This is a genomic window from Cohnella baijiui (genome assembly GCF_020731285.1).
Taxonomy (GTDB): domain Bacteria; phylum Bacillota; class Bacilli; order Paenibacillales; family Paenibacillaceae; genus Cohnella.
Genome location: NZ_JAJFOW010000001.1, coordinates 115,344 through 173,014, shown reverse-complemented (window position 1 = coordinate 173,014; position 57,671 = coordinate 115,344). Strand labels below are relative to the sequence as shown.

Genomic DNA, 57,671 nt, shown 5'->3' with positions numbered 1-57,671 from the left:
GGTCGTCGTGAAGCTGGTCGGCCCGTCGGTCCTCGTGCTGAAACTGCTGAATGCCGCGTTCAGCGCGGCCACCGCTCTCGTCGTGTACCGGATCGGCCGCTCGGTCTTCGGCGAGACGACCGGCCGGATCGCCGCGGTGCTCTACGCGTTTTATATTCCGAACGTGCTCATGTGCTCCGTCCTGACCAACCAGCATTTGTCGACGCTGCTGTTTGCGCTCGGCTGCTGGCTGCTCGTATTCGGACGGCTCCGAACGCGTTACGGCTGGCTGTGGATCGGTCTGCTCTTCGTTGCCGGTCAGATCATCCGTCCGCTCGGGGGGTTCTACGCGGCGGGCGCCGTCGTCTACGGATTGGTCGTGCTGCTGCGTCGGCCGGGCCCGATTTCGCGGCGCGCGATCCTGCTCCGACTGGCCGGACTCGCCGCCGTCTATCTGATCGGAATGCAGCTCGTCAGCCAAGCGTTGATCGGCGCGGGCTTCGCCCGGTACCCGCTTGCGGCGCAGGAGCCATACTGGAAGTTCATGGTCGGAATGAACGTTCAAACGACGGGCGGCTGGTCGCAGGAGGACACGGATTACGCGCTGTCGTACCGTCTTGGGTCTGAGCGCGACGCGGCGGAGCGCACCCTCCTCCTGGAGCGGCTCCGTACGGTCGACGTGCCCGCGTTGCTCTGGGCCAAAGCCAAGCTGCTCTGGGGCGGCGAGGATGCTTCGGCTTACTGGAGCCTGTTTCAGACGCCGCAAGCCGATCTGCAGGCGCCTTACATCCGGGCCGAACGCGTGCTCTACGCGGCGATGGCCGCATTCGGCGTCGTCGGCATGCTGGCGCTGTGGCGCCGGCGCGAGGAGGACGAACAGGGAGAGATGCTGCTGGCGATGCTCCTCCTCGGCTACGCGGTCATCCACCTCGTCATCGAGATCCAGACGCGCTATAGGCTCGATATGATGCCGGCTTTCATCCTTTTGCTGAGTTATGGCGTCCGGACCACCGCCGTCCGGTGCGGCCGCTGGAAAAACCAACTATTCGATTGGAGGCGTTTCTCATGGAAAAAATCAAAGTCGCTGTAATCGGTTGCGGCACCATCGCCAATTCCGCGCACATCCCGGCTTACATGGCGAATCCGGATGCGGAGATCAAATACTTTTGCGATATCGACCTGACCCGCGCGGAACAGGCCGTTCAAAAATACGGCGTCGGCCAGGCGGTCGCGGATTACCGGACGATTCTGGAAGACCCGGAGGTCGAAGCCGTCTCCGTCTGCACACCGAATCATGTGCACGCTTCCATTTCCATCGACTGCCTGCGGGCGGGCAAGCACGTCCTGTGCGAAAAGCCTGCCGCCCGGACCTATGCCGAAGCGCTGGAGATGCAGAAGGTCCAGAACGAGACGGGCAAGGTGCTGAACATCGGGGTCGTCAACCGGTTCAACACGGGGGTCAACAAAATTAAAAAGCTGATCGAGGACGGCGAACTTGGCGAGCTCTATCACGTATATGTCAGCTTCCGGGCCCACCGCTCCATTCCCGGACTCGGCGGCGCATTTACGACCAAGGCGATCGCGGGCGGCGGCGCGCTCATCGACTGGGGCGTCCATTTCCTCGATATCGTCATGTACTGCTCCGGCGATCCGCGTCCGAAGACGGTATCCGGCCAAGCTTACAGCAAGCTGGGGGTCGAGATGGAGAAGTACGCGTACATCGACATGTGGGCCGGTCCGCCGGACTATAAAGGGACGTACGACGTCGACGACTTCGTCACCGCGCTCATCCGGACCGAAGGTCCCGGCATCACCGTGAACGGCGCCTGGGCGCAAAACATCGGGGAGAGCGAGATGTACATCGACTTCCTCGGCGACAAGGCGGGCATTCGCCTCCAGTACGGCTCCGACTTCAAGGTGTACGGCTCGAAGGACGGCTCGCTCACGGAGACGATGCACAAGTTCAAAAACGACAACCACTTCCAACAGGAGATCGACGGCTTCCTCAAGGGCATCCGTACCGGCGAAAAGCTGCCGTCCCACATCGACACCGTCATCCTGACGTCGCAAATTTTGCAGGCGATCTACGACTCCTCCGACCGCGGAGCCGAGATCGCGCTGGGCTGACCGAATGCTCCGAGGAGCCAAAAGGGGGAGAAGCGCTTGAAGAAAATCGGCTTTATCGATTACTTCCTGGACGAATGGCATGCGGAGAAGTATCCGGACTGGATCAAGGAAGCATCGGGCGGCGAACTGCAGGTCGCCTATGCTTACGGACTCATCGACGCCCCGAACGGGCGGACCAACGCGGCATGGTGCGAGGCGCACGGCGTGGAGCTGCTGGATTCGATCGAAGCGGTCGTCGAGCGGAGCGACTGCCTGGTCGTGCTTTCGCCGGACCACCCTGAGCAGCACGAGGCGCTGTGCCAAATCCCGCTGCGCTCCGGCAAACCGACTTACGTCGATAAGACGTTCGCGCCCGACCGGGAGACGGCGATTCGACTGTTCGAGCTGGCGGCCGCGAACGGGACGCCGATCTTCTCCACTTCGGCGCTTCGGTACGCGACCGAATACGACGGAGCGGCTTCGCTGGACATCGCGACGATCCACAGCGTGGGGCCGGGCCGGTTCGACAACTATTCGATCCACCAGATCGAGCCGGTGATCGCGCTCATGCGCGGCACGCCCGACCGGGTCATGGCGATCGGCACGCCGGAGGCGCCGGCGATGTTGATCGGGTTCGCGGACGGACGTCAGGCGGCGATCCACCACTTCGGCTGGGAGTGCCCGTTCGCGATGACGCTGAACGATAAGGACGGGCATGCGCATACGCTGAAGGTGGAGTCGGACTTCTTCGCGGCATTTGTCCGGCGCATGGTGAAGTTCTTCGAAACGGCCGCCCCGCCGGTCGCGCCGGAGGAGACGATCGCGATCGCCTCCGTCATCGAAACCGGCCTGCGCGCGCTCGAGACGCCGTACGAGTGGGTCCCGATTCCGGCGACGGCCTAGCGGCGCGTAAAAAACCTTGCAGCGTTTCGAAATAGATAAGAACAGCAACGACGACTTTCGGTCGTTGCAGCGGCGCTCGGCGAGTTTGAGCGTGCTGCAGCGATCTTTTTTTGTTTTCGGGTCAGAAAGGTTTGGTTCGGCGCGCAAGGGTCAAGTTTATCGAATTCGCGCATAGATTGGGATACGAGCGAAAGCGCTTAACGAAGATGCTCGCTCGATACGCAAGTCTAAGGAGGAGATACGTATGCGCAATCAGGGGCTCAAGGTGCTGACCATGCTGCTGCTGACGGCACTCGTGCTCATGGGCTGCTCGCAGCGATCGGGAACCGGCGGCCAAGCCCAGCCGAGCGAAAGTTCCGCGACGCCGTCCGCATCCGCCGCTCCGTCGCAGACGGACAGCCCTTCGCCGAGCAAGCCGGATGCAGGCAGCGGGGAGAAGATCAAGCTTACGGTCTACAGCACGATCGGCGAGTTGAAGAACCAAGAGATGATGAAATCGATCGGAGACGCCTTCACGAAGGAAAATCCGAATATTTCCGTGGAGTTCCAGTTCCCGGGGGCGGAGTATGAGAATATCCTGAAGGTCAAAATGGCGGCGAACGATTTGCCGGACGTGTTCGACACGCACGGCTGGGCGGTCATTCGGTACGGCAACTATCTCGCCGATCTGCGGGACGAAGCTTGGGCGCCCAACCTGACGGATACAATCAAGCCGGTCGTGACCGACAAAGAAGGCAAAGTAGAGGCGCTCGTGCTTAGCGAAGCCAAGGACGGCATCTCCTACAACGCCGAAATCCTCGAGCGATACGGCATCCAGCCGCCGACGACGTTCGACGAGCTCATGGCTGCGGCGGACAAGATCAAGACGGAGAGCAAAGGCCAAGTGACGCCCTTCTTCATGTCCGGCATCGACAACGGCATGATCGGCGGCTTCCTCGATCTTTACTCCACTTCGATGTATATCAGCCCGCAGCAAAATCAAGCGAGCAAACTGCTGGACGGCACGTTCGATTGGAACAACTGGACGCCGTTGGCGTCGAAGCTGCTGGATATGCAAAAGAAAGGCTATATCAACAAAGACGCCTTGACGGCTAAATATACCGACTTGCCCAAGCGTTTCGCCCAGGGCAAGGTCGCCTTCGTATTCGGCGCGCCGTCGTTCGCCGACGAAGTATATAAAACGAATCCGGACGCGAAGATCGGCATCATGCCGCTCACCACGATGGTAGAAGGCGACGCGCCGACCTTCTCCGGAGGGGAGCGGTATACGATGGGCGCATGGAAGGACGGCAAGCATCTGGCGGAAGCCAAAAAGCTGATCGCCTTCTTTGCCAAGCCCGAAAACATGACGACGATCGCCAATGCGACGAAGCTGCCGCCGGGATTGAAGGATATCCCGTCGCAGCACGAGTTCGCTTCCTATTACGAGCAGTTCAAGGACATTCGAGTGTTCCCTTACTTCGACCGCGTCTACTTGCCGAACGGCATGTGGGACGTCATGTGCAAGACGGGCACTTCGCTCGTTTCGGGACAGACGACCCCCGCTCAGTTCGCCGACAAGATGAAGCAGGAATACGAGCGGCTGCGCAAGCAACAAGCCTGAGTAGGCCGGGGAGGGCCGCCGTTCTCCCCGGCCCGTCGTACGTCAGCCGAAGAGGAGGGAGCCTGTCATGTCCGAAACCAAGCCATCCATCCGCCGAACCCGTGCCGCAGCCGGCCGGCGGGCGGCCAGGCGAGATGCTTGGGTGAACCTCATGTACGTGCCGGCGCTGCTGCTGTTTCTCGTTTTCATCTTTTATCCGTTTCTGCGCGGCATTCAGATCTCGTTCACGAACTGGGACGGATACAACCAGCACTACAATTGGATCGGGCTCGAGAACTATAGCCGGATCTTCCGAGATCCCGACATGGGCAAAATCGTCCGCAATACGGCCGTCTACGGCATCGGCAGCGCCGTGCTGCAAAATTTGATCGGACTGCTCTACGCGCTTTTCCTCAGCCAGTCGATCCGTACGCGCGGGCTCGTCCGCACGGTTATTTATTTGCCGGTCATCATCAGCGGGTTGATCATGGGCTACATTTGGTACTTCTTTTTCCAATACGACGGCGGGGCGATCAACGACATCCTCCTGCTGTTCGCGAACGAACCTGCCAACCTGCTGGGCAATCCCAACGCGAACGTCTGGATCATCACCTTCGTCAACACGTATCAGTATTTGGGCATCGCGATGGTGCTGTTTCTGGCGGGATTGCAGTCCATCCCCAGGGACTACTACGAGGCGGCGACGATCGATGGCGCCGGCGTTTGGACGAGATTCGCCCGGGTTACTTGGCCGCTGCTCGCGCCGGCTTTCACGGTGAGCATGGTGTTGAATCTGACCGGCGGCCTCAAGCTGTTCGAAGTTATCGTCGCCATGACGAACAGCGGGCCCGGATATGCCTCCGCCTCGATGTCTTCCTTTATGTACCTGCTGTACTTCGGCCGCGAAGACGCAGGCTATGCCGCGACGGTCGGTATTCTCATGTTCGTCCTGATCTCGATCGTCAGCCTCGTGGCGTTGGTTTGGCTGCGCAGAAGGGAGGTGCAGACATGAGCATACCCATGTCCCGGACGCGCCGGAGCTGGATGAACGCGCTGTCGCTCGTCATCTGTCTCATTCACATCCTGCCGTTTTACATTCTCCTCACGACGTCATTCAAGGCGGACGACGACCTGAGCTCCAAGTGGAATTTCCCGGGTTATCTCTACCTGGACAACTTCGCGGACGCCTGGCGGGAGGCGAATTTGGCGTCCGCCTTCAAGAGCAATCTGATCGTGACCGTCTGCGCGGTGTTCCTCATCGTCGTCGTCGGGTCAATCGCGGCATATCCGCTCTCCCGCCGCCAGACGCGGTGGAACAAGTTCATCTACGCCCTGTTCGTTTCCGCGCTGATCGTTCCGGCGCTTACGATCCTCGTTCCGCTTTATAAATTCATGGTCGACATCGGCGGGATGAATCGGTATTGGGGCATCGTCTTGCTCCATGTGACATTTAACTTGCCGACGACGATCTTTCTGTACACCGGCTTTATCAGCACGATCCCGCGGGAGTTGGACGAAGCGGCAATGATCGACGGGGCCGGCAGGCTAAGCCTCTTTTATCGTATCCTGCTTCCGCTGCTGAAGCCGATCACGGCCACCGTCATCATCCTGAGCGGCGTCGCGGTTTGGAACGACTACACGTTCTCGGTATTTTTCCTCCAGCATGTCGACACCCGGACGATCACCGTCGCGCTGTCCGCCTTTTTCACGCAATTCTCCAGCAACATCGGTTGGGTCGCGGCCGGCTCGCTGCTCGCCGCGCTGCCGATGATCGTCGTGTATCTCTTCCTGCAGCGGTACTTTATCGAAGGGCTCGCTTCCGGCGCGGTCAAAGGATAGCATCCGCTGTCGTCGCTGCAGAGGAATGCGGGGGGAGCGCGGGATCCTTTGCCGCCGGCTACGTATAGTTTCGCCGCGACCGGCCGGATAATGGCAGTAGGATCGAGGTAAAGGGGCAGACGGCATGAAGGAAAGATCGGCGGCGCGCAAGGACGCGATCCGCAAATGGGCGGCCCGCGCCGGCACACTTAGCGCCGCATCGGGGGCGGCGTGGGCGCTGGCGCAAGCGGCGGGGTCGAAGCATCCGTTTCTCGCGCCCGTGGCGGTCATTCTCTGCATGCAGACGACGATCTGGCATTCGATCCAGTTCTCCTACCGCCGGATGGGCGGTACCGTGCTTGGCGTCGGCTTGACGTGGCTTGCCGTCAAGGCGCTGCCGCTGAACGGTTGGACGGTGGCGCTCGCCCTGCTGCTTGTCTTGGGCATCTCGCTCATCATCGAGCGCAGCGAATTGTGGATGCGGGAGACCGCGCTTAGCGTCGTGCTCGTCTTCGAGCTGCAGCGCGTCTCCGGCCATTACGCGATCGACAGGGTGCGGGAGACGGCGATCGGCATCGCCGTCGCCTTGCTCGTGATCGCTTTTGTGTTTCCGCCGAACGAGACGCGGGCGGCCGAACGCGCGTTAGACGGACTCGCGGACCGGGTCGGCCGCGCGTTCGGACGGCTGTCCGTCTGGACGGGAGGCGGCTGCCCGCCGGCGGACGCCTTTGCGCTGTCGACCGAGGTGGGGACGCTGCGGCAGGATTGGCAGAAGGCGGCCCAGTCGATGAAGCTGGCGGACGACAGCCTGCGGCTTCATCCTTACCGGCGCAAGAGCGACAGGAGACAACGGGAGAATGCGTATGCGCTGGAAAAGCTGCGCCTCGGAATCGCCTATTTGGAGCATGCGCAATGGCGTCTTCAGCATGCCGAGGCGCAGATTCCGATGGACGAGTCCGAGAAGGCCGCGTGGGCGTCGCAGTTCCGCAAGCTCGGCGGCTGCTGGGGGCGGTCGCTCGTCGGAGCGCCGCCGCTCGAGCCGGAGGCGAGCTTGCATAGGCGAGAAGAGACGCCCGTTTATTTGACGGCTTTGACGTTGGACACGCGAGAGCTGCTGGAGCGTTTGAAACGAATCTAGCATCGGCCGCCGCTCCGTTCCGTCAAGCGTTGTCTCATCCGAATATTCCCCTGCAAGGTTGGCATTCGGCATACGCCGGCTGCCGCGCTCGTATAATGAAGGAGCGATACAGCAAGGCGCGGCGGCGGACGTGGCGCCGGGCGAAAGCGGGGGATCGGCGCTGGCGGAGATCGGAAGAAGCGTGCCCAAGAAGGAATCGTTCTACAAAGTGACTGGAACCGCAAGGTACACGGGCGACAGGACGGAGGCGAGATACCTCCACGCAAGTTTGAAGATCAGTCCGCATGCGCACGCCCGCATCCTCGGGATCGACGTTGCCAGAGCCCGGGCGCTGCCGGGCGTTCGGGCGATCGTGACCGGAGCGGACTGCGACGTGCTGACGGGAGAAGAAATCCGTGACCGGCCGATCGTTGCGCGGGATCGGGTCCGCTACCACGGCGAGGTCGTGGCGGTGGTAGTCGCGGATACGGAGACGCAGGCCCGACAAGCGGTCGACCTCATCGAAGTGCGGTACGAGCCGCTGCCGGTCGTCCAATCGCCGACCGAAGCGATGCGGCCGGGGGCGCCGATCCTGCACGAGCGGCTCGGAGAATACGAAAAAGGGCCAGGCGTCGTTCCCGTGCCCGGCACGAATATAGCAAGCATTATCTACGTTCGTCTCGGCGATATGACCCAGGGCTGGGCGCTAAGCGAAACAATCGTTGAAAACGCCATCTCGTTTAAACCGTCCGATCATGCCGCGATGGAAACTAGGAGCGCGATCGCGGAAATATTGCCGGACGGACGCATTCACGTCGTCTCTTCGACGCAGGCGCCGTTCGCGGTCAAGATGTATATGGCCAAGTACTTCGGTACGGAAGCCGGTCAGGTCGAGGTTGAGGCGCCGCTGGTGGGCGGCGCCTACGGCGGCAAAGCGGCGATCCAGCTCGAACTGATCGCCTATTTGGCGTCCCGCGCGGCGGGCGGCAGACCGGTCAAGGCGATGTATACGCGGCTACAGGACATGATTACCGCGCCCTGCCATATCGGCCTCGAAGCGATCGTGCGGCTCGGCAGCACCAAGGAAGGCAAGATCGTCGCCGCGCATTTGACGTACCGGTTCGACGGGGGCGCTTATGACGACAAGTCTAGCGACGTTGCCCGGGCGGCTGCGGGGGACTGCACCGGCCCTTACGCGTTCGAACATCTTCACTGCGAGTGTCTGACCGTATACACGAACCATCCTTACGCGTCCGCCTTCCGCGGATACGGTCATGCGGAGCTGACCTTCGCAATCGAGCGGGCGATCGACGCGCTGGCGGAGGAGCTTCAGATCGATCCATGGACGCTCCGGATGATCAATATCGCCCGGCCGGGCGATCTGGCGCCGACCCGAGACCTGTTGAACGAGAGCAATCTCGGCGATCTGCCCGCCTGCATGGAGCGCATGAAGGCACTGGCCGGATGGGATGACTGGAAGGTCCGGCAGGTCGACGATTTCCGGATCCGTGCGAAGGGCATCAGCTGCTTTTGGAAAAACTCGTCGATCGATCCGAACGCCAGCTCCGGCGCCATCGTCTCCTTTAATGTCGACGGCAGCATGAACCTCGACACCGGCGTCGTGGAGCTCGGGACGGGGACGCGGACCGTGCTGGCGCAAATTCTCGCCGAGCGCATGCGCATGCGCACGGAGCGCATTCATGTGCGGTCTGTCGTCGATACGGCCATTTCTCCCGAACATTGGAAGACGGTGGCGAGCCGCGGCGTATTTATGGCCGGGCGCGCGGTGCTGCACGCGGCGGACGACGCGATCCGCCAGCTCAAGGCGATCGCGGCATGCGTGCTGAGGGCGGACCCGGAAGATCTGGAGCTGGGCGACGAAGAGGTTTTTGTCCGGGGCGATCCCCACGTCCGGATCGAGGTAAAAAAGATCTGCTACGGATATATGTTTCCGAACGGAAATACGATCGGCGGGCAAATCATCGGGCGCGGCGCCTATACCCAGCGGCGGATGAATCCGATGAACCCGTTCACGGGAGAAGGCACGCCGGGTCCGGAATGGAATGTGGGGGCCCACTCGGTGGAAGTCGAGCTGGATACGCGGGATTGCACGTACCGCATCGTCAAAGCAATCTCCGTAAACGATGCAGGGCGCGTTATGAATAGGATGGGAGCCTTGGGCCAGATCAAGGGAGCGATGTCCATGGGCCTCAGCTTTGCGAACCGGGAGACCTTCTTGTTCGACAACGAAGCTCGCGTGCAGAATCCGACGCTGCGAGATTACAGCATATTCCGGTATGGCGAAAACCCCGAATACGTCGTGGAATTCGTAGAACGCCCTTGCCTGGACGGTCCGTACGGCGCGCGCGCCCTCGGGGAGCACGGCCTCATCGGCATGCCGGCGGCGCTGGCGAGCGCGTTGTCCCGCGCGTCCGGCGTCCGGCTCAATCGGCTGCCGTTGTTTCCGGAGCGCATTTGGCGGGCGAGAATGGGGTATGCCGATGATTCCGTTTCCCTTTGATTACTATCGGCCGGCGACGCTGCAGGAAGCGGTGGCGCTGTTCGGCGAGCTGGACGCCGGCGGCAAGCGGCCGCTTTATTACAACGGGGGCACCGAGATCCTCACCCTCGGGCGGATGCGCGAGGTGCACACCGAGGCGGTTATCGACGTGAAGCGAATCCCCGAGTGCCGCATGCTCGGACGGCATGCGGGGATGTTTGTCTGGGGCGCTTCGCTGACGCTGTCCGAGGTACACGATGCAGGCTTGTTCCCGCTGCTCGGGAAGACGGGGGCGGGCGTCGCGGATCGGACATCCCGGAACAAAATCACGCTGGGCGGCAACATTTGCAGCCAATTTATCTACAAGGAGGCCGTGTTGCCGCTCCTCGTCACCGACAGCCTCGTGCGGATCGTCGGACCGACGGGGGACCGAGTGGCGCCGATCGGACAGCTGTTCGACCAGACGCTTCGGCTTGGCGGAGGAGATCTGCTTGTGCAGGCGATGACCGCGACGGGATATGCGGAACTCCCTTACGTGACGATCAAAAGACGCAAAAGCTCCGCGATCGATTACCCGCTCGTCACGATCGCCGCCATCCGGACGCAGGAGGGGATGCGCTTCGCCTTTAGCGGCCTCTGCGCGTTTCCGTTCCGTTCTCTCGAGATGGAAGACATCCTGAACAACCGCGAGCTGCCGATCGCGCAGCGGATCCAGCTGGCGTCTGCAGCCTTGCCCGGACCGATCTTAAACGACATCAAGGGATCGGCGCTCTACCGCAAGCACGTTTGGTCGGTCGCCATGACGGAAGCGATGGAAGCGCTGGAGAAAGGGGCGTCGATCGGACGATGAAGGAAGCGCGATGTCAACTGGAGCTGCGCATCAACGGAGATACGCGTTTGGCGAACGCCTATCCGACGGATCTGCTGCTGGACGTGCTGCGCGACTCGTTCGGTCTTACAGGTGCCAAGCCCGGCTGCCGCAACGGCGACTGCGGCGCATGCACGGTGTGGGTCGACGGCCAGCCGATGAAGTCCTGCCTTCTGTTGGCGGCCGAATGTCCGGGGCTCGAGGTTACGACGATCGAAGGTCTGAAGGGCGGAGAGATGCAGCGGGCGTTCGTCGAGCAGTTCGCTTTTCAGTGCGGCTACTGCACGCCGGGCTTCATTATGAACGCCGAGGCGCTTAGCCGGCTCCAACCGCCGCCGGACGAAGATACGATCCGGGACTGGCTGCAGTCCAACATCTGCCGCTGCACGAGCTACGAGGAAATCCGGCTGGCCGTACGGGAGGTCATCCAGCGGCGGAGCGAGGGTAAACTTGCGGAGGAAGCGGAGCGGTTGGTCGAGGACGGTTCGGGCGGGATGAAAGGCGAGCTTAATGGTTGAGTGCAACGGACGGCTCTGTCGCGTAGCTAGAATGCATGAAGGGCCGGGAGATCGTCGATAAAAGCGACTATCGCGTCGCCAGAGTACATGCAAAGACGGGTGGCCGCAGTTGTCATCGGCAAACGCCTCGGGATTTTCTTATAGGTCGTTAAGTCGTGATATCATTTGCTTGTCATATATCACAGAGCTTTGGGAAAATGCGTTCAGCGCATTTTCTCTTTTTTTTTGGCGGAAACTTTCCTTGCGAACCGGAATGAAAACGCGGGTCTGAAATGAACGGCGCAGAAGCATGCTAGGGATTAAAGGGTCCGAATGCATCAGCGTTTCGGAATAACTTATAATATAGCCTACAGGGGTACTGTAAAATGGAGTTGACGAAATATAGGGTGGAGGGGTATACTTTCTTCAAGAGGAGTGACGGACATGAATACAACCCCTAATGCCAATCAAAAGCAATCGAATCTGCAAATCACCGGAATGACTTGCGCAGCCTGCGCAAACCGGATCGAAAAAGGCTTAAGTAAAATGGAGGGTGTCGCGAGCGCCAACGTCAATTTCGCGTTGGAGAAAGCCAGCGTTACCTACGATCCCGCCAAAGTAACCATGGACGGATTGGAGCAAACGATTCGCAAGTTGGGTTACGATACCGCCAAGGAAGTCGCGAACTTCAAGCTGGAAGGCATGACTTGCGCCGCTTGCGCGAACCGGATCGAAAAAGGGCTAAGCAAACTTCCCGGCGTCGCGAGCGCCAACGTCAACTTTGCAATGGAAACGGCCCGCGTCGAGTATTTGCCGGCTGAGGTGTCGATCGCGGACATGCAGAACAAAGTGAAGCAGCTCGGTTACAAAGCAACTTCATCCCAGGAAACGGCCGGCGAATCGGATCACCGGGCGAAGGAAGCGCGCGGCCAAGCGCGAAAGTTGATCGTCTCGGCGATTCTCTCGCTTCCGCTGTTGTGGAGCATGGTGGCGCATTTTTCGTTTACCTCCTGGATCTACGCGCCCGAAATTCTCATGAACCCCTGGTTTCAGCTGATCTTGGCGACGCCCGTCCAGTTTTATGTCGGCAGACAATTCTACGTCGGCGCCTACAAAGCGCTTCGCAACGGCAGCGCCAATATGGACGTGCTCGTGTCGCTGGGCACTTCAGCCGCCTATTTCTATAGTCTGTATCTAACGCTGGACTGGTATGCCCATGGAGCGAGCGTCCATCACGCGCCTTCGCTGTATTATGAGACGAGCGCGATTCTGATTACGCTGGTCATCCTCGGCAAATTGTTCGAAGCCCGAGCCAAAGGACGCACGTCCGAAGCGATCAAGTCGCTGATGGGGCTTCAGGCGAAATCCGCGCTCGTCGTGCGCGACGGTCGAGAGCTGACGATCCCCGTCGATCAAGTGCTGACCGGCGACGTCGTGCTCGTCCGTCCGGGCGACAAGGTGCCGGTAGACGGCATCGTCCTGGAGGGCGCTTCCTCGGTCGACGAGTCCATGCTCACCGGGGAAAGTCTGCCGGTCGAGAAACGGGCGGGGGACACCGTCATCGGCGCGACGATCAACAAAAACGGCATGCTGCGCGTTCAAGCCACCAAAGTCGGCCGCGAGACCGCGCTGGCTCAGATCATTCGGGTCGTCGAAGAAGCCCAAGGCTCCAAGGCGCCGATTCAGCGGATTGCGGACGTCATCTCGGGCATTTTCGTCCCGATCGTCGTCGGGATCGCCGTGGTCGCTTTCCTCGTCTGGTACTTTGCGGTCGCGCCCGGCGACGTCGCCGAAGCGCTCGAGAAGGCGATCGCGATACTGGTCATCGCTTGCCCCTGCGCGTTGGGACTGGCGACGCCGACTTCGATCATGGCCGGCTCCGGCCGGGCGGCCGAGCTAGGAATTCTCTTCAAGGGCGGCGAGCATCTCGAGCGTACGCACAAGATCGACGCCGTCATCCTCGACAAGACCGGCACGGTGACCAAAGGCAAACCCGAGCTGACGGACGTGCTGGCCGAGAAGGACGAGGCGGAGCTGCTCCGGTGGGTCGGTGCGGCGGAACGAAGCTCGGAGCATCCGCTTGCAGAAGCGATTGTCGCCGGCGTTCAGGCTAAAGGGATCGAAATCCCGCAGGCGGAGGCGTTCGAAGCAGTGCCCGGTTTCGGCATCGAAGCGACGGTGGACGGACATCGGCTGCTGGTGGGCACGCGGCGACTCATGGACAAATATGGCGTCGACGCGAGCCGCGCCTACGAGCCGATGTCCCGCCTGGAGGAAGCGGGCAAGACGGCGATGCTGGTCGCGGTCGACGGTAAGTACGCCGGGCTGGTCGCCGTAGCCGACACGGTGAAGGATACGTCCGCGGCAGCCGTACGCCGGCTGAAGGACATGGGCATCCGGGTCATCATGATCACCGGCGACAATGAACGCACGGCCCGCGCCATCGCCGCCCAAGTCGGCATCGACGAAGTGCGCGCAGAGGTGCTTCCCGAGGGAAAGGCCGAAGAAGTGAAAAAGCTGCAAGCCGAAGGCAAAGTCGTTGCGATGGTCGGAGACGGCATCAACGACGCCCCGGCGCTCGCCACCGCGGACATCGGCATGGCGATCGGGACGGGGACGGACGTCGCGATGGAGGCTGCGGACGTTACGCTTATGCGGGGCGATCTGTCGAGCATCCCCGACGCGATTTACATGAGCCGCAAGACGATGGGCAACATCAAGCAAAATTTGTTCTGGGCGCTCGGTTACAACACGCTGGGCATCCCGATCGCAGCCGTTGGCTTGTTGGCTCCTTGGGTGGCCGGAGCCGCCATGGCGTTGAGCTCGGTGTCCGTCGTGCTGAACGCGCTGCGTCTGCAGCGGGTCAAGCTGCGGGGCTGAAATGAGTTGAAGCGACGCGTTTGTTAATGCCGTGAAGCAACTAATCATCTCCTTGGGAGCGAGAGGAAATTAATGGCGTTAAATGATTCGCTTAAAGGGAAAAAGAAGAGGAGGCGAGGCCGGACGGTCTCGCCTTTTGATGTGTTTGATACCCCAAGCTTGACTGGCAGAAGAGAAGTTAATTGCGATGAACAACCGTCCTTTGAACGGAAGGTTCGATGCGAGCCGATCCATGAAGCGCAAACCTCAATGAGAGGAAGGTCTGGGAGAGGAAGGTCTTGGAGAGGGAGGTCACGGATAGGAGCGATTTCGATTGGAACTGTACTCGCCAAAACGCAAGTCAGGGGAAGGAAGTGGTCGGACCTTTTCGCGCCGAGGCCGTTGTATGCGAAAAATCGAATACATTCCTGATTATTGAAGGGGAAGAGGCCGATTGTATGCGAAAAATCGAATACAAACCTGCCTATTGGCGGAAAAGAGGCCGTTTGTATGCGAAATATCGAATAGAATTTGCAAGACGATCGTCGTTCGCGGGCAAGGCGGACGCGCGGGGCGGAGTATGGGCGTTGGCCGGCTTCGTTCCCGCCGATCTCGGCGACGGCAAGTCGCTGGAGTGGCGGAGCGAGGCGCCGATCATGCCCCGCACGATTCCTGCGAAGACAGCGAAAATAACGCCGCGGCATCAACGGTAGACAAAATGTGATTCTGTCTAGGTCAATCATTGACTTTGCCGCCTGCCGCCCCTACACTGTCGTTAACAAGCGAAGCAAGGAGTCGATACGTCCCCATGCAGGTGTCGGAGTTATTCTGGGAAGTGCCTGTTGACGATCTGAAGCAAGGCTTTACCTATCGGGAAGAGGAAGAAGCTTACATTTGCCTCGCATGCGGGGAACGTTTCGCCAAAGGCGTCGTATACCCGCTCGACGGCGTCTTTTACGAGGCGGAGAAGTTCGCGAAGGTCCATCTGGCGCAGGCGCACGGCTCGATGTTCGCCTACCTTCTAGGACTGGACAAAAAAGTAACCGGCTTGACGGATTTGCAGAAACGGTTGCTCCAATGGTTTTACGAAGGGTTGTCCGACAACGAGATCGTCGCGGAGCTGGAAGGCGGCAGCACGTCGACGATCCGCAACCACCGCTTCACGCTGCGGGAGCGGATGAAGCAGGCAAAAGTATTTCTCGCCGTCATGGAGCTCGCAAACGAGCGCACGAGCCGGCCGCAACGGCTGGTTACCGCCCATCGGACCGCGACGATGGTGGACGAGCGCTATGCGACCACGGAGAAGGAAAAAGAGGAGATTTTGAAGCTGTACTTCAAGCAGGGACCGAACGGCCCGCTTTCCGAGTTTCCCCGCAGGGAGAAACGCAAGATCGTTGTCTTGCGGGAGCTGGCCCGCCAGTTCCAGGAAAATCGCTCGTACACGGAGAAAGAAGTCAATGCGGTGCTCAAGGCGCGGTTCGACGACTTTGTAACGCTGCGCAGATATTTGATCCAGTACGGCTTCATGGACCGGGAACCGGACGGCAGCCGCTATTGGGTCAAGAGATAAAAAGGAGAGGGTTAAACGTGACTGGTAAAGAAGAATCGAATCGCATCGACACCGTCCCATGGACCGAGAACGATTTGGAGCTGCTGCGCCTTAGCAACGCCCCGGAAATGGTGGAACATCTCGGCGGGCCGGAGACGGAGGAGCAGCTGCAAAGCCGTCATCGCAGATATCTCGCTTTAAACGAAAGGGACGATGGGCAAATGTACAGCATCGTCCTGCAGCCGGGAGGAGAGGCGGTCGGCACGACCGGGTATTGGGAGAACGTCTGGCAGGGCGAGACGATCTGCGAGACAGGTTGGGGCATCTTTCCGTCATACCAAGGCAGAGGATTCGCGACGGCCGCCGTGCGCGCCGTCATCGACCGTGTCCGGGAAACGGGGAGGCACCGGTATTTGCACGCTTTTCCGTCGACGGACAACCCCGCGTCCAATGCCGTTTGCCGCAAGCTTGGCTTCGAGCCGCTCGGCGAAACCAAATTCGAATATCCGAAGGGCAGTTGGATGCGCTGCAACGCCTGGCGGTTCGATCTGAAGCCGGGTATGTGATTGCTTCGCCGGCAGGGACCGCGGGCCGACGGCTCGTAGATCCCTTTGCGGCTGTGCGAAAAACAACCGAGCCATGGAGGGGGAGCGCGGCGGATGGGGGATCAACCTTTTCCGATATTTAACGGGGCGGGACTAAAGGAGAGCGCATGCCTGCTGGAGGATTATGCGAGCGGTATGCGGAAGGAGATCGGCGCGACTGCGGCCGCCATATGCCTCGTGCAGCACGGCAGGCCGGTTTACGAATGGTACGAAGGGACGCACGACGAAAATCCGGACTCGCGCCCCGTGGACGCTCGTTCGCAATTTAACGTTGGCTCCGTCCGCAAGACCTATCTGGCGCTTGCCGTCAGCCTCCTGATCGAGCAGAAGCGGATTCGACGCCTGGACGATCCAATCGCCGCCTATTTGCCCGAATACGGAAATTCCGCGGCAGGGAGCAGGACGCTGCGGCATCTTTTGACCCACACACACGGTCTATCCCTCTCCGACGGCCGCTATCATCCCGTCTTCGAGCCGGGAACCCGATGGGCGTACGGAAATGCGGGCATTGCGTTGCTGTTCGAGCTCGTCGGGCGGCTGACGGACTCCACGCTCAGCGAATTCGTCCAATGCGAGATCCTCGGTCCCGCCGAATTGCGCGAAACGGGCTGGCGAACGGCCAAAACGCCTGCTCTCATCTATAACGATTACGATCGGCCGGATCCTAGGGCGGGACCGAACGACAGCGCTGCCGGGGATCAGAGCAATCTGTTCGCAACCGCGAGGGATTTGGCCGGGTGGGGGCTTCTCCATCTGCGCAAAGGCGTCGTTGGGGGACGCCAAGCGCTGCCGGCGGCCGCCTTCGATCGCGCAACCGCCCTGCAGACGCCTTCGTCGCTCCCGGCAAACTGGCCGCGCCACGGCCTGATCTGGTGGCTGCAAGCCGACGTGCCGCGAAACGAAATCGGCGATGCGGTTCCCCCGGGCTCCTATCAGACGCTGGGGATCACGGGCTGCGCTTGCTTAGTGATCCCGGCCTACGATGCCGTGGTCGTCCGCATGTACAACCAGCTCGAGAACCCGCCCGGCTACGATTACTTGCAAGACATTCGGACGTTCGGGAATAAGGCGGCCGTGCTGCTGCGACCGGGTCGTTAGTCCGCGCGGCGAACGGGCGCTCACCATTCGAACTGCCGTTAAGGAACCGGCTATGTGCGTCCCGGACGGTTGATATACTAGATCAAATTCCCAATGGATGGAGGACGTTCACGCATGGATCATCAATTATGGGACCAAGTGCAATTTGTCAGAGGTCAGACCTTGAAATTGATAGACGGCATTTCCGAAACGGACGCCGACCGCGTACCGGAGGGCTTCCGCAATTCGCCGCGCTGGCATTTCGGCCACGTCTACGTCGTGCTCGAACGGTTCGCATTTCGCCATCTGAAGCTGCCCGAGCAGTACCCCGAAGGCTACCGGGAAGCATTCGAGACCGGCACATCGCCGCTGGACGCGAATCCCGACGCGAAGCTGCCGACGCTGCCCGAGCTCGCGGAGCGGCTGAGCGATCAGATCGTCCGCATCCGGGCGGTACTCGGCGAGCGGCTGGCGGAGCGGATCGAACCGCCGTACGTCACCGGCTCGGGCAAAAGCCTCGCGACGCCGGAGGAGTTTCTCAGCTTCAGCCTCTATCACGAAGGCATGCATATCGGCATTATCAAATGCTATCGCAGGCTGCTGGCGATCGGATAAACGGCCGGAACCTCGTTAGACAATTTCCGACGGTAAGGCAATAAGCGGAAAAGACGATGCGCACGATCATTCAAAAAAAGGAGGGGATCGGATGCATATCGTAACGGCCGAGGAAATGCGAAAGCTGGACCGGACGACGATCGAGACGATCGGCATTCCCGCGCTTGTCCTGATGGAAAACGCAGGGAGAGCCGTTGCCGAGGAAGTCACGCGACTGACCGGAAGCCCGACGGGTGCCGCCACGCGCTGGCTGGTGCTGGCGGGCAAAGGCAACAACGGCGCCGACGGGCTCGTCGCGGCCAGGCATCTTCGGGAAGCGGGGATCGACGCCGACATCGTCTATGCCGCCGATCCGGTCGGCTTTCGGGGCGAAGCGGCCGTTCAGCGCGACATCGCGGCCAGACTCGGATTTATCGCTTCGTTCTACGACGATTCCGAGGGCGAGCGGATCCGCTGGACGCGGTACGACGGCATCGTCGACGCGCTGCTCGGCACCGGCAGCCGGGGCGCGCCCGCCGGACGCTGCGCCGATTTGATCCGCGAAGCGAACGCGAGCGGCCTGCCGATCGTTGCGATCGACATCCCCAGCGGTCTCGACGCGGATACCGGCGCCCTGCACGATCCTTGCATCCGTGCGACACGGACCGTCGCGCTCGCCTTCGCCAAGCGGGGACTGATGCAATACCCGGGGGCGGGCGCAGCCGGCGAAGTCGTCGTGCGTCCGATCGGCATCCCGGCGAGACTCGCGGAGGAGCAGGGCGTCCGCACCTACGCGTTGGCCGAGCGCGTGATGCGGGAGAAGTTGGGCGTCGATCCGGCCCGCCGGCGGGAAGCCGATTCGCACAAAGGGACGTACGGGCACGTTCTCGTCGTCGCCGGCAGCCGGCCAATGAGCGGCGCCGGCCTGCTCTGCGCGCGCGCCGCGCTGCGCGGCGGGTGCGGTCTCGTCACCTGGGCCGTGCCGGATCGGCTCGTCGAGCCGCTTGCCGGACGTCTGCCCGAGGCGATGATCGCGGGATTGCCGGACGAGGGGGGCGGGGACTGGAGCCGCGTCTCGCCCGCGGCCGTCGCCGCGCTGGCCGCGGGCAAGGACGCGCTAGTGCTCGGACCGGGCATCGGCCGTTGGGCGGGAGACGGCGAATGGCTTCATGCACTGCTCGCGGCGCTCGATCCGCGGCTGCCCCTCGTCCTCGACGCCGATGCGCTCAATATCGCGGCCGACGCGCCGGCGGCCATATCCGAGCTGCGCGGCAGGGCGGCGGTGCTGACGCCGCATCCGGGCGAGATGGCGCGACTCGCCGGCAAGACGATCCCCGTCATTCAGGGGGACCGGATCGAAGCCGCACGCGCGTTTGCCCTGCGTCATAGCGTCGTGCTCGCATTGAAGGGTGCCCGCACCGTCGTCGCCGCGCCCGACGGCGCCGTCTACGTGAACGGGACGGGCAACGCCGGCATGGCAACAGGCGGCTCCGGAGACGTGCTCGCGGGCCTGATCGGAAGCCTGCTGGCCCAGGGCCTGCCGCCGGACCGGGCTGCCTCGCTCGGCGTTTGGCTTCACGGCGCTGCCGGCGACCGGGCGGCGGCCGGCCGGCTTGACGCCGCTTCGCTGATCGCGGGCGACATCGCGGACGCGCTCTGACGCTCATCTTCCCTATCTTGCCTTTGGAAAGATCCGCGCCCCGATCAACGAAAAAGAGGCGCTAATCCCGCGCCTCTTCGTCGTCCAAGTCCAATGCATGCTGGATCTCGCTCGTCCACTCGGCGACGACGCCATCCACCATATCCGTCGCCGACCGATCCTGCTGATCCGGCGGCGTAGGGATCCCGGCGATCATATATGCCGTTTGCTCTTCAAGCTCGGTCTTCCTCAGGTCCGACATGTTTGCACCTCCTGTTGGCGAACGCTGCCGAAGATAGCGTGCGCGAGGGAGGCGATTCGTATCCCTTCTCCCGCCATTCCGCCAAAGTCGCGACAGACAAATAGCATTCCGGCGCATCATTTGCTAAAATAAGAGAGGACGAGTATCCGGAATGAACGATAAACTACATACAGAAGGCAGGATCTAAGGTGGGACGCAAATGGAACAATATCAAAGAGAAGAAAGCGTCGAAAGACGCCAATACTAGCCGCATCTATGCGAAATTCGGCGTCGAGATTTACGTGGCAGCCAAGAAGGGCGAGCCCGATCCCGAAGCGAATCGCGCGCTGAAGGTTGTGCTGGAGCGGGCGAAGACGTACAACGTGCCCAAAGCGATCATCGACCGCGCCCTTGAAAAAGCAAAGGGCTCTTCGGAGGAGACGTATTCGGAGCTGCGTTACGAAGGCTTCGGTCCGAGCGGTTCCATGGTTATCGTGGACGCGCTAACGAACAACGTGAACCGCACGGCGGCGGACGTGCGCGCCGTCTTCAACAAAAACGGAGGCAACATGGGCGTGACCGGATCGGTCGCCTACATGTTCGACGCGTCGGCGGTCATCGGCCTGACGGGCAAGACGGTGGACGAGGCGATCGAGATCTTGATCGAAGCCGACGTCGACGTGCGCGACGTCGTCGAAGAGGACGACACCGTGATCGTCTACGCCGACCCGGAGCAGTTCTACGCCATTCAAGAGGCGTTCAAGAACGCGGGCGTATCCGAGTTCTCCGTGGCCGAGCTGACGATGATCCCGCAATCCTACGTCCATCTTGAAGGGGATGCCGCGGCTCAATTCGAGAAGATGATCGATCTGCTCGAAGATTTGGAAGACGTGCAGCAAGTCTATCACAACGTCGAACTGGACGATTGAGGACGGACGGCGGCAAAAAGTCCATTGCGAATGCGTTCGCAATGGACTTTTTTTGTCGAACTTCCGTTTCAAATTCGCATGGCGTGGGTATGTCTATGTTCGTCTACTTGCGTCATGTATAATGTCTTTATATGGTAGAAGGGAGAATCGCACCGCATGGGGGATACGAAGTTCGGCCCGAACGCTTTGTATGAGCACCTATTCCATCATACGCCGGTCGGCATCGCGCTCGTTTCGATGGAACGCCGATGGATCGACATGAATTCGGAGGCCTTGCGCATTTTGGGCTACGACCGGGAGGAACTGCTGGACATGACGGTCGGGGAGATCACCTTTGCCGATGATCTCGGGAGCCTGGATGCCGCCTTCGGCAGCTTAATCGCAGGGGAGCGCGAAACGCACGTCAACGAGAGGCGATATTTACATAAAGACGGCTCGATCATTTGGACGTCTTCCCATATGTCGTTGTTCCGGGAAACGTCTGCCGAAGGCCGATCGTATTTCGTCATGCAGCTCATCGACATCACGCCGAACAAGCTGGCGGAACAAAAGCTGCAGGAGTCCGTCGAGCGCTATACGTCGCTGAAAAAATACAACCACGACGCCATCATTTCTTTCGATCTCCAAGGACTCATCATGAACGCCAATGTAATGGCCGAGCAGCTAACGGGAGTAAAGGTATCGGATATGATCGATTCCAGCATTTCCCGGTTTATCGGGGATAAGGCGGTAGAGCGGATCTTGTCCGACAACGATCAGTATGCGGAAATCGAAGGAGCGATCACGCATATTACGCATGTCGACGGACATACGGCCGACGTTCTCGTGACGATCGCGCCGATCATCGTCAATCGTCGGAACATCGGCTTTTATTTGTTGGTGAAGGACATCACCGACCAGAAGAAGCTGCTCATCGAGAAGGAAGCAGCCGAGCGGACCAACGAAGCCAAGAGCGAATTTCTGGCGATGATGAGTCACGAGATCCGGACGCCGATGAACGGAGTGATCGGGATGACCGATCTCCTGCTCGACACGGAGCTGAACGCGGAGCAGCGGGAATACGTCTCGATCATTCAGAAAAGCGGAGAGACGCTGCTCGCCATCATCAACGACATTTTGGACTTCTCCAAGGTCGAGTCGGGAAATGCCGAGCTGCTGGAAGAGCCGTTCAATCTTAATATCGCCATCGCCGAAACGCTCGACACCCTGATGCCGAAAGCGCTCGAAAAAAATCTCGACATCAATGTGTCGATGAGTCCGGGTGTGCCCAAGTCGGTCATCGGCGACGAGCTGAAGCTGAAGCAAGTCCTCATGAACCTGACCAGCAACGCGATCAAGTTCACGCCGGCAGGGGCCATCTCCATCTCGATCGACCGGATCGAGTCGGAAGGGGAAGAAACCCGTCTCCACTTCGCGGTTCGCGACACGGGGATCGGCATTCCCGAGGAGAAGGTGCTGCATTTGTTCGAGCCGTTCTATCAAGTCGATCACTTCATGGTGCGGAAGACTGAGGGGACGGGACTCGGACTCGCCATCACCAAGAAGCTGGTGCAGCTCATGGGCGGCGATATACGATACGAGTCAAATCCCGGCGGCGGTTCGTCCTTTCTTTTCGACCTCCGTCTCCGGATTGACGGACCGGTGGAGCTGCCCTCGCCTCCGTCGACTGCCATCACGAAGACGCCCCAATTTGGGGATTTGCGCATTCTCATCGCCGAAGACAACGAAGTGAATCTGCGGGTGCTCATCGGCATGGTCGAAAAGCTGGGCTATCGGCCGATCGCGGTTCGCAACGGCATCGAAGCGCTGGAAGCAGTGAATCGGTCGCGCTTCGATTTGGTGTTTATGGATGTTCAGATGCCCGTGTTGAACGGTCTCGAAGCGACCCGCCGCATCCATCAGTCGCTGCCGCCCGAAGAACGGCCGTATATCGTCGCCGTCACGGCCAACGCGCTCGTCGGGGACCGGGAAAGGTATATGGAGGCGGGCATGAACGATTACGTCAGCAAACCGCTGCAGAGCGCGATCGTGGCCGACGCGATCAAAAAGTGCCTGGCCGTCGCCGGCGGGATGCCGGGTTAGGTTTCACTAGGACAAGGAGGAAACCGATGAAGGTCAAACGAATCGTGGCCAATATCGAAACCCGTCGTCTTTCCGAAGCGCGGGCCTTCTACGAGGAGGCGCTCGGGTTGGAATGCTTGATGGATCAGGGGTGGATTGCGACCTACGGGTCTGGCGGGACGAGCGTCGTTCAGATCAGCTTCGCTTCGGAGGGAGGCTCCGGCACCCCCGTGCCGGAGCTCTCCATCGAAGTGGACGACGTCGACGAGGCGCTCGCGCGCATGCGGAGCGCGGGCTTCCCGATCGAATACGGCCCGGCGGACGAGTCGTGGGGCGTGCGCCGTTTTTACGTGCGGGACCCGTTCGGCAAGTTGGTCAATATTTTGGCCCACCGGGATTGACGGCCGACTTCGGCCGGAAAGACGCAAACCGATGCGCAGGAGGCTCACCGAACATGGAGATCCGAGAGCTTGAACCCCATCACGCGGCTCGTTACCGCAAAATCCGACTGGAGGCACTGCAGCAGCATCCCGCCGCTTATAGTTCCAGCTACGAAGAGGAAGTGGGATTTTCCAGCGAGCATTTCGAGCGGTTATTGGCCTCGTCGCATGCGGTCACTTTCGGCGCATTCGATCAGGAGCAGCTCGTCGGCGTCGTCACGCTGTCGATGGAGACGAGAGTTAAGCTGCAGCACCGGGCGAACATCGTCGCCATGTACGTGCGGCCGGAGTCCCGCAGGCTTGGCGTCGCCAGACAGCTCCTTCGGGAAGCCATCGCCCGGGCAAGGACGACGTCCGGGATCGAGCAACTCTATCTAAGCGTCACTTCGGGCAATATTTCGGCTAAGCGGCTATATGACTCGCTCGGGTTTCGCCGATACGGGACGAATCCGGGCGCGATGAAGATCGATGGCGCCTACCATGACGATATCCTGATGGTGCTCGTCCTCTGACGCGCTTGCGGTCGGACGGCTCTTTCGTCACTATAGATAGAGAGAGTTCAAGAGAACGTCGCCGCTGAGGCCCGACGGACCAGAAGGAGCAAACGATGGAACACAACCACGAACGACTGATGCTGGAAGACCAGGAGCAATACCAAAAGACGATGTTCGGCGTCCTCGGCATGCGAATCACGGAGCTGACGCCGGACCGGGTGACGGCGACGATGCCCGTTTGCGACGCCACGCGGCAATATTTCGGCGTGCTGCACGGAGGCGCGTCGGTCGCACTGGCCGAGACCGTCGCCAGCGTCGCGACCTATGCGCAGATCGATAGAGAAACGCATGTAGCGGTCGGTCTCGAGATCAACGCCAACCACGTGCGCGGCAAGCGGGACGGGATCGTGACGGCCATCGGCACGCCGCTGCACAAAGGCCGCACGACGATGGTCTGGGACATCCGGATCGTCGACGAGCAGGAGCGGCTGATTTGCGTTTCGCGCTGCACCGTGGCCATTGTCCCGAAGGATCGACAGCGGACGTGACGGAAGCTGGAAACAAGAAAAGTTGCCCGGCGCCGGGAATAGAGCCTATAATAAACGATAGAAGGGGGTCGGTAGGGATGGCAAATCACTTTGCCAGAATGAGCGGCGACTCATGCAAAGCCTAATTTAGGGGCGATACTTTGCATGGGGCGGAATCGGCATCATTCTTTCGCCTGTATGAACCGATATCGTTTCTAATTGTGGGCTTTGCACCTTATTGGATCGTTTTTTTATACCAAATAAGGGGCTGAGAAGCATGCAACACCCATTCATTAGAAACCATCAATTCAACCTAATACAAAAACAAACCGGCCTGCTGCGCCAAGCTTGCGGTACGGCAGCCGATCCCAAAGTCGTCGAGTCGGTCCGATACGGCGCGCTGCAGCAAATTACGGATATGTTCCCCGAGGCGACCGATGAGCAGCGTCACGCGCTGGAACGGATCTCGTCGCTTCAGACTGCGCCCGAATTCGCACAGTATTTGCAAGATCTGGAGCCGGGCCGGACGGCCTTTTCGTCCCTTACGGACAAGCAGCTGCAAAAGCTCTTCCCGAAAGCGAAGAAGCTGAAAGGGCCGAATCGGGACGAAATCGATCTGCGCCACGTCACCTACCTGGGCTGGACCGATATCGCCTCGAATAAGATGTATCTCGTGTACGAAGCTCGCGGACGGCTTGTCGGCATCGAAGGGCGATTTACGCCCGCCGGCAAAAAAAGCACCTGCTTCCTTTGCAACCGGCAGGAAGAGGTGGCGCTGTTTACGGCGATTACGAAGACGAAGCCCGCCGGCGCTTCTCCGGATTACTACAAAGCGATCGGCAACTATCTGTGTGCGGACAGCGAAGTTTGCAACAAGAACATCACGAACGTCGCCGTATTGGAGAAATTCATTTCGGAAGTCACCGGAATCGTCTGGTAACCGAATCGCGTGAAAGGAAAGAGATTGCCGATCCAGGTCGGCGGTCTCTTTTTTGCATTTGCTAGCGCGGGTATGCCGATCCAACCTCGAACCCCGGCGCTTCCAACGGTTCGTATAAACCTTCGGGTCTTCGGCGAAGCTGACTATCAGCAACGACAGAAAGAGTGACCCCCATATGACCGCATCCGGCAAATCCAACTCCATGAACGACCGACTGTCAGCCTCCATGCGGGACAATGTAACTCGCGTCTTGTCCATGGTAGGGGGGAGCTCGGACATCAAGTATCGGACGTTTAAGCTGATGTTTGCGGAGCAGAGCGATATGGAATGCGCCGTGCTGTACGCCGAAGGCTTGTCTGCGATCCAGTGGGCGATGGGGGCGCTTCTGACCGTCCCCCCGACGTTACGTATCCCAGACTCGCAGCCTCAAAGCTATCTGACCGCGCTCAAAGAGAGCGTGCTGACGGACGGGCACGTCGTCGAGATCGACGGTTTCGACCAGCTTTTCGGCTACCTCCTGTCCGGGCACGCTATCGTGCTGCTGGATGGCGTCCACACCGCCCTGGCGATCGATACGGTAAAGCTGCAGGCGCGTCCGGTCGAAGAGCCGAACGTGCAATCCGTCGTCCGCGGACCGCGTGAAGGATTTACGGAGGTGCTGGACTGGAATACGTCGATGCTGCGGCGTCGGCTGAAAAGCCCCAATCTGTGGATGGAGACGCGGACGATCGGCCGGGAAAGCCATACGCGCGTCGTCGTCGCGTATATGAACGGAATCGTCACGGAAACCGTGCTGAACGAAGTCCGCAGTCGTCTCGACCGCATCGATATCGATGCGGTGCTGGAAAGCAATTATATCGAAGAGCAAATCCAGGACAAGCAATTCACGATGTTTCCGACCGTCTTCAATACCGAGCGCCCCGACGTCGTGGCGGCGCAGCTGCTCGAAGGCAAGGTGGCGATTCTCGTCGACGGGACGCCGTTCGTCTTGGTCGTGCCGGCCTTGTTCGTCCAATTTTTCCAATCGAGCGAAGATTATTATCAACGGGCGGACTTCTCCACCTTGATCCGGATGCTTCGCTTTGTCGCCTTTATGCTGGCGACGCTGACGCCCTCGATCTATATCGCCGTCACGACCTTCCACCAGGAGCTCATCCCGACGACGCTGCTTTACAATCTCGCCAGCCAGCGGGAAGGCGTGCCTTTTCCGGCTTTTATGGAATGCCTGCTGATGGAAATCACGTTCGAAATTTTGCGCGAAGCGAGCGTGCGGATGCCCAAGACGATCGGTCAGTCCATATCGATCGTCGGCACGCTCGTCATCGGACAGGCGGCGGTCGAAGCAGGGCTCGTCACCGCCGGCATGGTCATCGTCGTCTCGATTACCGCCATTTCGAATTTCGTCATGCCGGCATTCAATATGGGCATCGCCGCGCGGATCCAGCGTTTTTCCCTGATGGCGCTGGGCGCGTCGTTCGGCCTGTTCGGCGTTTTCCTGGGCGTCATCCTGATCGTCGTCCGGCTGTGTAATCTGCAATCGTTCGGGGTGCCCTACATGGCGCCGCTCGGTCCGCTTCGGATCAGCGACCAGAAGGATGTGCTCCTGCGGGTACCGCTTTCCTGGATGAAGCTGAGGCCTTCAACGGCGAAGGGAGGCAACCGGGTGCGGCAGCGGCGCAGCCGGCCGACCCGATGAGCGGGCGCGCTTTGCGCCGCATCGGGCCAATCGCGGCGATAATCCTGCTCGGCACCGTGCTTAGCGGTTGTTGGAGCCGGCATGAATTGAATGAACTCGCGATCGTCGTCGGTCTCGGAATCGACAGCGCCGAAGGCGGTTACCGGGTTTCCGCGCAAATCGTCAATCCGAGCCAGGTGTCCACGCGCAACGGCACGAACCACTTGCTTGCGCCCGTCGTCACCTTCACCGAGAACGGGAAGACGGTGCCCGAAGCGCTTCGGAGGATGACGGTCGAGTCGTCGAAGCGGTTGTACTTTTCCCACTTGCGGATGGTCATCTTCGGAGAGCGCCTTGCCCGCGCCGGTATCGCCAAGCCGCTGGACTTCCTGTCTCGCGAATCCGAAATGCGTAACGATTTTTTTCTCGTCGTCTCCCGCGGCGCGACGCCGGAGGAAATATTGACGACTTACGGCGCCATGGACCCGATTCCGGCGAACAACCTGTTTACGAAGCTGGCGACGTCGGACAATCTCTGGGCGGCGACGGGCCAGATTACGCTGGACCGGCTGATGATGGATCTGTCCTCCGGCGGCAAAAGTCCGGCCCTGACGGGGCTCGAAATCATGGGCGATAAAATCGAAGGGAAAAAAGTCGTGAGCCAGCAGGGCATCCAACCGCAAGCGCTCATGGTCTATCGCGGCATGGCGGCCTTCCGCCGGGACAAGATGGTCGGTTGGATCGACGAAAAAGGGACGAAGGCGCTCAATTATTTGCAAAACTCCCTTCACCAGACGGTGGGCGTCCAAAAGTGCGGAAAAGATGGGAATGCATCGCTTGCCGTGACGAGCTCCAATGCGCATATTCGGATGGAGATGGCCGGCGGGGAACCCGTCGCCCATGTCGACCTCCGGGTCGAAGCGAATGTATCCGATATGGAGTGCGGCTCGGAATTGAATCGACCCGATGCGCTTGCCTCGTTGCAGAAGAACGGCCGGGACACCATCACTGCGATTCTGGAGGATGGAGTGGCGGAAGCCCAGTCTCTTGGGGCCGATGTGTTCGTCTTCGGACTCGAGCTTCATCGGCAGCAGCCGGATTATTGGCATCAGGTAAAGGATTGGAACGATACGTTTCGGACGATGCGCGTGAAAATCCACCCGAAATTTTACGTGCGGAAAATCGGAACGATCGACAAATCGGTGCAACAGCAAATCAAGGAGTGAGCGTTCGGTGTGGGGAGCGATCAGCATGGCGGCCTTTGCGGCCGCCATTGGTTTCGTCGAAATTCGCGGCATATCCGCCTCCGCCCGAGGACGGAAGCGGGCGTGGCATATCGTTTGCTTCGCGACGCTGCTCACTGCCGCGACTGGCGCGTTTATGGCCCAGTCGCTGAAAGTCCCGCTGGCGAATCCGCTGTACGGCATCGAAATGGCGCTTCGCATGTTGGGTTTGTAGCCGCTCACGCCATCCGGGGGAGGAGGGGACGCATGGAACGCTCCAAAGAAGTGACGAAACGCGCGTTTACCATTTTGACATTCTTCTTCATGATCGGAACTCCCATCCTGATCGCGCCAGCCGGCTTAACCCAGACCGCCAAGCAAGACGCTTGGATCGCCGCCATCGTCGGCATCGTCCTCAATCTCGGATTCGTCTCCATCTACGTTTGGCTTGCCGAACGGCACAACGGCCAAACGTTCGTCGGCATCGGGGAGAAGGTGCTGGGAAGCTGGTTCGGCCGCCTGTTCGGCGGTCTGTTCGGCATGTTCTGCTACCTGCTGGCCGCGCTGATGGTGGGGGATATGGGCTACTTTCTCACTTCGCAAATCCTGGTCGATACGCCTATCGAAGCGCTGGAGGTCATGTTCGTATGCGCAATTGCCATCACGATCCGTCAAGGCCTGAAGGGCTATGCGCTCGCGGCCGAGGTGTTTTTTCCGTGGATCGTGCTGCTGCTCGTCTTGTTCGTTATTCCGCTCCTGCCGGATTTTGATGGGGGGCGGCTGCAGCCGATTATGGAATACGGACCGCTTCCGATCCTGATGGGCGGCGTTCCTTTTTTCGCCTTTCAGGAGCTCGGCGTGCTGCTCATGATTTATCCCTATGTCAAGGCGGGCAAGGGAAGGGGAAAAGGTTTTCTGAACGGAACGGCGCTCGGAGGACTTGTGCTCGTGGCCACGACGCTCGGCAGCGTGGGCGTCTTGGCGAGCGAGCTCACCGCCAACCATTTGTACCCGGTCTACACGCTCGCGAAGAACATCAAGATCGGCCGGTTCCTGGAACGGATCGAAGGCATCATGATCTTTATCTGGATCTGCTCGATTTTCATCAAGATAACGCTGACCTTTCACGCGTCCCTGCTCGCTTTCTCGGAATCGCTGCGGATCCCGGATCTGCGGGTTTTTCTGTGGCCGCTCGCGATCGGTCTCGTCGTCCTATCGTTGATGTGCTACCCGAACGTGTTTTACATCCAATCGTTTCTTTCGTCCTACTGGCTCCCGTTCTCCTCGATCTTTATGGTCTTTCTGCCCTTGCTGTATATGGCCGTCTCCTTGCTCCGCGGCAAAAAAGCGGCCTGACGCAAATGCGACTCCGATCGCCGGCGTCTAACGCTCGGCCCGGAACGTCTTCCCCAGCGCTTCGCCCAAGCCGTAGTAATGCCGGAAATTGTAAATGAGCGGCTGCCACTGGGTCGGGTCGATGTGACGATCGCCTATTAGCAGATCCGCGTGCGCGTGCACCCGCAGCGCCTCCGTCTCGACGATGGCGAAGTGCGGGGCGTCGTCCGGAATCCGGATGTGCCGGACGGCCGCTTCGATCTGAAGCGGACATTCGGCGATTCGGTCCGGCTTTACGAGCGACGAGGGAACCGGACAAAGATCGGCCTGTCCGAATTTATCGGGCTCGTACTGGAAGCCGATCCGGCGCTTGGCTTCGGGGACGGGCGTTTTGCCGGTATAAGGGGCGAGGCGTTCGACATGCCGCCACAGCGAGGCATCCGGGATATTCAGGACTACTTCCCGTTCCCGTTGCACATTTTCGAAACCTTGGCCGCTCGTTCCCAGACCTAGAACGACGCGGTCGCCGAGCGCCCAGGAAGAGGAGAGCGGCGTGATGTTGACCGTCCCGTCTTCGTTCCTCGTGGTCAAGAGCAGGACGGGCGTTCCGTAGTACAGGATGGAGGGCGTAATGACAAGCGTGTTCGGCACTTCTGCGGATTCGTTCATTCGTTTGGCTCCTTTCGATGGTCGAGCCCATTGTATCAATTCCTCCATTCGACTATGATCGAAATATGGAATGCAATTAAGGAGGGAGCAAGATGAGCGTGAATCCCCATGTCGCGACCATCGCGGCCCTGATCGCCGAGCCTTCCCGGGCAGCCATGCTGACGATCTTGCTCGACGGGCGAAGCCATACGGCCGGGGAGCTCGCTTCCATGGCGCGGATCAAGCCGCAGACGGCCAGCTTTCATCTGACCAAAATGGTCGACGCCGCGCTCGTCGCGGTCCACCGGCAGGGCAGGCATCGCTATTACGGCATCCGGAATCCGGAAGTCGCCGGCGTGATGGAGTCGCTCCTGACGATGGCGAAGCCGGCCGAAATCCGCTCGCTACGCCAGTCGGACGAGGATCGGGCGATCCGGCACGCCCGCACCTGCTACGACCATCTGGCGGGGCGCGTCGGCGTGCTGGTAACGAATGCGCTGCTCGAGCGGCACATCCTCGCGGATCGGGAAGATCGATTCGTCCTGGGCGAGGCGGGAGAACGGCATTTCGCCGAGCTGGGCATCGATTTGGCGGCGGTTCGCCGGCAGCGGCGTTCGTTCCTGCACAAATGTCTCGACTGGAGCGAACGGTATCCGCATCTCGGCGGCGCGCTCGGCCACGCGCTGCTCGAGCGGTTCGTCGCGAGCGGCTGGATTGAGCGCCAAGGGGGAACGCGGGCGGTCCGGGTGACCGAAAAGGGCATCCGGTGTCTGCGCGACTGGCTGGGCGTGGAAGTGGAAGATCGCCGGTAACGACTGCGAGTTCGGCAGAAACGGCGGCTGCAGCTCTTCGAACCGTATCGATGCGGGAGAAGGGCTCTTTTCTACGGGGAGGATACGGATGCCGTCCTGAAGCGCATAGGGGACAAAAAGACTTTCATATCCATAGGAGGGAAACCCAAGATCGTGCGGGCGCACCCGCGCAGCGTGCCAAGCGGGGCGCTATTCGCAAAGGAGCATGGACATGACCCTTGCCAATCACCGAAGACAGAATCAGGTGGATGCCCGTCCGCTGGCCGCGGCCGCCCGGCAATCGGATCCTCCGTACGGGCGGCTGTTAATCGCCGGCTCCGTTCCGTTCCTTGTGCCGCTCGCGTCGCTGCTGCTCGCTTCGGGATTGCCGGCGCTGCGATTGCTGCCGTCCCGGGAGACGGCGGCGGACGGCCGATTTTCCGCTTGGCTGGACGAGGCCCGAATCCGGTATCCGGAGACGGAGCTTTCGGCTGGCGAAGCCGCTTTCGAACCATTGGAATGGCAGGCGGAGATCCGCCGTTGGGAGGCGGTTGTCTATATCGGCGAGCCCGATCGGGTCGCGGAGCTGCTCCGGCTGCGGGAGGCGTGCCGGATGGAAGGCAAACCGCTGCTGCCGGTTCTGTACACGGCGCATGCGGTTATGATCGGACCGTTGGACGCGTATTTGGCGCAGGACGGGTGGCCATCCGCTTGGCGCCGCCTGCATGCCGACGCGATCTTTGCCCAGGCGCCGTCGGCGCCAGGGGGCGAGGGAGAGGCGGGAGAGGCGGAAGAGGTGGAGGCCGTGACGGCGAACGCGATCGCGCATGCGATGTTCGCCAGGGTGCCGAGCAGCGGGGCGGAATGGGAAGGACACGCTGACTTCTACCTGCTCCATAGGGGCTCGATGACCGGGGCTTGGCACCGCTATGCGCCGCATCCGCTTGAGTCGGCTTCCGCGATGGCGTCGATTCCGCTGGATCTCGCGCTTTTGGACGCCGAGGATGGGCGGACGGCTCCGGCCGACTTTTTCACGCATCTCGAACGGATAACCTCACCCGTCACCGGCTTGTTGCACGAATGGGACGAAGGGGAGCTGAAGCAGCTGCCGGTCTCCCTGTGCCGCGCGCGGGCGGCCGATCCGATCGGCGCCGGCCCGGCCGTGCTGCTGCCTCCTTGCGTTTGCGGCGGCCTGACGCACGAGGAAGCGCGCCGCGAGGCCGGGCTGGCCGGCCTCGAAGCGTATGCCGCTCGGCTGCTCGAGGACTGGAGCCTCCATGGCGTCGGGGTCGGCGCAAGCCGCAGCGAAGCCGTCTGCCGTGCGCTGCAGGCGGCGCTGGATGCAGGTTGGCGGCGGGCTGGCGGCGACCCTCCCGTCGTCCGGAGGCTGGCGCACGCGAAGCTTGCGGACGAACGCTGCGACTTCTATCGCCAGGCGCTGGACATCGCATGCGGAGAGACGGCGCTGGGGCGGGGAGAAGCGTATTTCGGATTCCCCGTCCTTTGGGTAAGGGCGGAGGGAACATGGTACGGCGCCGTCGGTCTCCATCCGACGCTGGCGCTTCGCCAAGCGCTCCTGGCGGCGCTGCTGGATCGGCAATGCGGCAGCGACAAGGCGGGGAGCTTCGAGGGGCGCTGGACAGTCGATCTGGAGGCGTCGGATGCGAATCCGCCGACGCAGGCTTTGTTTCCGCCGCTGGAGGCGGAGCAGGAAGCCCGGCAATTGCTGGCGGAAGCAGCGGAGCGATTGCAGGGTGCAGGCGTCCGCTTAGAAGTTTCCGAGTATGGGGGAGAACCGGCGCTTCAGCCCCCGTATCTCCACCTTGTCGGGGTCAATCTATACGGGCGGACCGCACCGTCGGCGTCGGCAAGCAGGGCCGAAGCGCTAAACAAAGGAGGGGCGCAGCATGGATGACGAAACCCAGGAGAGTCGTCGGCGACAGACGATCTTGCTTGTCGGAGACGGCCTGCTGGCTGAGACGGCGAATGAGGCGCTGCTCCGTTCGTACCCGATCGTCCGGCGCAGAAGCGTTCCCGTTCGTTTGCCCAAGGATGTCGGTCTCGTCCTCGCCCTGGACGACGAAGATCGTCCCGAGGAGCGTGCGCGCCGCGAGGAAGCCTTCCGCGGGGCGTCGGTGCCCTGGCTAGGCGCCTACGTCGTCGGGGACGAAGGCATCGTCGGTCCGCTCGTGCGGCCCGGTGTCGCAGGTTGTGCCAGATGCGCCTCCAAACGGCTCGAAACGGCGAGCCAAGGCAGGGAGGAGAACGTGGTACGCTGGATGGAGCGCAACCGATACGGTGCCGTCCGAAGGGATCCGCGCGTATCCCGGTGGGGGCTGGGTATGATGGGGGAACTGGCGGCGGCCGAAGCGAAACGCTGTCTTCGGAGTCTGCCGGGTCGTCTGGAGGGCCGACTGCAGCTGATCGATCTAAAGACGCTTGCCGTCGCGCCGCACCGATACTTGCCCGATCCGGCTTGTCCGTTGTGCGGGGAGCGGTCTGACGAGCAACGGGAGGATGCCGTCATCCAGCTTCGTCCGAGTTACCGATCCGATCCGTCTTCGTACCGGACGCGCCCGCTGGATGATCTGGCCGATGCGCTGCTGCGCGACTACGCGGACGAACGAACCGGGTTGACGAACGCTCGCGGCGCGAATCCGACAACTCCGTTCTGCGATGTGCTCGTGCAGGTGCCGACGCCTGCCGGCAACGAGGTGGCCGCGGGGCGCGCGCACGATTATCGCCAAAGCGGGTTGGTCGCGCTCATGGAGGCGCTGGAACGATATTGCGGGGCGGCGCCTCGCGAACGAGCGAGGGTGCGTGCGCCGTTCGAGACGGTGGCGGACAGGGCGCTCGACCCTCGGCGCGTCGGCTTGTATTCGCCGGAGCAGTATGCGCTGCCGGACTTTCCTTACCGGCCGTTCGACCCTCAAGCGGAGCTAACGTGGATCTGGGGTTACTCGCTTCATCGGGAGCAGCCGGTGCTCGTTCCCGAACAGCTCGCGTCCTACAGCTCCGGCTACGGGGGCGGCCTCGCGGCCGAGGGCTCCAACGGCTGCGCGCTGGGCGGGACGGAGGAAGAAGCCGTCTTATACGGCTTGCTCGAGCTCGTGGAACGGGACTCCTTTCTCCTCGCCTGGTATGCCCGGCTGCCCGTCCCCGAGCTGGACCCGGCGTCGACGAACGACAAAGAGCTCGCCTTCATGCTGCGCCGGCTGCGCACGATCGCCGGTTACGACGTGCGCTTGTTCGACGTCACGCTCGATACCGGCATTCCCGCCGTTTGCGCGATCGGGCTCAACCGCAAGCCGACCGGCGGCAATGTGATCTGCGCTGCAGGGGCGCATCTGGACCCGGTTCGCGCAGCCAAAAGCGCGATCATGGAGCTGGCCGGTCATGCGCGCTACTTGGACGACATGGCGGATGTCTATCCGGAAGATCACGCCGAACTGGCCCAAGATCCGGAACTCGTCGTGCAAATGGAGGATCATGCCTTGCTGTACACCGTACGGGGGACGGAAGAGCGTCTCGGCTTCCTGCTGGAAAAACAGGCGCCGCTCCGGAGCTTCGCGGAGGCGTATCCGCCGCGCAACGTCTCATTGGACCTTACGGAGGAGCTGCGAGCGGTCCTCCAAAGGCTCGCGGCATGCGGTCTCGAAGCGATTGCCGTCCGCCAGTCGACGGAGGAGGTGCGGCGGAACGGGTTGCACTGCGTAAAGATGATCGTACCGGGCTTGCTGCCGATGACGTTCGGCCATTCGATGCGCCGCCTCGCGGATCTGCCGCGATTGCGGAGCGTGCCGAGTTCGCTCGGGTATTCGGCGGACCCGCTCGATGAAGCGGCGGTCAATCCGTATCCCCATCCCTTTCTTTAGTCATACAGAATGTATAAGTTTTAGTCCTATCCATTTCTGTGTGACCTCCGATAAAAACGTGCCGCCATCTTCCTTGAAGACGGCGGAGTCGGTTTTACTTGGACGCTTGCAATCGGCGGTTTGCCCGGCTCGTCCCATGTCGCGAAGAAGATCCTCCGGCCAGCCGCATGCGGCTGCCGGAGGATCCGTTCAGGACCGGATTAGTACCAAACGGCTCTCAGGATGATTACGAGCAAAATGAAGAGCACCAGAACGAATGCTGCGCTGCTGCCGTAGCCTGCGCAGCTAGCGCCTACACCGCCAACGCCATATCCCATGTTCTCACCGCCTTTCATGAACCCCTCAATCCAGGCATGCGATTCGCCGGTCGATCGGACTTAGAAGCGCAAGATAATGACCAGCAAAATGAAGAGCACCAGCACAAACGCCGCACTGGAACCGTAACCGGCGCACGAAGCTCCTACAGCACCCACTTGAATCACCACCGTGAATAAGATTGTGAGGGAGGGTCACCTTGCCAATGTATGTATGTCACGGGATAAGGTCAGTACGTTCGCACATTTTGCGCAGAATCCGCACGCGTCCAATCCAATCCCCAGCCGCCCACATAGGGGGTTGAGGAATTCGATTGGACGGGCATTCGGCTATCTCCCGATGCCCGCCGCGTCGGCTATCGCGGCGGGCGTAAGGAGGAAACTCCGGTTCGGAGCGCGACGGTATCGTCACCTTGTCAACATATGTGTGGTACGAGGGACGGATTGTATGATCACCTACGGGCGGACAACAATCCGCTGCTATCTCCTTCGGGCATACGGCGGTATATTTCGTATGCATACATTTCGTATGCGTCTGCAGACAGCCCGTCCTATTCTCCACAACCATTGCCCGAGGCCGAATGGCGTGCTACGCTCATGGTGTAATCTTTCAAATCCCTAATGAGGATTACAAGCGCTTCGCCGCTGGTGTATGCCAATTGGCCTTGTTTGCGCTCGTTTCGGGTCGCTCAGTAAATTAATTGCATACATACATCTAATTGAGGCTCTTTCGGGGGGATGGAGCGATTTACTTGCAAAAGTACGTCTAATTTAGCGTAGATCCGTCCTATACGCAGAAAACGGACGATATAGTTGTATTTTTGCAGCTAAATGACCGTTAAGAAGGAATATAGCAAAATTAGATGTATATTTGCATCTTAATCATTGGATGCGGGATAGGAAATACGGAGAACGGATTGCGGCGTTTTCTGCTTCGCGTCTTGCCGAAGGAAGCTTGGAGGTCGGATGGCTTTCGCTTTCCCATCATTTGTTGAAGAAGGAAGCAGTGAATCGAAAGCGAGAAATGGCGGTGCAGGGTTCATCTCCCCAACACCGCCATTTCTTTGTTTTCACACATTTAGGGATAGAGGAGAGCTGTCTGTCGCGTGAACAGACTTACATTTGAGACTCCCTCTTTTTCTCGTCATTTCGCACCTGATGTTTCTTGCGGTCCAATCATCCGTTCGCTTAATAGGCGGTCCAGCCGCCGTCGGCCGTGACGACCGTCCCGTTGACGAACTTGGCGTCGTCCGAAGCGAGGAATAGCGCCACGCTCGCGATATCGCCCGGGTTGCCGGGCTCGGAGCGCTGCAGACCCATGCCGGCCATCGCTTGTTCGAGGCCGAACGGATCGGGCTGGGCGCCGCCCAAGCCGATGTTCGTGGCGACGGCGCCGGGCGCGATGGCGTTGCAGCGGATGCCGAGCTTGCCGTATTGGAAGCCGACGTTTTTGGTCATGCCAACGACGGCGTGCTTCGATGCGGTATAGGCGAGTCCGGCGCGGGAGCCGTAAAGGCCGCCGACCGAGGCCGTGTTGATGATGACGCCGCTGCCTTGCGCTTTCATCAGCGGGAGCGCTTTGCGGATGGCGCGCATCGGCCCCGTCACGTTGACGTCGAAGACGCGGTTCCAAAGGTCGTCGGTTACCGATTCCGCGCTCGTCATCGCGTCCATAATCCCCGCGTTGTTCACCAGAATATCGAGCTTGCCGAATTGTCGGACGGCGACGTCGATCATGCTCGCGACGTCCTCTTCCTTGGTCACGTTGGCGGCGACACCCCGGGCTTGTCCGCCGGCCTCGGCGATTTCTTGGACGACCGCGTCGACGGCCGTTTGGTTCAAGTCGGCGACGACGACGCTCGCGCCTTCTTTGGCGAAGAGCAGCGCCATCGCTTTCCCCATGCCCGATGCCGCGCCGGTGATTACAGCCGATTTCCCTTGCAGTTTCATTTTGCATCGACCTCCCTCGGATTGGATGAATCGTTTGGTTTGACGACATCGCGTCGTCTATAATTGTAACAAGGCTGCCAGGGACGCGGCTTACACTTTCTCCGATTATGTAGCCTATCCCACAAAATCTTCGGCTATGTGAGCCGGAGTAGACGGGAGGAGCCGAATGGTCAAGGATCAATCGCACCCGGACGCCCGGGTCGCACGCACGCGCGGGCAGTTGAAGCGGGCGCTGCTCTCGCTGCTGAACGAAAAGAGCTTCAGCGAGATTCGCATCAAGGAAATCGCGGAACGCGCGCAGGTGAACCGGGTGACGTACTACGATCATTTCGCATCGAAAGAAGAGCTGCTCGCGGAGTTGCTCGACGAAGTGCTGGGGGAATACGGGGACATTATCGTGGGCATGCCGAGGCGTCCGCTCGCGCAGCTTCCCTCGTCGGACCTGTTGAAGACGATCCGCCTGTCCGTCGGCCATATTCGAAAACACGCGGAATTTTATCGGATTATGCTGCTCGGCAACGGCGTACCGAACTTTTCCAACCGCCTGCACGACCAGATGAGCCTCTCCCTGCACGAGTCGCTGCGCCGTTGGGGAAGCCCGAGCGCGGACGTGTCGATCGATCTGTTCATCGACTGGATCATCGGTGGCGCGATCGGGGTGTACAAGTTTTGGCTGCAGGGAGGTCTGCGCCAGTCCGAAGAGGAGATCGCGCAGCAGATGCTGAAGATCACCCTGGCTTCGGGCGGGGTGTTCGGGATGAAGATCGTATAATGTCGGCAGAAAAAGGAATTGCCGAGGCCGACCGCGAATGAAGAGGGCATGGACTGGAAGCAGGTGCGCGCCTATTTGTTCCCTGCGGCTGCCGTCCGCTAACCGTCGGCGCTTCGAACTGGCGGCAGGACGCGTTTTCCCCTTATAATGAACAAGACATCTTGCAAAGCCGTCTTAGCGGGAAGGGGCAATCGATTATCATGAAACAACCGACGACGCTGGCTCAAGCTTATCAGCAGGCGGTCTATCCGCTCGGCGGACACGGCAGGCGGAACGTACAGGTGCTGAAGGACGCGCTGGAGGGCGTGGACGGGAACCTGGACAGCGATATGTACGGCAAAGGAGCGGTCATCGAAGCGTTCGAAGCCCGAATGGCGCGCGAGCTCGGCAAGCCGTCGGCCGTCTTCTTTCCCAGCGGAACGATGGCGCAGCAGATCGCGCTACGCATTTGGTGCGACGAGGCGGAAATGGCCAAAGTTGCCTACCACCCGCTTAGCCATTTGGAGATCCACGAAGAAGACGGCTTGAAAAAGCTGCACCGGATCGAGACTGTGCTGCTTGCCGACAAGGAGCGCTTGATCACGTTAGCCGACGTGCAGGAAATGGAGGACGTGGCTTGTCTCTTGCTGGAGCTGCCGCAGCGGGAAATCGGCGGCGAGCTGCCTCCTTTCGAGGAACTCGCCGCAATCTCCGCCCACTGCCGCGAGCGGGGGATCAAGCTGCATCTGGACGGCGCAAGACTCTGGGAAATTCTTCCGCACTACGAAAAGAGCGCCTCCGAAATCTGCGCGCTATTCGACAGCGTCTACGTCTCTTTCTACAAAGGCATCGGCGGCGTCGTCGGGGCCATCCTCGCCGGGAGCGAAGATTTCGCGGCGCAGTCGAAGGTATGGAAAAGGCGGCACGGCGGCGACCTGATCAGTTTGTACCCGTACATCCTCAGCGCCGAATATTATTTCGACCTGCGCGCATCCAAAATGAGCGCTTATTATGCGCAGGCGAAGGAACTTGCGGCGCACTACAACGGGTGCCGCGCCGTCTCGACGCGTCCGGCCGTGCCGGTATCGAATATGTTTCACGTGCATGTGCGCCTGCCGAAAGAGCGGTTGGATCAGGCGCTGATCGCGGTGTGCGAAGAGACGGGCGTCGCCCTCAGCCCTTATACGAATGCGACGAGCGATTCGACGAGCGCATTCGAAGTCAGCATCGGCGATCGGTATGCGGGCGTGCCTCCCGCGAAGATCGAAGAAGCGTTTCGCGCACTGGACGAGAAGCTGAAGCGGGCGGAAGAACAAACCGAATCCCCGCTTCGTTGATGGCGTTTTTATTTTAGGGCATTAAACAAAAGGGGGGTGCGAGAGATGGCGGGAATGATTCATGCCGTTCCCGGAGCCGGCCGTTCGATCGCCTTTACCTTCGACGACGGGCCGCATCCGGTTTATACGCCGGAGCTGCTGGACATTTTCCGGCAAGCCGGAGGCAAGGCGACTTTCTTCATGCTGGGAGAGCCGATGACCGCCCATCCGGACACGGTCCGCGCCGTCTTGGCGGACGGTCACGAAATCGGGAATCACTCGTACGCCCATCCGAATCTGACGGAGATCGACCCGGCGGAAGCCCGCCGCGACGTGGAGCGTGCCTCCGAGCTGATCGAGCGCGTCAGCGGCCGCAAGCCCGCGCTGCTCCGTCCGCCGTACCTCGCCGCGAACGATGCGACGGACGAGCTGGCGCGGTCGCTCGGCTTCCCGCTGATCGGCGCCACGAACTTGGGGACGCGGGACTGGGAGCAGCCGGGCGTCGAGCATATTTTGGCGTTAACGCGGCCGTTTGCGAATGAAGGGGCGATCCTGCTGTTCCACGACGGCTTCGGGGACCGATCGCAGACGATCGAGGCTGTCCGGACACTCGTTCGGGAGCTTTCGGCCGATGGCTTCGAGCTGGTGACCGTGAGCGAGCTGCTGGCGCGCGGGGCGCTTTCCCAAAGCCATCAAGCAAGCGAAAAACCAAATTTTTTATGAGGTTAAATAAAATGCGGAAAGGGGCGGTTGGCCGATGACTTATGCATTCGCGATCGAGCCGGGGCTTTACGTGGCGTTCGCCGACGAAGAGGAGCAGCTGGATCAATGCAAAGAGTGGGGGCTGTTGTCCGAGAAGGCGGTCAAGTCGAAGACGTTTTACTATAAAGGCAACGGCGCCAACGAGACCTGCCGAATCGTCGGCTACGTGGACAAAATGACAGCCGTCATCGCGTTCGGCAACGAGCAGAAGCATTGCATCCATCCCGCCTTTCTGAAGGAGATGCAGGCCGCGAGCTTCGGCCAGCGGTACGGCGCCAAGACGGATGCGGATGAAACGGCGGATGCGGAAGCTTCCGGGCGGGATGAGGGGAACGAATCCGATCTCGCGCCGGTAGAGGAACGGGAGGCCGAACGTCTTTCGGACGCGGGCGCAGAGCCGCCGGCGATTCATGCGCCTGCCTCCAAGCCGTTTGACGCGTCGCCCGAAGAAGTCGAGCCTTCTCCGGCTTCCGAACCAGCGAAAGCCGCTTCCGCCAAAACCCGCGTCAAAAAAATCGCGCTCCCGGAGGAGAAGGTGAAGATGGTTGCGACCGTCCAAGCGTTCGCGACGATTCCGAACCACTTTGCCGACAATGACGACGAAGTCGTCATCTACGAAGCGGTGACCATCGCCGAGCCGGAGACCGACCTCGGCACCGCGTGGTCGAGCCACAGCGCCACGCTCAAAAAACTCGAGCTCGCCATCGGGGACACGATCTCCTTCGAAGCCAAGATCGTAGCGAAAAAGCTCACCAAGCATCCGGTCCCTTACAAAATCAACAATCCCGCCAAAATACAAAAGACGGAGGGCTAGTTCGGCCGCGACGCTGCCGACGCGCCTTCCGCCGCCCCGCCCGTCCTCTTGCGGACGGGCGTTTTTGTTTGCGATCTTCCGGTTTTCTTTGCGATCTCCTCATGGCGGCGCCCGGCTGCATCGCGTTATGCTGATACATATCCGGCGTCCGGCCAGGCCGGCGCCGAATCGATGTCCAGAGGAGGACTCCGCATGACCGCATCCACCTCGCGCGCCGGCGCGCGCAAGACGACTTCCGGCAATCCGATCCTGACGACCCTTTATACGGCCGATCCTTCCGCCCGCGTGTGGGACGACGGCAAAGTGTACATTTACGCCTCGCATGACATGGATCCTGCCAGGGGCTGCGATCTGATGGATCGCTACCACGTTTTTTCCTCGGCCGACATGGTCCATTGGACCGACGAAGGCGAGATTTTGCGCTCCGACGACGTATCCTGGGGGCGGCCGGAAGGCGGCTTCATGTGGGCGCCCGATTGCGCATTCAAGAACGGCACCTACTACTTCTACTATCCGCACCCGAGCGGTTCGGACTGGAACGGGACGTGGAAGATCGGCGTCGCGACAAGCGACAAGCCCGCCAGCGGCTTCGTCGACCGCGGCTATATCGAGGGTCTTGGCGGATTTGCGATGATCGATCCGTGCGTCTTCGCGGACGGCGACGGACGGACTTACTTGTTTTACGGAGGCGGAGGCCGCTGCGAAGGCGGCGAGCTCGGCGACGACATGATGTCGATCAAGGGCGGGATGCGGGAGATGTCCGGTCTCGAGGATTTTCACGAAGCCGCTTGGGTATTCAAGCGCGAAGGCTTGTACTATTTGACCTATGCGGACAACTTGCACGAGAATAATCGGATGCATTACGCGACGAGCGAGCATCCGCTTGGGCCGTGGACCCATCGGGGTGTCTTCCTGGAGCCGACGGGCTGCTCGACGACGCACGGATCGGTGGCGGCGTTTAAAGGCCGGTGGTACTTGTTCTACCATAATCAGGCCATTTCCGGCCAAGGCAATCTTCGCAGCGTATGCATCGATTCCTTGCATTTCAACGATGACGGCACCATTCGTACGGTCGTTCAGACGAAGGAGGGCGTCCCGCCGGCAGGGGGCCCGCCTGCCGCCGACTCGGACGCGCGCACCTATGACGTTTCAGCGGGTTCGGTGGGCGGAGGCGCCGCCCTCGCGCGACACGACGGCTTCGACGTCGCGACAGGCTTGCAGGCGGAGGGGGCCTACTGCGAATTCGGCGGCATCGACGGAGGCTGCGGAGGGCGAGCTTCGCTCGCGGTCCGTTACGCGACCCCGGAGCGGCTCGCCAAGCTTCGACTGACGGTTAACGGAGCGGATTGGTCGCTGATCAACGCCTTGTCGACCGGCCATCCGGCGTCGCTGACCGGCAAGGCGTCGATTACGGTGCCGCTTGCGCCCGGGGCATCCAATACCGTTCGATTGACGGGCGGATACGGCGAGATCACCGTGGCATCGCTAACCGTCAGCTTGTTTGGAGATTGAGGGAGCCGCTTGCGCTTCGCGCTTGCGGAATGGCGTCAGGCTTCGCCCATCCGGTCGGGATGGCGAAGCTTTTTCGCGTTTGGCCGGCCGGCTCCGGCTTGGCAGTCATGGTGCAACCGGGTACACTAGTAGGAAGATCCTGAAGTAACGTGCTTATGCCCCATCCCGGGGTTTAACGGGAATTCCGGCTCAAAACCGAAATCGGTGCTCGACCAGAGGAGTAGATGGGGGTGCGTAAAAGCGGGCGAAAATTCTAACGGTTATGAGCGACGCTATTTGGGCATAAATGGGGTTTTCAAAGTGTAACGGTTGCCAGCGAGCCTATTTCCCGTTTTTTCGTAGGCATAGGGGCTGTTTCGTCCAAATAAGCGCGCATACAACCGTTAGAAAAGAAACCTCCGTTTTTGGGGCGGATTAAGCGCTATGACAACCGCTAGAATAGCAATGTTCCAAACCGATCACTCGTTCGAGGCTAACCCGTTGGTTGAGCACCGAATTCAGGTCGAGCCGGAAATCCACCAGCTTGAACGGACGAGATGACTCCACGACCGCGCTGTTATGCGGTTTTTTATGATGACTTTGGTGTCCATTTTGCAACCTTTAACGGAAAAGCAACAACCGGAATAGAGTTGCGTTATTTTTGGGTCAATCTACTAGAAGCGAGAAAACGGAAAGAGGGTTGGACATGGCGACGATCGAAGACTTTCACAAACTGGACCTGCGCGTGGGCACCGTACTGGAAGCGGAGCCGTTCCCGGAAGCCCGCATTCCGGCGATCAAGATGAAAATCGATTTCGGGCCTCTCGGAATCAAGCGTACGAGCGCCCAGATTACGCGCCGTTACGCGCCGGAATCGCTCGTCGGCAGTCAGGTGGTGGCGGTGGTGAACTTTCCGCCGCGGCGAATCGCGGGATTCGAGTCGGAAGTGCTCGTCCTGGGCGGCGTGCCGGAGCAGGGGGACGTCGTGCTGCTTCGCCCGGATGCGCCACTTCCGAACGGCACGTCCATCGCATGACATAGGTCCGACGCCGCCCGCGGCAGCGGCGAGTCAGCTGCAAAAGCCCGCCGCGTTCGACGCGTGGTCGAACAGCGACGCGTCCCGCTCGGTGCGCGCACCGCTAGCGCGAAAAGCGGGCGGAAAGATCGCCGGAAAGGCGGGAATAGGACGAGCATTTACATTTTCCGCCAATGCCCCTACGATAAAGGTGCGCGTATCTTCCCGCCCTTGCAGATAAGGGTTCGTCCAGGCGGGGAGGCGGCGCTATCCCAGCCATGGACGCGAAAGGATGAAACGACGATGACCGATGATCCATCGAAGAAGACCCGCCAACTTCCTGCAGCCGAATCGAACGACGCGACAGGGACCCGGCAGGTCGAAGCGTTCCTCGAGACGCTGGAGCACCCGTTCAAGGCCGAGATCGAGAACCTCCGTGCGTTGATTCTCCAATCGCGCGAAGGGATCTCGGAGCGGATCAAATGGAATGCGCCGAGCTTCTGCGTCGGCGGAGACGACCGGATCACGATGAATTTGCAGGGGAAGGGCTTTTTTCGCCTCATCTTCCACTGCGGCGCCAAAGTCCGAAAGCCCGCCCCAATCGCCCCTATCGTCGACGACCCGGCCGGATTGCTGGAGTGGGCGTCGAACGACCGGGCCATTCTGAAAGTGACCGGAAGCGCGGATCTGGAGGCGAAACAAGCGTCTATCGCCGATCTCGTGCGCCGATGGATTGAGGAAACGGCTCCGCATGCAGATTGATTTCGCGTGACGTCGTCGGATGACCGGAGCGTTGGCTTGGACGAGTTGTTTCTGCTTCACGCCAGACCGCTCCCCCGATAGGCGGAGGCGGTCTGGCGGCGCTTAGGCGAAACAACGCGCATGGATTTACGCGAAGCGGCCAAAGCGGTAGACTTAGGGAAGCAAGAGCGGTAAGCAGCGCAAACAGGAGGCCCCAACATGAGGTTTAAGGATGTATTCTCCATCATCGGTCCGGCGATGATCGGTCCGTCCAGCTCGCATACGGCAGGTGCGGCGCGTCTTGGCCGCATTGCCAGACAGCTGCTGGCGGAACCGCCGGTCCGGGCCGACATTACCTTCTACGGCTCGTTCGCCGATACGTACCGGGGTCACGGGACCGACCTCGCCGTCGTCGGCGGGTTGCTCGGCTACGATACGGACGACGATCGGATTACCGACGCGTTCGCGCACGCGAAAGACGAGGGCCTGGAAATCGCGATCGGCAGGGGCAGCATGGCGGCGATCCATCCCAACACCGTGACCATCCGCCTGAGCGGGACAGGCGGCACGATGGAAATGACAGGCTGCTCGATCGGAGGAGGCAATGTGGCGGTGGCGGCCGTGAACGGATTCAGCGTTAGCTTCTCCGGCGTCTCTCCTACCTTGGTCATTCAACATACGGATCGCCCGGGCACGATTGCGGCGATCGCGACGGCGCTGGAGCACGGGGGCATCAACATCGCGACGATGACCGTCGACCGCAAAGGCCGCAACGGCGAAGCCATGTCCGTCCTGGAGACGGACCAGCCTGCCGGCGAGGACGTGCTGGCCCGGCTTCGCGAATGGCCGGCCGTGCTGGATATCCGCATCGTATATCTCGCCGGGGAAACACCGAAGGAGGGGCGCGCGTGAATTTCGCTACCATTGCGGAGCTGGCTGCCCGCTGCGAAGAGGCGGGCCAAACGATCTCCGCCTATATGCTGGCGCAGCAGTCCCTGGAGTCCGGCCGATCTCCCGCGCAAGAGCGGCAGCAGATGGCCGCCTACTATGACATCATGAAAGAAGCTGTCCGGCGGGGGATTACGACGGATACGACCTCCCGCAGCGGCTTGACCGGCGGCGACGCGCGCCGCGTCATGGCGATGCTCGACGGCAGCGGCGGCGATACGAGTGCCGGCAGCCACGCGACGCGGGCGATGGCATATGCGCTCGCCGTCTCGGAGGTGAACGCGTCGATGGGGCGTATCGTCGCCACGCCGACCGCCGGGTCGTGCGGTATTTTGCCAGGCGTGCTCGTCAGCAGCCAGGAAAGGTACGGCTGGCCGGACGATCGCATGGTCGACGGCTTGTTCTGCGCCGGCGCGCTCGGCTACGTCATCGCGAACAACGCGTTCATCTCCGGCGCGGAAGGCGGCTGCCAGGCCGAGGTCGGCTCGGCGATCGCGATGGCCGCGGGCGCCCTCGTCGAGCTTCGCGGGGGCACGCCGATGCAGTGCGCGCATGCCGTCGGACTCGCGCTCAAAAATACGCTTGGACTCGTCTGCGATCCCGTCGCCGGACTCGTCGAGGTGCCGTGCATCGTGCGCAACGGCATGGGCGCAGTCAACGCGCTGGCGGCGGCCGATCTGGCGCTCGCAGGCGTGCGCAGCGCGATTCCCGCCGACGAAGTCGTCGGCGCGATGCGCGATATCGGCGCCGCGATGCCGGAGACGCTGCGCGAGACGGGCAAAGGCGGTCTGGCGGCCACGCCGACCGGCCAGCGGATCGCGGAGGCGCTGTTCGGAGAGGAGCGGCCCTGAGCCTTCGCCATTCTTGAAGAGGAGGCCTTCGCCAAGCAGGCGCGGCTGCCTCCCGCCTGACACACGTGCAGTCTCGCAAGTGAAGGGAAGGGCGATTGTTTCCCCTGACAGGGGAGTCGAATTTCAATTCTTGGAGGCGTGATGGTGATGGCGAATCGGATTTTGAACGTAGGTCTCGTCGGCTTGGGCGAAGTCGCCCAAGTCGTTCATTTGCCCGTTTTGGAAGCGCTGCCAGATCGATACCGCATCGCCGCCTTGTGTGACGTGTCGCCGGGGCTGCTGGCCTATATGGGGGAGAAGCATCGGATCGATCGTCTCTACGCCGACGCCGAGGAACTGGCCGCCCAAGCCGACCTGGACGTCGTCTTCGTCTTGAACAGCGACGAATACCACGCGGACTGCGCCGTTGCGGCGGCGAATCGCGGCAAGCACGTGTTGATCGAAAAGCCGATGTGCCTCACGTCGGCCGAAGCGGATCGCATCCTGGAGGCGCAGTCGCGCCACGGCGTGCAGATCATGGTCGGATACATGCGACGGTACGCGGCTTCGTTCGTGGAGGCGGTGCGGGAGATCGGCGGACTGGACCGCATTCATTATGCGAGAGTCCGGGATATTATCGGGCCGAATGCGTCCTTTATCCGGCCGACCAGCCGGGTCGTCGCGTTCGACGATATCCCGGAGGAGGCGAAGGCGGACCGCCGCAGCCGCGCCTTGAAGCTGGGCCGGGAGGCGACAGGACTGGAGCCGGAGTCTCCTTATTTCGACTTGTACCGTCTCTTATGCGGCTTGTCCAGCCACGATTTGTCCGCGATGCGGGAGGCGATCGGCATGCCTGTCGGCGTTATCGGCGCGAAGTATACGAATACGGACGGCTGTCCGTTCCTCTCGGTTCTGTTCGATTATGACGCGTTCTCCGTCGTATTCGAGACCGGCATCGACCGGCAGGGAAGATTCGACGCTCACGTAGAAGTGTACGGGACGCACAAGTCGGTAACCGTTCAATACGACACGCCCTACATCCGCCATCTGCCGACGAAGCTGATCGTGCGCGAGACCGCCGGCGAGCGTTACCAGGAGACGGTCGCTAGGCCGACCTGGACCGATCCTTACACGTTGGAAATGATCGAGCTGCACAACGCCATCCTACATGATCTGCCGCCGAAGACGACCCCCGAAGATTTCAAGCAGGACCTGGCCATTTTCCGGATGATCATCGAAGCGTTGAAGTCGGGCGGAAGGGCGTCATGACGGCCGCGGGGTTCGCCGGCCATGCAGGCGGGATGCCGCCGATCGCCGTGCGCAGCTTGCGGGTAAATGGCCTCGCGTCGCCGCTCGGACTGGACGATCAACACATTCGATTCTCCTGGCAGATGGAAAGCCCGATCCGCGGCTATGTTCCCGCCGCCGCCCGCGTCTGGGTGGCGACCGAGGAATCCCGCCTCGGCATTGGGCATGCGGACGTGTGGGACAGCGGCCCGATCGCCGGCGACACGCAGCAAGCCGACTATGGCGGGCCGCCGCTCGCCGGCGGCGCGAGGTATTGGTGGAGAGTCGCCGTATACGATGTCGAGGGACGAGAGGCCGTATCGCAGGCAGCCTTTTGGGACACCGGTCTGCGCGCGGAGGATTGGCGCGCCCGATGGATCTGGAAGCCCGGCCGCATCCGACAGAACGATTTCGCCTATTTGCGCAAGGAGATCGAGATCGGCCCCGAGGTCGCGTACGCCAAGCTGTTCGTATCGGCGCATCACGTCGCCCAAGTATACCTGGACGGGGTGCGTATCGGAGGTTATGGATCGCCGGCGCCCACGCATCCTTGGAAACGGAAATATTACCTCGCATACGACGTGACGGAGCGGCTGCAGCCAGGCGTCCATGCGATTGCCGCCATTGCGCACTACCTCGGCGGGAGCGGACAAAATTATGTAGACGGCGTTCCGGGTTTTCGCCTCCAGCTCGAAATCGTTTATGCGGACGGCGAGCGGACAAGCTTCGGGACGGACGCTACCTGGGAGTCGCTCTCCTCGATTCCGCATCGGTGCGGGACTTCCTACCAACAAAACCGGCGAATATCGGCCATCGAGGATTATGATGCGCGAGAGCGCGATCCGGCCTGGCTGGAAGCGGGCTTTCGGGCTCCGGGCAGAAGGCGGGCGGTGGCGGCGCCGGCCGAGACAGATGCGTGGCCGATGCGGTGGCAGACGATCCCGGAGGGCGCGATCGAAGAGGAGATCGTGCCGATCGCCGTTTCGTCGCGAGAGGAAGCGAGGGTGGCGGGCCCAGGCGAACCGCCTGGCAGAGCTGCGAGTTGGCAGGTGTTCGATGCCGGGAAAATCGTTTCCGGCTGGCCGCGGATTTCGCTGCCAGGGGTTAGGGATGTCACGATCCGACTGCGGTACGCAGAAGAGCTGAACGAACTAGGACGGGTTAAGCACCAGGTCTGCAACGAGCGGTCGGCGCACTACTACGATCAATATACGATGCGCGGGGATGCGAACGAAACGTGGGCGCCGGATCTGTCCTACAAGGCTTTCCGGTACATAGAGGTAACGGGGTACCCGGCGGCGATCGTCCCGGGCGAACAGCTGCGGATCGTGTCCGCGCACACCGACGCTCCGCTTCAAGGGCGCTTGGCGACGTCCAGCCGTCTATTGAACGACATGGCTCTGGCGTGTTATCAGACGCAGAAAAACAACATGCTGGGTCAGCTCGTGGATTGTCCGCATCGCGAACAGGCGCAATACTTGGCGGACTCCGACCTGCAGGCGGAGTCGCTTTTATACAACTTCGACGCCCGCCATCTGCTGGAGAAGGTTCTCGCGGACTTTGCCGACGCGCAGCGCGAAGACGGCACTTTTCCCTTCGTCTTTCCGTCGAATCCCGATCATCCGGAATTCAGCCTTCAGATTCCGGAGTGGGACCTGCACTTCTGTACGCTCCTATGGAAACATTACGAATTCTATGGCGACGAACGTGTGCTGGTCCGCTACTACGAGCCGGCAAGGCGGATGGTCGACTATTTCCTCGGCATCGCATCGGCGGAGACGGGGCTCGTCCCGTTGGACAAAGGCTGGCATATCAGCGACTGGCCGTATCCGACGGTCGACCACGAGAGCGAATTTCTGACCACGCAGCAGATCAAGCTCTACGGGGCGGCGCGCATCGTGGCCGAGCTGGCGGGGATCGGCGGCCGAATCGCCGATTCGGTGCATTACCGGACGAGGGCCGAGACATTGAAAAGGAGCATTGTCGCCCATCTATACGACGAGGAGCGTCGGCGATTTCGCGACGGCTACGGCTCCTCTCGGCATCATCAAGGGGTGAATGCGCTCGCCCTGCACACGGGCCTCGTGCCGGCGGATGATCGGGATGCGGCGATCGATTTTGTCGCCGGGACGCCATGGGAGGCGAAAACCGTCCTATCGCTTCCGCTGCTGCGCGCACTGTTCAAGGGCGGCCGGCAAGAGGCGGCGTATCGCATCCTAAGCCGGGAGGAATATCCAGGCTGGGGTTATATGATCCGGCAGGGAGCGACTACGATGTGGGAGGGCTGGGACGACATCGAGTCGCACTGCCATGCCTGGAACGGCTATCCGGTCCGGCTGCTGCAGGAATATATCGTCGGCATCCGTCCTGCGAGCCCCGGGTTCGCTTCGGCGACGATCGAACCGTATCTGCCGCCGGACTTGTCATTCGCGGAAGCGGCCGTTCCGACGGTGCGCGGTGAAGTGGCGGTTCGGTGGGAACGGAAGAAGGAGGGGAGAGGCGTCCGGCTGGCGCTGCGCCTCCCGACGGGTATGCGCGCCGTGCTCGTGTTGGGGCCATCTACGGGCGGCGCGCCGGAATGGCTGCGACTCCTGGAAGGCGCTCGAACGATCTGGTCCGAGGAGGGATACGCGGCCGGCGTCCCCGGGATTGTCCGCGCCCTCCCCGGGCCGCGCGGCTTGGCCGTCGAGCTGCTCTCGGGCGATTACGCGTTCGATATTTTCGTCCATCCCGACGCCGAAAAGGAATCAAAAGAAGCCTGAGCGATCAGGCTTCTTTTGATCTTCGCAAGTGGGTGATGGGCGCCGGAAACGACGCTCCGTTAACGCTCGGCTTCGCTGATCTGCTTGAAATAGTCGATGGAACGGCCAAGCAATTGGATCAACTCTCGGCTCTGCTCCTCTCCCAAGTAATCGATTAGCCCCTGAAACAAGCCGACCAGCACTTCGCTCGCTTCCCGGGCGATCGATTCTCCCGTGTCCGTCAGTCGAATTTCGGCGATCCGTCCGTCCGACGGATGAGCTGTCCGGACGACGTGTCGCTCGCGGATCAGGCTGTTGATCATCTGGGTGACGGTGGGGGAGGTCACCCGGAGCCGTTTGCTGAGCGCCGTGACCGTGATCGGCTGTCCGTCTTCCGCGGCCTCCCTTATGGCGACGAGGACGCGGACCTCGCTTGCCTTGAGCCGCCAGCTCGTCAGCTTATGCCAGTCCAGCTTGGCCAACCTGGAAAAGTGACCCATCAGTTCGTGCACGGGATCTAGCCGATCCGGCGTCATGCCATTCACCTCTATCGGAAACTTGAAAAGAAAAACGAAACAAGATACACTCAAGTAGATAGGTTACCTACCTAATTATATGATTTTCTCATGGTCGCTTCAACCCTATGGCCCCGGCCGTCGCCAGTTGGAGCAAAAGGCTCCAACTGCAAGCCCGATCGGCCTCGGCCGCCACACTTGATGCTTGCCGCTTGTCGCTGGGCGGGCGTGCATGCATGGTTATCTTTCGCCGGACGAAGGGAACAATACGCTTACTTTGCTATATTTTTCAAAGGAGCACAACCGCATGGAGCTGTTCAACACGATCCTGATCCTGCTCGCGCTGATCGGGGCGTCCAACGTCATCAACCATAAGATTCCTTTCGTCCCCGTACCGCTCATTCAAATCGCGCTCGGCAGCGCGATTCCACTCCTGGCGAGCGACTTCCGCCTGCATCTGGAGCCGGAGCTGTTTTTCGTGCTATTCATTGCGCCGCTCCTTTACAACGACGGCAAACATACGCCGCGCAGCGAGCTGTGGCGGCTGCGGGTGCCGATCCTGCTGCTCGCGGTCGGCCTCGTCTTCGCGACGGTGTTCGTCGGCGGTTACTTTATCAACTGGATGATCCCATCCATTCCGCTGCCCGTCGCGTTCGGTCTGGCCGCGATCCTGTCTCCGACCGACGCGGTGGCCGTCGGCGCCCTGGCCGGGCGGATTCATCTGCCCAAGCGGCTCATGCATCTGCTCGAAGGCGAAGCGCTGATGAACGACGCCTCCGGCCTCGTCGCCTTCAAATTCGCCATCGCCGCGGCGGTGACGGGCGTCTTCTCGCTTTCCAAAGCGAGCGTCAGCTTCCTCGTCATCTTCCTCGGGGGCCTCGCCGTCGGTGCCGTGCTGGCCGGACTCATCACCGGCTTGCGCACAATGCTGCGGCGGGCGGGGCTGGAGAACGAGACGATGCACATGCTCATTCATATTCTGACGCCCTTCGCGCTCTTTCTGATCGCCGAGGAGCTGGGGTTGTCCGGGATCCTGGCGGCGGTCGCCGGCGGCGTCGTTCATGCGGTCGAACGCGATCAGGCGCAGAAGATCAAATCCCGTTCGCATGAATTGTCGGACAATACGTGGACCATCATCGTTTATTTGCTGAACGGTCTCGTCTTCGTCATCCTAGGCGTCCAGCTGCCGGACGTCTTCCGCGAAGTGTTCGCGGACTCCGCCCATAACAATGTCCAAGCCATTGGCTTCGCGCTGGTCATTTACATCTTGCTGATCGGGATGCGGTTTTTGTGGGTGTACGCGTATTCCCGTCTGCATCCCGGCAAAAAAACGAAGTTTTCCTTCAAAATGCTGGCGATGACGTCCTTATCCGGCGTGCGTGGAGCGGTCACGCTGGCCGGCGCCTTCACGATTCCGCTTGTGCTCGATAACGGCGCGCCGTTTCCGGAGCGCAGCCTCGTGATCTTTCTTGCGGCGTTCGTGATCTTGTTCTCGCTGATCGCAGCGAGCATCTTCCTGCCGATGCTCGCGAAAAACAAGATCGACGAACGCGAGGACGACAACGCCAAAAAGGAGCAGGCGGGATACGTGGCGCTCATGCGCGCCGCCATCCAGGCGGTCCGTCACGCCACGACGGAGGAGAACAAGGACGAGGCCGCGATCGTCATCGCCGAATACGATCGCTGGATTCGCCAGTTCCAGCTCCGCAAAGGACGGCAGCGCAGCGACGAGCAGATCGCCCTGCGTCTGCAGGCGCTCGGCATCGAAAAAGAGACCGTCCGCCGAATGGCCGCGGAAGGGGCGATTTCGGAGCGTCTTGCGCAAATATGCCTGCAAAACGCGGATGAAATCGAGAGGATCGTCGCCGGAAGGGTTCGCATCGGGAGCGTGTTCTTCAAACGGCTATATCGCATGATCAAACATGCGTTCAAAAAAGAAAGGGACTTGTCCGTCGTCGACCGCCGTGCGATGAAAGGAATCAAGCTCCGTACTTGCGAAGCGGTTATCGATGCGTTCGAAAAGGAAGATGCGGATTCGACGCCGAAAGCGGCGGCCGACGTCATCCGCCATTACCGCTTTGTCCGGGAGAACCTGTCGTCTCCATACCCGACTTCGCGAGGCGACGAGAAGGTCAAGCGGGATCTGCAATGGATCGCCATCCAGGCGGAGCGGGACGAGGTGCAATGTCTCTACGACCGCAACGAAATCAGTCGGGAAGTGGCAAACAGTTTGCGGCGCGATATCCGCAACCGGGAAGCATCCATTCTCCAGAGCGAGTAAACCGGCCGAAGTCCGTTCCCCCGAGGCGGTTGATGCCGGCGCTCGGAGAAGCATCCGCGTTCGGGGGAGCGTAGCGCCATTTTCGTTTGATCAAGCCATCGGCCCGCGCAAGTCGACGCGGTCCGTTTTTTTTATTTGAATATTCCGTTGAACGTATATTCTTTTTGTGGTATATTGGTTAAGGAAAGGGGGCGAGACGGATGGACCCACCCCACGGCAAACCGCGCCTGAACGCGGCTACGCTGAGTGCGCTCGCCGATCCGAACCGCTTGCGCATCGTGGAACTGTTGCGCGCCGGACCGCTCGCCGTAGGGGAGATCGCCGAGCGCCTCGGACTGCATCAGCCTCAAGCCTCCAAGCACTTGCGCGTCCTGGGGGAAGCGGGACTTGTCACGGCGCTGCCGTCGGCCAACCGCCGCATCTACCGGCTCCGTCCCGAGCCGCTGCAGGAGCTGGATGCGTGGCTGTCGTCCTTCAGCCGGACGTGGGTCGATCAGCTCGACCGGCTGGACGATTACCTGGAGCGGCTGCGGCCGCCGGACGGATAACGACGCCGTTCCAGCCTCGCTCCGCATCGGCGTCGGTTCTCCCCCTCGGGACGATCGGAGATAGGTATCCCTACCTTATTTCGAATGGAGGTAATGAAAATGAACGACCGTAGTGCAGCTAACGCAACCGAAACGGAATTGGTTCTGACGAGAACCTTCGATGCGCCTCGAGAGCTGGTGTTCAAGGCGTTTACGGAGGCGGAGCATCTGAAGTATTGGTGGGGACCGAAAGGCACATCCCTGACCGTAGAAAAGTTCGACCTTCGGCCAGGCGGGATCATGCTCTACAGCATGCAGCCCGAGTCGGGACCGAAAATGTGGGGCCGGTTCGTTTACCAAGAAATTGTGACCCCGGAAAAGGTCGTCTTCGTCAACTCGTTTGCCGACGAAAACGGCGAACTGGCGCCAAATCCGTTTCAGATTCATAACTGGCCGGAGGAGATTTGGAACGTTTGGACGTTCGAGGAACAGGGAGACCGGACGATCTTGACGCTGCGGGGACGTCCTCTTCGCGAAACGCCGGAGGGGAACGAAGCCTTCCGCGGCATGCACGACAGCATGAAGCAAGGGTTCGGCGGCACGTTCGAGCAGCTCGAAGCGTACCTCGCTTCCATCCTGTAAGCCGAAATTCTCGGATTCGATCCCAACCCTGCCGGGCGCGCCCGGCAGGGTTTTTGCATGGCCTCGTCCTCGTTCTGAGCAGAACCGAGCGAGCCGGCGGGAATAAAGAGTGGCAAATCCTCGCACTGTTTATATCGAAGGAGGGAGGAAGTGTGTTAAACTAGTCCTATGCGCAGCACGAGCTAGCCCATGGAAGACTGTGCCGGGAGGTATGACGTATGAAGCCCATTCAGAAAGATGCCGTGCAGCAAAGGCTTGAAAGCTTGGCGCACCAGGAACTTTATCTTCATCTGGAAATGACGACCGGCGCCTATGCCGCGCACTTCGACGAGACGAAGCATCCGGCCGCGACCTTCATCACCAACGCTCGCGTTCGCTATGCCCAAGGCTCGATTTCCGGCAGCGGACCTTTCCGGGTCGGACTCAAGATGCCGGAAGGCTGGGTCTACTCCGAAGGGCTGACGCATTACGCCGAGGAAGACCCGGACCGGCTGATTCTGGCCGGCCACGACGCCCAAGGTAAGTTGGTCGTCGCCCTGCAGCTCGGCCGGGAGCCGTTCTAACCGAAAGGAGGCATTTGCGATGCATGCTCGCATTCTCGTTATCCTGCCGCATCCGGACGACGAAGCGTTCGGATTGTCCGGCACCCTTGCCAAGTATATTAGCCAAGGCGCGCAAGTGACATACGCTTGCCTGACGCTGGGAGAGATGGGGCGCAATATGGGCGTTCCGCCTTTCGCGAACCGGGTTACGCTGCCCGCGATCCGCAAAGGCGAGCTGGAGGCGTCCTGCAAGGCGATCGGCATTCAGGACTTGCGTCTCCTCGGCTTCCATGACAAGACGATCGAATTCGAAGACCAGGACAAGCTCGACGCCCAGATCGATGCGCTCATCCAGGAGGTTCAGCCGACGCTGGTCGTCACCTTTTATCCCGGATACAGCGTTCATCCCGATCACGACGCCTGCGGAGCGGCGGTCGTCCGGACGATCGGGCGGATGCCGGCCGAGCGGAGGCCGATCGTTTATTGCTTGGCGTTTTCTCGGGATCACGAGGCGCATATCGGTCAGCCGGACGTCGTAGAGGACGTATCGGATTACTTGGCGCAGAAGATGGCGTCCATTCAAGCTCACAAATCGCAATTTCAAGCGCCGGAACTGCTGGGCAGCAAAGCGCTCGAAAACGTGGAGCTCCTGGCGCGGTTCGGCGCGGAGCGATTCTGGACTTATCCGTATTAAGTTCGTTTTTCGCCCATTTGCTCGGATGGCTCCGGGAAGCTCGAAAAAAGCACCCGCTTGGGTGCTTTTTTTTAGTCGGAGCGGCAGCGTTGCGGCCGTGAGCGATCGCTCAAGGAACGATCTCTTCGGACGACTCGGGATAAATGCCGGACCGTCGCTTGAACCAGCGGAACAGATGGGTGGCGAACACCTTGAGCACGGCATAGCCGGGGACGGCAAGGATGATGCCGATAATGCCGAACAGGTGACCGGCCGTCAGGATGACGAAGATGATGGTAATCGGATGAATGCGCATCGTCTTGCCCATGATTTGCGGGGAAATGAACTTGCCCTCGACGAGCTGGACGATCGTCCAGATGACGATCATCTTCAGCAGCATGATCGGAGAAGTGACGGCGGCGACGATCAGCGCGGGCGTGATCGCGATCGCCGGCCCCAGGTAGGGAACGATGCTCGTGCAAGCGGCAGTGAGCGCCAGGACCATCGCATAATCCAAGCCGATGACCAGATAGCCGATATACAGCAGGAAGCCGATGCAAAAGCTCACGATGATCTGTCCGCGGATGTAGGAGCTGATCTGGTCGTTGATCTCGAGCATGACCCGGAAGGAGCGCGGGCGCAGAGCCGGCGGCAGAAAGTCCAGGACGAACGGCGCCAGCTTGCGGCGATCCTTCAGCAGGTAGAACAGGATAAACGGCACGGTAATGATCGAAACGACGGTTTCCGTGATCGCGCCGACGACGCCGCCCAGACTGGTCCAGGCGTTGTTCAGGACAGAGGTGAAACGCGCGGATACTTCGTTCGTCAGGTGGGTCGTATCGAAGCCGAGCGACTGCTGGAGCTGGTTGAAGAAGTCGCTGCCGAGCCATTCTTCGATGCGCAGCTGTACCAGGACGCTGTACTCGGGGAAATGCTCGATCAGGCTTTGGATCTGGTTCCGCAAGAGAGGTACGACGGCGACCACGATCAGCGTCACAATGCCGACGATGAGCAGGTAGAGCGCGAGGATCGAGTAGACGCGCTTCACGCCTCGCTTTTCCAAGTATTCGACGATCGGATTGAGCAGGTAATAGGCGACGACGGTTAGGACGATCGGCAAGGCGACGGTCTTGATCAGAACCGCGATCGGATGAAAGATAAACGAGATCTTGTTCAGCACCATGATGTTGACGCCGAGGAGCAATAGGACCAGCAAAAAAGAGATCACGCGGTGGTTCACCATCATGTCCCGCAAACGTTCCGACCACAACCGACTGCTAGGCATACGAATAACCATCATCCTTTCTGACCGAGGCCAAAGGGGCTTCTCTATGTGTTTATATACGGCGATATTGTCCAAATGAGTCACAAATAAGCGGGACGCCGTCTATGAAATCAAGCTTTTCCGAGTTGGAGGCACTTTATGAACGGTCCGGCGGCTTGGCCTCCGGCATCGCATATCGAGGGAGAGAGCGAAATGGTCCATGACAACCTTATCCATTATAACAGTCCGGCGACGATGCCGCCTGCGAACGGATATTCGCATGTCGTCGAAGCAAGGCAGGGACGCACGATATACATCTCCGGCCAGGTCGCGCTCAATGCGGCCGGCGAGCTCGTCGGACCGGGAGATCTCGCAGCCCAGACCCGGCAGGTGTTCGAGAACATTCGCGCGGCGCTCGAAGCGGCTCGTGCCGACTTCCATGACGTCGTCAAGCTGACTTTCTTTTTGACCGACATCGCGCAGATTCGGACGGTCCGGGAGATTCGGGACGAATACGTCCAAACCGCCAAGCCGCCCGCCAGCTCGGCCGTCGAAGCGAGCAGGCTCGTGGACGAGCGCTTTTTGATCGAGATCGAAGCGATTGCCGTTGGGGTATAATAGTTCTATTCTTGCCGATCGCTGGAAGAACGGCACCATGGAGGCGTCCATATGAACCTCATGTTCCTGGGCACGAGCGCCGGGCGTCCGACGACGGAGCGGAACGTCACCTCGATCGCGCTGCTGTTCCCCGAGCACCAGCACCGCTATTGGCTGTTCGACGCGGGAGAGGGCACGCAGCATCAGATGCTGCGCGCCAAGCTGAAGCTGAACAAGCTGGAGCGGATCTTCATTACGCATCTCCACGGCGATCATCTCTACGGGCTCCCGGGCTTGCTCAGCTCGCGCACCTATTACGAAGGCGCGGGCAAGCTATCCGTTTACGGCCCGCCGGGCTTGCGCGCCTATCTGGCGTGCGTGTTCCTGCAAAGCGGCGCCCATCTGAACTACGAGCTGGAGATCGTCGAGATCGCGCCGGGCCCGATCGCGATCGGGGACGACGACTTCGACGTGGTCGCGGACGAGCTCGTTCATCGGGTTCGCAGCTTCGGCTACCGGGTCGCGGAGCGTCCGCGTCCCGGGCCGCTGAACCTGGAGCTGCTGGCCGCGCTCGGCCTCCGGCCGGGTCCGCTTTTCGGCAAGCTCAAGCGCGGGGAAGACGTCACGTTGCCGAACGGCGAGACGCTGCGCGCCGCCGAAGCCGTCGGTCCGCCCGCGCCCGGGCGGATCGTGACGATCCTGGGCGATACGACGCCGTGCGAAGCCGTAGGAAATCTGGCCCGGGACGCGGATCTGCTCGTCCACGAAGCGACCTTCGGCGCGGGTCTGGAGGAAAAG

At 60.9% G+C, this 57,671-nt stretch carries 55 protein-coding genes (2 of these 55 cut by a window edge); 48 read left to right on the top strand and 7 right to left on the bottom strand.

What is annotated here, in order from left to right; translation table 11 throughout:
• The 17 genes from LKX83_RS00765 to LKX83_RS00685 form a co-directional block, all read left to right on the top strand.
• On the top strand, positions 1-1,069 hold the 3' portion of the coding sequence (locus LKX83_RS00765) for an ArnT family glycosyltransferase (protein WP_227879923.1). It extends 374 nt beyond the left edge of the window; only the last 1,069 of its 1,443 coding nucleotides appear in the window; its start codon lies off the left edge, out of view; its stop codon occupies positions 1,067-1,069.
• Entirely contained in the window at positions 1,045-2,106 is a 1,062-nt protein-coding gene (locus LKX83_RS00760; RefSeq protein ID WP_227879919.1) for a Gfo/Idh/MocA family protein, read from the top strand. Before LKX83_RS00765 ends, LKX83_RS00760 begins: the two co-directional genes overlap by 25 nt.
• Positions 2,107-2,142: 36 nt before the next feature.
• Complete coding sequence (locus tag LKX83_RS00755) at positions 2,143-2,988, top strand: Gfo/Idh/MocA family oxidoreductase (protein WP_227879917.1); 846 nt, start codon at positions 2,143-2,145, stop codon at positions 2,986-2,988.
• A gap of 244 nt (positions 2,989-3,232) precedes the next feature.
• Positions 3,233-4,591 carry an ABC transporter substrate-binding protein gene (locus LKX83_RS00750; RefSeq protein ID WP_227879916.1) on the top strand — a complete coding sequence of 453 codons (1,359 nt, stop codon included), beginning with the start codon at positions 3,233-3,235 and terminating at the stop codon, positions 4,589-4,591.
• Between the two features lie 67 nt (positions 4,592-4,658).
• Positions 4,659-5,582 (top strand): carbohydrate ABC transporter permease, encoded by a 924-nt coding sequence (locus LKX83_RS00745; protein ID WP_227879915.1) that lies wholly within the window; start codon positions 4,659-4,661, stop codon positions 5,580-5,582.
• Positions 5,579-6,409 carry a carbohydrate ABC transporter permease gene (locus LKX83_RS00740; RefSeq protein ID WP_227879914.1) on the top strand — a complete coding sequence of 277 codons (831 nt, stop codon included), beginning with the start codon at positions 5,579-5,581 and terminating at the stop codon, positions 6,407-6,409. The genes LKX83_RS00745 and LKX83_RS00740 overlap by 4 nt, the downstream gene beginning before the upstream one ends.
• A gap of 124 nt (positions 6,410-6,533) precedes the next feature.
• Complete coding sequence (locus LKX83_RS00735) at positions 6,534-7,526, top strand: FUSC family protein (protein WP_227879913.1); 993 nt, start codon at positions 6,534-6,536, stop codon at positions 7,524-7,526.
• A 130-nt stretch (positions 7,527-7,656) separates the two neighbouring features.
• The gene (locus LKX83_RS00730; RefSeq protein WP_227879912.1) at positions 7,657-10,026 is read left to right on the top strand and encodes a xanthine dehydrogenase family protein molybdopterin-binding subunit; all 2,370 of its coding nucleotides are present in this window, start codon (positions 7,657-7,659) and stop codon (positions 10,024-10,026) included.
• Positions 10,007-10,855: an FAD binding domain-containing protein gene (locus tag LKX83_RS00725; protein WP_227879909.1), complete on the top strand. Its 849-nt coding sequence runs from the start codon at positions 10,007-10,009 to the stop codon at positions 10,853-10,855. Before LKX83_RS00730 ends, LKX83_RS00725 begins: the two co-directional genes overlap by 20 nt.
• On the top strand, positions 10,852-11,391 hold the full coding sequence (locus LKX83_RS00720) for a (2Fe-2S)-binding protein (protein ID WP_227879907.1): 540 nt from the start codon (positions 10,852-10,854) through the stop codon (positions 11,389-11,391). The genes LKX83_RS00725 and LKX83_RS00720 overlap by 4 nt, the downstream gene beginning before the upstream one ends.
• A gap of 423 nt (positions 11,392-11,814) precedes the next feature.
• Entirely contained in the window at positions 11,815-14,250 is a 2,436-nt protein-coding gene (locus LKX83_RS00715) for a heavy metal translocating P-type ATPase (protein WP_227879904.1), read from the top strand.
• A gap of 437 nt (positions 14,251-14,687) precedes the next feature.
• Positions 14,688-14,942, top strand: a complete 255-nt coding sequence (locus LKX83_RS00710) for a hypothetical protein (protein ID WP_227879903.1) — start codon at positions 14,688-14,690, stop codon at positions 14,940-14,942.
• A gap of 95 nt (positions 14,943-15,037) precedes the next feature.
• Complete coding sequence (locus tag LKX83_RS00705) at positions 15,038-15,799, top strand: DUF2087 domain-containing protein (protein ID WP_227879902.1); 762 nt, start codon at positions 15,038-15,040, stop codon at positions 15,797-15,799.
• Between the two features lie 17 nt (positions 15,800-15,816).
• Positions 15,817-16,344, top strand: coding sequence for a GNAT family N-acetyltransferase (locus LKX83_RS00700; RefSeq protein WP_227879900.1), 528 nt, complete (start codon positions 15,817-15,819; stop codon positions 16,342-16,344).
• 93 nt (positions 16,345-16,437) lie between these two features.
• Complete coding sequence (locus tag LKX83_RS00695; RefSeq protein ID WP_227879898.1) at positions 16,438-17,481, top strand: serine hydrolase domain-containing protein; 1,044 nt, start codon at positions 16,438-16,440, stop codon at positions 17,479-17,481.
• 114 nt (positions 17,482-17,595) lie between these two features.
• Positions 17,596-18,075: a DinB family protein gene (locus tag LKX83_RS00690; RefSeq protein ID WP_227879896.1), complete on the top strand. Its 480-nt coding sequence runs from the start codon at positions 17,596-17,598 to the stop codon at positions 18,073-18,075.
• Positions 18,076-18,166: 91 nt separating this feature from the next.
• Positions 18,167-19,714: an NAD(P)H-hydrate dehydratase gene (locus LKX83_RS00685; RefSeq protein WP_227879894.1), complete on the top strand. Its 1,548-nt coding sequence runs from the start codon at positions 18,167-18,169 to the stop codon at positions 19,712-19,714.
• 61 nt (positions 19,715-19,775) lie between these two features.
• Here the strand turns inward: LKX83_RS00685 and LKX83_RS00680 are convergent, their stop codons facing one another.
• Positions 19,776-19,955, bottom strand: a complete 180-nt coding sequence (locus LKX83_RS00680) for a hypothetical protein (RefSeq protein WP_227879892.1) — start codon at positions 19,953-19,955, stop codon at positions 19,776-19,778.
• Positions 19,956-20,143: 188 nt separating this feature from the next.
• On the opposite strand from LKX83_RS00680, the gene LKX83_RS00675 reads away from it, so the two are divergent.
• The 10 genes from LKX83_RS00675 to LKX83_RS00630 all read left to right on the top strand — a co-directional run bounded on the left by LKX83_RS00675 (position 20,144) and on the right by LKX83_RS00630 (position 29,579).
• Positions 20,144-20,863 carry a YebC/PmpR family DNA-binding transcriptional regulator gene (locus tag LKX83_RS00675; RefSeq protein ID WP_227879888.1) on the top strand — a complete coding sequence of 240 codons (720 nt, stop codon included), beginning with the start codon at positions 20,144-20,146 and terminating at the stop codon, positions 20,861-20,863.
• 156 nt (positions 20,864-21,019) lie between these two features.
• The gene (locus LKX83_RS00670) at positions 21,020-22,945 is read left to right on the top strand and encodes a PAS domain S-box protein (RefSeq protein ID WP_227879887.1); all 1,926 of its coding nucleotides are present in this window, start codon (positions 21,020-21,022) and stop codon (positions 22,943-22,945) included.
• Positions 22,946-22,971: 26 nt separating this feature from the next.
• Positions 22,972-23,325, top strand: coding sequence for a VOC family protein (locus LKX83_RS00665; RefSeq protein WP_227879885.1), 354 nt, complete (start codon positions 22,972-22,974; stop codon positions 23,323-23,325).
• A gap of 53 nt (positions 23,326-23,378) precedes the next feature.
• Entirely contained in the window at positions 23,379-23,876 is a 498-nt protein-coding gene (locus LKX83_RS00660) for a GNAT family N-acetyltransferase (RefSeq protein WP_227879883.1), read from the top strand.
• A 119-nt stretch (positions 23,877-23,995) separates the two neighbouring features.
• Positions 23,996-24,406: a hotdog fold thioesterase gene (locus tag LKX83_RS00655; RefSeq protein WP_370639002.1), complete on the top strand. Its 411-nt coding sequence runs from the start codon at positions 23,996-23,998 to the stop codon at positions 24,404-24,406.
• Positions 24,407-24,662: 256 nt separating this feature from the next.
• The gene (locus tag LKX83_RS00650; RefSeq protein WP_227879879.1) at positions 24,663-25,325 is read left to right on the top strand and encodes a FusB/FusC family EF-G-binding protein; all 663 of its coding nucleotides are present in this window, start codon (positions 24,663-24,665) and stop codon (positions 25,323-25,325) included.
• Positions 25,326-25,500: 175 nt separating this feature from the next.
• A complete protein-coding gene (locus tag LKX83_RS00645) occupies positions 25,501-27,021 on the top strand; it encodes a spore germination protein (RefSeq protein ID WP_227879876.1) in 1,521 nt (506 codons plus the stop codon).
• Entirely contained in the window at positions 27,018-28,226 is a 1,209-nt protein-coding gene (locus LKX83_RS00640) for a Ger(x)C family spore germination protein (protein ID WP_227879871.1), read from the top strand. Before LKX83_RS00645 ends, LKX83_RS00640 begins: the two co-directional genes overlap by 4 nt.
• A gap of 7 nt (positions 28,227-28,233) precedes the next feature.
• Positions 28,234-28,458 carry a hypothetical protein gene (locus LKX83_RS00635; protein ID WP_227879870.1) on the top strand — a complete coding sequence of 75 codons (225 nt, stop codon included), beginning with the start codon at positions 28,234-28,236 and terminating at the stop codon, positions 28,456-28,458.
• Between the two features lie 32 nt (positions 28,459-28,490).
• Complete coding sequence (locus LKX83_RS00630; RefSeq protein WP_227879869.1) at positions 28,491-29,579, top strand: GerAB/ArcD/ProY family transporter; 1,089 nt, start codon at positions 28,491-28,493, stop codon at positions 29,577-29,579.
• 27 nt (positions 29,580-29,606) lie between these two features.
• Here the strand turns inward: LKX83_RS00630 and LKX83_RS00625 are convergent, their stop codons facing one another.
• Positions 29,607-30,227, bottom strand: a complete 621-nt coding sequence (locus LKX83_RS00625; protein ID WP_227879868.1) for a flavin reductase family protein — start codon at positions 30,225-30,227, stop codon at positions 29,607-29,609.
• Positions 30,228-30,319: 92 nt separating this feature from the next.
• Between LKX83_RS00625 and LKX83_RS00620 the strand changes: the two genes are divergently transcribed.
• From LKX83_RS00620 to LKX83_RS00610, 3 genes are all read left to right on the top strand, one after another.
• Positions 30,320-31,018 carry an ArsR/SmtB family transcription factor gene (locus LKX83_RS00620; protein WP_227879867.1) on the top strand — a complete coding sequence of 233 codons (699 nt, stop codon included), beginning with the start codon at positions 30,320-30,322 and terminating at the stop codon, positions 31,016-31,018.
• 211 nt (positions 31,019-31,229) lie between these two features.
• Positions 31,230-32,912 (top strand): hypothetical protein, encoded by a 1,683-nt coding sequence (locus tag LKX83_RS00615; RefSeq protein WP_227879866.1) that lies wholly within the window; start codon positions 31,230-31,232, stop codon positions 32,910-32,912.
• Positions 32,905-34,872: a TOMM precursor leader peptide-binding protein gene (locus LKX83_RS00610; protein ID WP_227879865.1), complete on the top strand. Its 1,968-nt coding sequence runs from the start codon at positions 32,905-32,907 to the stop codon at positions 34,870-34,872. The genes LKX83_RS00615 and LKX83_RS00610 overlap by 8 nt, the downstream gene beginning before the upstream one ends.
• Positions 34,873-35,072: 200 nt before the next feature.
• Here the strand turns inward: LKX83_RS00610 and LKX83_RS00605 are convergent, their stop codons facing one another.
• The 3 genes from LKX83_RS00605 to LKX83_RS00595 all read right to left on the bottom strand — a co-directional run bounded on the left by LKX83_RS00605 (position 35,073) and on the right by LKX83_RS00595 (position 37,136).
• Positions 35,073-35,189 (bottom strand): YjcZ family sporulation protein, encoded by a 117-nt coding sequence (locus tag LKX83_RS00605; protein WP_227879864.1) that lies wholly within the window; start codon positions 35,187-35,189, stop codon positions 35,073-35,075.
• Positions 35,190-35,249: 60 nt separating this feature from the next.
• Entirely contained in the window at positions 35,250-35,345 is a 96-nt protein-coding gene (locus tag LKX83_RS00600; protein ID WP_227879862.1) for a YjcZ family sporulation protein, read from the bottom strand.
• 1,029 nt (positions 35,346-36,374) lie between these two features.
• The gene (locus LKX83_RS00595; protein WP_227879860.1) at positions 36,375-37,136 is read right to left on the bottom strand and encodes an SDR family oxidoreductase; all 762 of its coding nucleotides are present in this window, start codon (positions 37,134-37,136) and stop codon (positions 36,375-36,377) included.
• Positions 37,137-37,302: 166 nt separating this feature from the next.
• Here LKX83_RS00595 and LKX83_RS00590 point away from each other — a divergent pair, with 166 nt between their 5' ends.
• From LKX83_RS00590 to LKX83_RS00540, 11 genes are all read left to right on the top strand, one after another.
• The gene (locus tag LKX83_RS00590; protein WP_227879857.1) at positions 37,303-37,908 is read left to right on the top strand and encodes a TetR/AcrR family transcriptional regulator; all 606 of its coding nucleotides are present in this window, start codon (positions 37,303-37,305) and stop codon (positions 37,906-37,908) included.
• Positions 37,909-38,108: 200 nt separating this feature from the next.
• Positions 38,109-39,224: a threonine aldolase family protein gene (locus tag LKX83_RS00585; RefSeq protein ID WP_227879853.1), complete on the top strand. Its 1,116-nt coding sequence runs from the start codon at positions 38,109-38,111 to the stop codon at positions 39,222-39,224.
• A gap of 45 nt (positions 39,225-39,269) precedes the next feature.
• Complete coding sequence (locus tag LKX83_RS00580; RefSeq protein ID WP_227879845.1) at positions 39,270-39,926, top strand: polysaccharide deacetylase family protein; 657 nt, start codon at positions 39,270-39,272, stop codon at positions 39,924-39,926.
• A 34-nt stretch (positions 39,927-39,960) separates the two neighbouring features.
• The gene (locus tag LKX83_RS00575) at positions 39,961-40,779 is read left to right on the top strand and encodes a hypothetical protein (RefSeq protein ID WP_227879840.1); all 819 of its coding nucleotides are present in this window, start codon (positions 39,961-39,963) and stop codon (positions 40,777-40,779) included.
• 192 nt (positions 40,780-40,971) lie between these two features.
• Positions 40,972-42,291 carry a family 43 glycosylhydrolase gene (locus LKX83_RS00570; protein WP_227879837.1) on the top strand — a complete coding sequence of 440 codons (1,320 nt, stop codon included), beginning with the start codon at positions 40,972-40,974 and terminating at the stop codon, positions 42,289-42,291.
• A gap of 685 nt (positions 42,292-42,976) precedes the next feature.
• The gene (gene csaA, locus LKX83_RS00565) at positions 42,977-43,306 is read left to right on the top strand and encodes a chaperone CsaA (protein ID WP_227879834.1); all 330 of its coding nucleotides are present in this window, start codon (positions 42,977-42,979) and stop codon (positions 43,304-43,306) included.
• 282 nt (positions 43,307-43,588) lie between these two features.
• Positions 43,589-44,047 (top strand): DUF1801 domain-containing protein, encoded by a 459-nt coding sequence (locus LKX83_RS00560; protein WP_227879832.1) that lies wholly within the window; start codon positions 43,589-43,591, stop codon positions 44,045-44,047.
• Between the two features lie 198 nt (positions 44,048-44,245).
• Positions 44,246-44,938, top strand: coding sequence for an L-serine ammonia-lyase, iron-sulfur-dependent subunit beta (gene sdaAB, locus LKX83_RS00555; RefSeq protein ID WP_227879828.1), 693 nt, complete (start codon positions 44,246-44,248; stop codon positions 44,936-44,938).
• On the top strand, positions 44,935-45,825 hold the full coding sequence (gene sdaAA / locus LKX83_RS00550) for an L-serine ammonia-lyase, iron-sulfur-dependent, subunit alpha (RefSeq protein WP_227879826.1): 891 nt from the start codon (positions 44,935-44,937) through the stop codon (positions 45,823-45,825). The genes sdaAB and sdaAA overlap by 4 nt, the downstream gene beginning before the upstream one ends.
• A gap of 147 nt (positions 45,826-45,972) precedes the next feature.
• A complete protein-coding gene (locus LKX83_RS00545; protein ID WP_227879824.1) occupies positions 45,973-47,073 on the top strand; it encodes a Gfo/Idh/MocA family protein in 1,101 nt (366 codons plus the stop codon).
• Complete coding sequence (locus LKX83_RS00540) at positions 47,070-49,853, top strand: alpha-L-rhamnosidase (RefSeq protein WP_227879822.1); 2,784 nt, start codon at positions 47,070-47,072, stop codon at positions 49,851-49,853. The genes LKX83_RS00545 and LKX83_RS00540 overlap by 4 nt, the downstream gene beginning before the upstream one ends.
• Positions 49,854-49,912: 59 nt before the next feature.
• Here LKX83_RS00540 and LKX83_RS00535 read toward each other — a convergent pair whose 3' ends face one another.
• Positions 49,913-50,368: a MarR family winged helix-turn-helix transcriptional regulator gene (locus tag LKX83_RS00535; RefSeq protein WP_227879821.1), complete on the bottom strand. Its 456-nt coding sequence runs from the start codon at positions 50,366-50,368 to the stop codon at positions 49,913-49,915.
• Positions 50,369-50,654: 286 nt separating this feature from the next.
• Here LKX83_RS00535 and LKX83_RS00530 point away from each other — a divergent pair, with 286 nt between their 5' ends.
• The 5 genes from LKX83_RS00530 (at position 50,655) to bshB2 (ending at position 55,033) form a co-directional block, all read left to right on the top strand.
• Positions 50,655-52,628, top strand: coding sequence for a Na+/H+ antiporter (locus LKX83_RS00530; protein ID WP_227879817.1), 1,974 nt, complete (start codon positions 50,655-50,657; stop codon positions 52,626-52,628).
• A gap of 200 nt (positions 52,629-52,828) precedes the next feature.
• Positions 52,829-53,176, top strand: coding sequence for an ArsR/SmtB family transcription factor (locus tag LKX83_RS00525; RefSeq protein ID WP_227879815.1), 348 nt, complete (start codon positions 52,829-52,831; stop codon positions 53,174-53,176).
• 99 nt (positions 53,177-53,275) lie between these two features.
• The gene (locus LKX83_RS00520; protein ID WP_227879814.1) at positions 53,276-53,797 is read left to right on the top strand and encodes an SRPBCC family protein; all 522 of its coding nucleotides are present in this window, start codon (positions 53,276-53,278) and stop codon (positions 53,795-53,797) included.
• A 218-nt stretch (positions 53,798-54,015) separates the two neighbouring features.
• Entirely contained in the window at positions 54,016-54,360 is a 345-nt protein-coding gene (locus LKX83_RS00515) for a YojF family protein (protein ID WP_227879811.1), read from the top strand.
• Between the two features lie 19 nt (positions 54,361-54,379).
• Positions 54,380-55,033, top strand: a complete 654-nt coding sequence (gene bshB2 / locus LKX83_RS00510) for a bacillithiol biosynthesis deacetylase BshB2 (protein ID WP_227879810.1) — start codon at positions 54,380-54,382, stop codon at positions 55,031-55,033.
• A gap of 109 nt (positions 55,034-55,142) precedes the next feature.
• On the opposite strand, the gene LKX83_RS00505 is transcribed toward bshB2, so the two are convergent.
• Positions 55,143-56,297, bottom strand: coding sequence for an AI-2E family transporter (locus LKX83_RS00505; protein ID WP_227879809.1), 1,155 nt, complete (start codon positions 56,295-56,297; stop codon positions 55,143-55,145).
• A gap of 192 nt (positions 56,298-56,489) precedes the next feature.
• Between LKX83_RS00505 and LKX83_RS00500 the strand changes: the two genes are divergently transcribed.
• Entirely contained in the window at positions 56,490-56,894 is a 405-nt protein-coding gene (locus LKX83_RS00500; RefSeq protein WP_227879807.1) for a RidA family protein, read from the top strand.
• A gap of 51 nt (positions 56,895-56,945) precedes the next feature.
• Positions 56,946-57,671 carry the 5' portion of a ribonuclease Z gene (gene rnz, locus LKX83_RS00495; RefSeq protein ID WP_227879805.1) on the top strand. It continues 231 nt past the right edge of the window, so only the first 726 of its 957 coding nucleotides appear in the window; the start codon lies at positions 56,946-56,948; its stop codon lies off the right edge, out of view.

Bases quoted from the DNA above. Each gene is read 5' to 3' on its own strand.
- LKX83_RS00645 (WP_227879876.1), top strand. From the start codon at position 25,501: ATGACCGCATCCGGCAAATCCAACTCCATGAACGACCGACTGTCAGCC.
- LKX83_RS00715 (WP_227879904.1), top strand. From the start codon at position 11,815: ATGAATACAACCCCTAATGCCAATCAAAAGCAATCGAATCTGCAAATC.
- LKX83_RS00540 (WP_227879822.1), top strand. From the start codon at position 47,070: ATGACGGCCGCGGGGTTCGCCGGCCATGCAGGCGGGATGCCGCCGATC.
- LKX83_RS00585 (WP_227879853.1), top strand. From the start codon at position 38,109: ATGAAACAACCGACGACGCTGGCTCAAGCTTATCAGCAGGCGGTCTAT.
- LKX83_RS00725 (WP_227879909.1), top strand. From the start codon at position 10,007: ATGATTCCGTTTCCCTTTGATTACTATCGGCCGGCGACGCTGCAGGAA.
- LKX83_RS00620 (WP_227879867.1), top strand. From the start codon at position 30,320: ATGAGCGTGAATCCCCATGTCGCGACCATCGCGGCCCTGATCGCCGAG.
- LKX83_RS00630 (WP_227879869.1), top strand. From the start codon at position 28,491: ATGGAACGCTCCAAAGAAGTGACGAAACGCGCGTTTACCATTTTGACA.
- LKX83_RS00580 (WP_227879845.1), top strand. From the start codon at position 39,270: ATGGCGGGAATGATTCATGCCGTTCCCGGAGCCGGCCGTTCGATCGCC.
- LKX83_RS00710 (WP_227879903.1), top strand. From the start codon at position 14,688: ATGCGAAAAATCGAATACAAACCTGCCTATTGGCGGAAAAGAGGCCGT.
- LKX83_RS00640 (WP_227879871.1), top strand. From the start codon at position 27,018: ATGAGCGGGCGCGCTTTGCGCCGCATCGGGCCAATCGCGGCGATAATC.
- LKX83_RS00625 (WP_227879868.1), bottom strand. From the start codon at position 30,227: ATGAACGAATCCGCAGAAGTGCCGAACACGCTTGTCATTACGCCCTCC.
- LKX83_RS00720 (WP_227879907.1), top strand. From the start codon at position 10,852: ATGAAGGAAGCGCGATGTCAACTGGAGCTGCGCATCAACGGAGATACG.
- LKX83_RS00745 (WP_227879915.1), top strand. From the start codon at position 4,659: ATGTCCGAAACCAAGCCATCCATCCGCCGAACCCGTGCCGCAGCCGGC.
- LKX83_RS00520 (WP_227879814.1), top strand. From the start codon at position 53,276: ATGAACGACCGTAGTGCAGCTAACGCAACCGAAACGGAATTGGTTCTG.
- sdaAB (WP_227879828.1), top strand. From the start codon at position 44,246: ATGAGGTTTAAGGATGTATTCTCCATCATCGGTCCGGCGATGATCGGT.
- LKX83_RS00505 (WP_227879809.1), bottom strand. From the start codon at position 56,297: ATGCCTAGCAGTCGGTTGTGGTCGGAACGTTTGCGGGACATGATGGTG.
- LKX83_RS00605 (WP_227879864.1), bottom strand. From the start codon at position 35,189: ATGGGATATGGCGTTGGCGGTGTAGGCGCTAGCTGCGCAGGCTACGGC.
- LKX83_RS00665 (WP_227879885.1), top strand. From the start codon at position 22,972: ATGAAGGTCAAACGAATCGTGGCCAATATCGAAACCCGTCGTCTTTCC.
- LKX83_RS00695 (WP_227879898.1), top strand. From the start codon at position 16,438: ATGGGGGATCAACCTTTTCCGATATTTAACGGGGCGGGACTAAAGGAG.
- LKX83_RS00650 (WP_227879879.1), top strand. From the start codon at position 24,663: ATGCAACACCCATTCATTAGAAACCATCAATTCAACCTAATACAAAAA.
- LKX83_RS00705 (WP_227879902.1), top strand. From the start codon at position 15,038: ATGCAGGTGTCGGAGTTATTCTGGGAAGTGCCTGTTGACGATCTGAAG.
- LKX83_RS00575 (WP_227879840.1), top strand. From the start codon at position 39,961: ATGACTTATGCATTCGCGATCGAGCCGGGGCTTTACGTGGCGTTCGCC.
- LKX83_RS00670 (WP_227879887.1), top strand. From the start codon at position 21,020: ATGGGGGATACGAAGTTCGGCCCGAACGCTTTGTATGAGCACCTATTC.
- LKX83_RS00530 (WP_227879817.1), top strand. From the start codon at position 50,655: ATGGAGCTGTTCAACACGATCCTGATCCTGCTCGCGCTGATCGGGGCG.
- LKX83_RS00660 (WP_227879883.1), top strand. From the start codon at position 23,379: ATGGAGATCCGAGAGCTTGAACCCCATCACGCGGCTCGTTACCGCAAA.
- LKX83_RS00560 (WP_227879832.1), top strand. From the start codon at position 43,589: ATGACCGATGATCCATCGAAGAAGACCCGCCAACTTCCTGCAGCCGAA.
- LKX83_RS00570 (WP_227879837.1), top strand. From the start codon at position 40,972: ATGACCGCATCCACCTCGCGCGCCGGCGCGCGCAAGACGACTTCCGGC.
- LKX83_RS00690 (WP_227879896.1), top strand. From the start codon at position 17,596: ATGGATCATCAATTATGGGACCAAGTGCAATTTGTCAGAGGTCAGACC.
- LKX83_RS00750 (WP_227879916.1), top strand. From the start codon at position 3,233: ATGCGCAATCAGGGGCTCAAGGTGCTGACCATGCTGCTGCTGACGGCA.
- LKX83_RS00500 (WP_227879807.1), top strand. From the start codon at position 56,490: ATGGTCCATGACAACCTTATCCATTATAACAGTCCGGCGACGATGCCG.
- LKX83_RS00740 (WP_227879914.1), top strand. From the start codon at position 5,579: ATGAGCATACCCATGTCCCGGACGCGCCGGAGCTGGATGAACGCGCTG.
- LKX83_RS00545 (WP_227879824.1), top strand. From the start codon at position 45,973: ATGGCGAATCGGATTTTGAACGTAGGTCTCGTCGGCTTGGGCGAAGTC.
- LKX83_RS00515 (WP_227879811.1), top strand. From the start codon at position 54,016: ATGAAGCCCATTCAGAAAGATGCCGTGCAGCAAAGGCTTGAAAGCTTG.
- LKX83_RS00590 (WP_227879857.1), top strand. From the start codon at position 37,303: ATGGTCAAGGATCAATCGCACCCGGACGCCCGGGTCGCACGCACGCGC.
- LKX83_RS00535 (WP_227879821.1), bottom strand. From the start codon at position 50,368: ATGACGCCGGATCGGCTAGATCCCGTGCACGAACTGATGGGTCACTTT.
- LKX83_RS00525 (WP_227879815.1), top strand. From the start codon at position 52,829: ATGGACCCACCCCACGGCAAACCGCGCCTGAACGCGGCTACGCTGAGT.
- LKX83_RS00610 (WP_227879865.1), top strand. From the start codon at position 32,905: ATGGATGACGAAACCCAGGAGAGTCGTCGGCGACAGACGATCTTGCTT.
- LKX83_RS00685 (WP_227879894.1), top strand. From the start codon at position 18,167: ATGCATATCGTAACGGCCGAGGAAATGCGAAAGCTGGACCGGACGACG.
- LKX83_RS00680 (WP_227879892.1), bottom strand. From the start codon at position 19,955: ATGTCGGACCTGAGGAAGACCGAGCTTGAAGAGCAAACGGCATATATG.
- LKX83_RS00760 (WP_227879919.1), top strand. From the start codon at position 1,045: ATGGAAAAAATCAAAGTCGCTGTAATCGGTTGCGGCACCATCGCCAAT.
- LKX83_RS00615 (WP_227879866.1), top strand. From the start codon at position 31,230: ATGACCCTTGCCAATCACCGAAGACAGAATCAGGTGGATGCCCGTCCG.
- LKX83_RS00655 (WP_370639002.1), top strand. From the start codon at position 23,996: ATGCTGGAAGACCAGGAGCAATACCAAAAGACGATGTTCGGCGTCCTC.
- csaA (WP_227879834.1), top strand. From the start codon at position 42,977: ATGGCGACGATCGAAGACTTTCACAAACTGGACCTGCGCGTGGGCACC.
- LKX83_RS00735 (WP_227879913.1), top strand. From the start codon at position 6,534: ATGAAGGAAAGATCGGCGGCGCGCAAGGACGCGATCCGCAAATGGGCG.
- bshB2 (WP_227879810.1), top strand. From the start codon at position 54,380: ATGCATGCTCGCATTCTCGTTATCCTGCCGCATCCGGACGACGAAGCG.
- LKX83_RS00595 (WP_227879860.1), bottom strand. From the start codon at position 37,136: ATGAAACTGCAAGGGAAATCGGCTGTAATCACCGGCGCGGCATCGGGC.